The organism is Paenibacillus sp. FSL F4-0100 (assembly GCF_037993005.1).
In the GTDB taxonomy this organism is placed as follows: Bacteria; Bacillota; Bacilli; order Paenibacillales; family Paenibacillaceae; genus Paenibacillus_AQ.
Window position 1 is genome coordinate 3,451,956 of record NZ_CP150303.1, and the last position, 57,671, is coordinate 3,509,626.

At 48.2% G+C, this 57,671-nt stretch carries 45 protein-coding genes and 1 other annotated feature (2 of these 46 cut by a window edge); of the genes, 40 read left to right on the plus strand and 5 right to left on the minus strand.

Features of this window, described 5'->3' with window-relative positions; all coding sequences use genetic code 11:
* The 6 genes from MHH48_RS15675 to MHH48_RS15700 form a co-directional block, all read left to right on the plus strand.
* Positions 1-35: the end of a M1 family metallopeptidase gene (locus MHH48_RS15675; protein ID WP_076323220.1), read on the plus strand. Its footprint begins 2,170 nt before the window's first position; 35 of the gene's 2,205 nt are visible here — the last part of the coding sequence; its start codon lies beyond the left edge, outside the window; the stop codon is at positions 33-35.
* A gap of 94 nt (positions 36-129) precedes the next feature.
* Positions 130-837, plus strand: coding sequence for a response regulator transcription factor (locus tag MHH48_RS15680; protein ID WP_076323602.1), 708 nt, complete (start codon positions 130-132; stop codon positions 835-837).
* A gap of 3 nt (positions 838-840) precedes the next feature.
* The gene (locus MHH48_RS15685; protein WP_083659693.1) at positions 841-2,313 is read left to right on the plus strand and encodes a HAMP domain-containing sensor histidine kinase; all 1,473 of its coding nucleotides are present in this window, start codon (positions 841-843) and stop codon (positions 2,311-2,313) included.
* 45 nt (positions 2,314-2,358) lie between these two features.
* Positions 2,359-2,709 carry a DUF2512 family protein gene (locus tag MHH48_RS15690; protein ID WP_076323221.1) on the plus strand — a complete coding sequence of 117 codons (351 nt, stop codon included), beginning with the start codon at positions 2,359-2,361 and terminating at the stop codon, positions 2,707-2,709.
* Positions 2,710-2,868: 159 nt separating this feature from the next.
* On the plus strand, positions 2,869-3,549 hold the full coding sequence (locus tag MHH48_RS15695; RefSeq protein WP_076323222.1) for a Crp/Fnr family transcriptional regulator: 681 nt from the start codon (positions 2,869-2,871) through the stop codon (positions 3,547-3,549).
* 90 nt (positions 3,550-3,639) lie between these two features.
* Positions 3,640-4,488 carry a DNA alkylation repair protein gene (locus tag MHH48_RS15700; RefSeq protein WP_076323223.1) on the plus strand — a complete coding sequence of 283 codons (849 nt, stop codon included), beginning with the start codon at positions 3,640-3,642 and terminating at the stop codon, positions 4,486-4,488.
* Between the two features lie 116 nt (positions 4,489-4,604).
* Here MHH48_RS15700 and MHH48_RS15705 read toward each other — a convergent pair whose 3' ends face one another.
* Positions 4,605-6,395, minus strand: coding sequence for a hypothetical protein (locus MHH48_RS15705; RefSeq protein WP_076323224.1), 1,791 nt, complete (start codon positions 6,393-6,395; stop codon positions 4,605-4,607).
* A 490-nt stretch (positions 6,396-6,885) separates the two neighbouring features.
* Here MHH48_RS15705 and MHH48_RS15710 point away from each other — a divergent pair, with 490 nt between their 5' ends.
* The 15 genes from MHH48_RS15710 to aac(2')-IIb all read left to right on the plus strand — a co-directional run bounded on the left by MHH48_RS15710 (position 6,886) and on the right by aac(2')-IIb (position 26,073).
* The gene (locus MHH48_RS15710) at positions 6,886-7,299 is read left to right on the plus strand and encodes a YugN-like family protein (protein WP_076323225.1); all 414 of its coding nucleotides are present in this window, start codon (positions 6,886-6,888) and stop codon (positions 7,297-7,299) included.
* Positions 7,300-7,573: 274 nt separating this feature from the next.
* The gene (locus MHH48_RS15715; protein WP_076323226.1) at positions 7,574-11,026 is read left to right on the plus strand and encodes a glycoside hydrolase family 2; all 3,453 of its coding nucleotides are present in this window, start codon (positions 7,574-7,576) and stop codon (positions 11,024-11,026) included.
* A 124-nt stretch (positions 11,027-11,150) separates the two neighbouring features.
* Positions 11,151-11,936 (plus strand): alpha/beta fold hydrolase, encoded by a 786-nt coding sequence (locus tag MHH48_RS15720; RefSeq protein ID WP_306024464.1) that lies wholly within the window; start codon positions 11,151-11,153, stop codon positions 11,934-11,936.
* 93 nt (positions 11,937-12,029) lie between these two features.
* Positions 12,030-14,414: a polyprenyl synthetase family protein gene (locus MHH48_RS15725; protein WP_076323227.1), complete on the plus strand. Its 2,385-nt coding sequence runs from the start codon at positions 12,030-12,032 to the stop codon at positions 14,412-14,414.
* A gap of 213 nt (positions 14,415-14,627) precedes the next feature.
* Complete coding sequence (locus MHH48_RS15730; protein ID WP_076323228.1) at positions 14,628-15,410, plus strand: alpha/beta hydrolase; 783 nt, start codon at positions 14,628-14,630, stop codon at positions 15,408-15,410.
* A gap of 152 nt (positions 15,411-15,562) precedes the next feature.
* Positions 15,563-16,426 (plus strand): alpha/beta hydrolase, encoded by an 864-nt coding sequence (locus tag MHH48_RS15735; RefSeq protein WP_076323604.1) that lies wholly within the window; start codon positions 15,563-15,565, stop codon positions 16,424-16,426.
* 130 nt (positions 16,427-16,556) lie between these two features.
* Positions 16,557-17,894 (plus strand): AraC family transcriptional regulator, encoded by a 1,338-nt coding sequence (locus tag MHH48_RS15740; RefSeq protein WP_076323229.1) that lies wholly within the window; start codon positions 16,557-16,559, stop codon positions 17,892-17,894.
* Positions 17,895-17,915: 21 nt separating this feature from the next.
* Entirely contained in the window at positions 17,916-18,419 is a 504-nt protein-coding gene (locus MHH48_RS15745; RefSeq protein WP_244878886.1) for a VOC family protein, read from the plus strand.
* Positions 18,420-18,931: 512 nt separating this feature from the next.
* Complete coding sequence (locus MHH48_RS15750) at positions 18,932-20,164, plus strand: RICIN domain-containing protein (RefSeq protein WP_076323230.1); 1,233 nt, start codon at positions 18,932-18,934, stop codon at positions 20,162-20,164.
* 499 nt (positions 20,165-20,663) lie between these two features.
* Complete coding sequence (locus tag MHH48_RS15755; RefSeq protein ID WP_076323231.1) at positions 20,664-21,314, plus strand: phosphatase PAP2 family protein; 651 nt, start codon at positions 20,664-20,666, stop codon at positions 21,312-21,314.
* Between the two features lie 214 nt (positions 21,315-21,528).
* Positions 21,529-21,654 (plus strand): hypothetical protein, encoded by a 126-nt coding sequence (locus tag MHH48_RS15760; protein WP_256720570.1) that lies wholly within the window; start codon positions 21,529-21,531, stop codon positions 21,652-21,654.
* A gap of 12 nt (positions 21,655-21,666) precedes the next feature.
* The gene (locus MHH48_RS15765; RefSeq protein ID WP_144023462.1) at positions 21,667-21,921 is read left to right on the plus strand and encodes a hypothetical protein; all 255 of its coding nucleotides are present in this window, start codon (positions 21,667-21,669) and stop codon (positions 21,919-21,921) included.
* Positions 21,922-22,033: 112 nt separating this feature from the next.
* Positions 22,034-22,298, plus strand: a binding site (T-box leader).
* Between the two features lie 195 nt (positions 22,299-22,493).
* Positions 22,494-23,579, plus strand: coding sequence for an aspartate-semialdehyde dehydrogenase (asd, locus tag MHH48_RS15770; RefSeq protein WP_076323233.1), 1,086 nt, complete (start codon positions 22,494-22,496; stop codon positions 23,577-23,579).
* Between the two features lie 226 nt (positions 23,580-23,805).
* Entirely contained in the window at positions 23,806-25,182 is a 1,377-nt protein-coding gene (gene nhaC, locus MHH48_RS15775) for a Na+/H+ antiporter NhaC (protein WP_076323234.1), read from the plus strand.
* Positions 25,183-25,350: 168 nt separating this feature from the next.
* Complete coding sequence (aac(2')-IIb, locus tag MHH48_RS15780; RefSeq protein WP_076323235.1) at positions 25,351-26,073, plus strand: kasugamycin N-acetyltransferase AAC(2')-IIb; 723 nt, start codon at positions 25,351-25,353, stop codon at positions 26,071-26,073.
* A 384-nt stretch (positions 26,074-26,457) separates the two neighbouring features.
* Here the strand turns inward: aac(2')-IIb and MHH48_RS15785 are convergent, their stop codons facing one another.
* Together MHH48_RS15785 and MHH48_RS15790 are read right to left on the minus strand one after the other, a co-directional pair.
* On the minus strand, positions 26,458-27,333 hold the full coding sequence (locus MHH48_RS15785) for a protein kinase (RefSeq protein ID WP_076323237.1): 876 nt from the start codon (positions 27,331-27,333) through the stop codon (positions 26,458-26,460).
* Between the two features lie 144 nt (positions 27,334-27,477).
* Positions 27,478-28,350: an AraC family transcriptional regulator gene (locus tag MHH48_RS15790; protein WP_076323238.1), complete on the minus strand. Its 873-nt coding sequence runs from the start codon at positions 28,348-28,350 to the stop codon at positions 27,478-27,480.
* A 147-nt stretch (positions 28,351-28,497) separates the two neighbouring features.
* On the opposite strand from MHH48_RS15790, the gene MHH48_RS15795 reads away from it, so the two are divergent.
* Together MHH48_RS15795 and MHH48_RS15800 are read left to right on the plus strand one after the other, a co-directional pair.
* Entirely contained in the window at positions 28,498-30,060 is a 1,563-nt protein-coding gene (locus tag MHH48_RS15795) for a HEAT repeat domain-containing protein (RefSeq protein ID WP_076323239.1), read from the plus strand.
* 205 nt (positions 30,061-30,265) lie between these two features.
* A complete protein-coding gene (locus MHH48_RS15800; protein WP_076323240.1) occupies positions 30,266-32,350 on the plus strand; it encodes a DUF5054 domain-containing protein in 2,085 nt (694 codons plus the stop codon).
* A 94-nt stretch (positions 32,351-32,444) separates the two neighbouring features.
* Here the strand turns inward: MHH48_RS15800 and MHH48_RS15805 are convergent, their stop codons facing one another.
* The gene (locus MHH48_RS15805; RefSeq protein ID WP_076323241.1) at positions 32,445-33,908 is read right to left on the minus strand and encodes a 4-hydroxyphenylacetate 3-hydroxylase N-terminal domain-containing protein; all 1,464 of its coding nucleotides are present in this window, start codon (positions 33,906-33,908) and stop codon (positions 32,445-32,447) included.
* 197 nt (positions 33,909-34,105) lie between these two features.
* Positions 34,106-34,891 (minus strand): M15 family metallopeptidase, encoded by a 786-nt coding sequence (locus MHH48_RS15810; protein WP_076323242.1) that lies wholly within the window; start codon positions 34,889-34,891, stop codon positions 34,106-34,108.
* A gap of 177 nt (positions 34,892-35,068) precedes the next feature.
* Here MHH48_RS15810 and MHH48_RS15815 point away from each other — a divergent pair, with 177 nt between their 5' ends.
* The 17 genes from MHH48_RS15815 to treC all read left to right on the plus strand — a co-directional run.
* Positions 35,069-36,043 carry an aminoglycoside phosphotransferase family protein gene (locus MHH48_RS15815; RefSeq protein WP_076323243.1) on the plus strand — a complete coding sequence of 325 codons (975 nt, stop codon included), beginning with the start codon at positions 35,069-35,071 and terminating at the stop codon, positions 36,041-36,043.
* A gap of 121 nt (positions 36,044-36,164) precedes the next feature.
* Positions 36,165-36,761 (plus strand): hypothetical protein, encoded by a 597-nt coding sequence (locus MHH48_RS15820; protein ID WP_076323244.1) that lies wholly within the window; start codon positions 36,165-36,167, stop codon positions 36,759-36,761.
* Between the two features lie 32 nt (positions 36,762-36,793).
* Positions 36,794-37,555, plus strand: a complete 762-nt coding sequence (locus tag MHH48_RS15825; protein ID WP_076323245.1) for a class I SAM-dependent methyltransferase — start codon at positions 36,794-36,796, stop codon at positions 37,553-37,555.
* 172 nt (positions 37,556-37,727) lie between these two features.
* A complete protein-coding gene (locus MHH48_RS15830) occupies positions 37,728-38,948 on the plus strand; it encodes an amidohydrolase (RefSeq protein WP_076323606.1) in 1,221 nt (406 codons plus the stop codon).
* 9 nt (positions 38,949-38,957) lie between these two features.
* A complete protein-coding gene (locus MHH48_RS15835) occupies positions 38,958-40,427 on the plus strand; it encodes a HAMP domain-containing sensor histidine kinase (RefSeq protein ID WP_076323246.1) in 1,470 nt (489 codons plus the stop codon).
* Between the two features lie 3 nt (positions 40,428-40,430).
* The gene (locus MHH48_RS15840) at positions 40,431-41,126 is read left to right on the plus strand and encodes a response regulator transcription factor (protein WP_076323247.1); all 696 of its coding nucleotides are present in this window, start codon (positions 40,431-40,433) and stop codon (positions 41,124-41,126) included.
* A gap of 132 nt (positions 41,127-41,258) precedes the next feature.
* Positions 41,259-42,743, plus strand: a complete 1,485-nt coding sequence (locus MHH48_RS15845; protein WP_076323248.1) for an S-layer homology domain-containing protein — start codon at positions 41,259-41,261, stop codon at positions 42,741-42,743.
* Between the two features lie 160 nt (positions 42,744-42,903).
* A complete protein-coding gene (locus MHH48_RS15850) occupies positions 42,904-43,461 on the plus strand; it encodes a DUF4253 domain-containing protein (protein ID WP_256720571.1) in 558 nt (185 codons plus the stop codon).
* 18 nt (positions 43,462-43,479) lie between these two features.
* The gene (locus tag MHH48_RS15855; protein WP_340390695.1) at positions 43,480-43,665 is read left to right on the plus strand and encodes a DUF4253 domain-containing protein; all 186 of its coding nucleotides are present in this window, start codon (positions 43,480-43,482) and stop codon (positions 43,663-43,665) included.
* 500 nt (positions 43,666-44,165) lie between these two features.
* Entirely contained in the window at positions 44,166-46,283 is a 2,118-nt protein-coding gene (locus MHH48_RS15860; RefSeq protein ID WP_083659694.1) for a helix-turn-helix domain-containing protein, read from the plus strand.
* Between the two features lie 267 nt (positions 46,284-46,550).
* Positions 46,551-47,501: an ABC transporter permease subunit gene (locus MHH48_RS15865; protein WP_256720620.1), complete on the plus strand. Its 951-nt coding sequence runs from the start codon at positions 46,551-46,553 to the stop codon at positions 47,499-47,501.
* 15 nt (positions 47,502-47,516) lie between these two features.
* Positions 47,517-48,422, plus strand: coding sequence for a carbohydrate ABC transporter permease (locus MHH48_RS15870; RefSeq protein WP_009592960.1), 906 nt, complete (start codon positions 47,517-47,519; stop codon positions 48,420-48,422).
* 153 nt (positions 48,423-48,575) lie between these two features.
* On the plus strand, positions 48,576-50,222 hold the full coding sequence (locus MHH48_RS15875) for an extracellular solute-binding protein (protein ID WP_144023477.1): 1,647 nt from the start codon (positions 48,576-48,578) through the stop codon (positions 50,220-50,222).
* Between the two features lie 151 nt (positions 50,223-50,373).
* Positions 50,374-51,519 (plus strand): SGNH/GDSL hydrolase family protein, encoded by a 1,146-nt coding sequence (locus MHH48_RS15880; RefSeq protein ID WP_076323251.1) that lies wholly within the window; start codon positions 50,374-50,376, stop codon positions 51,517-51,519.
* Between the two features lie 82 nt (positions 51,520-51,601).
* Complete coding sequence (locus MHH48_RS15885) at positions 51,602-53,314, plus strand: right-handed parallel beta-helix repeat-containing protein (RefSeq protein WP_076323252.1); 1,713 nt, start codon at positions 51,602-51,604, stop codon at positions 53,312-53,314.
* 14 nt (positions 53,315-53,328) lie between these two features.
* The gene (locus tag MHH48_RS15890; RefSeq protein ID WP_179090644.1) at positions 53,329-55,767 is read left to right on the plus strand and encodes a glycoside hydrolase family 95 protein; all 2,439 of its coding nucleotides are present in this window, start codon (positions 53,329-53,331) and stop codon (positions 55,765-55,767) included.
* A 238-nt stretch (positions 55,768-56,005) separates the two neighbouring features.
* On the plus strand, positions 56,006-57,671 hold the 5' portion of the coding sequence (gene treC / locus MHH48_RS15895; RefSeq protein ID WP_076323253.1) for an alpha,alpha-phosphotrehalase. Its footprint extends 50 nt past the window's final position; the window shows 1,666 of its 1,716 coding nt (coding positions 1-1,666); its start codon is at positions 56,006-56,008; its stop codon lies beyond the right edge, outside the window.

Below are 57,671 nucleotides of genomic sequence, written 5' to 3' on the forward strand. Positions count from 1 at the left end.
ATAACCCGCTATCGAAGTTTTTTGCGGAGGAGTAAGTTTGATGTACGATTCCTTCTCAATGCTCTATGCGCTGTTGAATAGCAGCCTGGCAGGAGGGAAAAATGTTGGTTATAGCAGGGGGTGAACGAATTGGCGTTTGATCAAAAGGTACTTGTCGTTGATGACGAGGCGGATATTGTCAGGCTTCTTCAAACCGTGCTGATCAAGGAAGGCATCGATCAGGTATATACCGCAGCAACAGCGGAAGCAGCATGGCTTGAATTCCAGAAGTGGCAGCCCGATCTTGTCATTCTGGATATCATGCTTCCGGACGGAGAAGGATACGAGGTATGCAAGAAAATACGCAGCGTCTCCAATGTTCCGATATTCTTCTTATCGGCCAAGACCGAAGAGATTGATAAAATCCTGGGTTTCGCCATCGGCGGCGACGACTATATTACCAAGCCCTTTAGTCCGAAGGAAGTGGCTTACCGGATCAAAGCCCGGTTTCGGAGACCGGATGTTTCTGAGCATGAGGACAAACCGAATCGCGTGATCAAGAAAGGCCCCTTTGAATTAGATGAAGAGAAGGTGGAGCTGAAGAAGAATGGCAAGGTCATTCCACTAAAACCGAAAGAGCTGGGATTGCTTACGCTGCTGCTTAAACATCCGGGCCAGATCATCAGCAAGGAAAGTTTATATGATCAGGTATGGGGTGAGGAATTCTTCGGATTTGATAATACCGTGATGGTTCACATCAGGAGGCTGCGGGAGAAAATAGAAGAGGACCCTTCCAATCCCCGGTATCTCCTTACGGTAAAAGGCCTTGGGTATAAGTTTGTCGTAGAGGATGAATAAGGGATGAAGTGGAAGCTGACCGGCAGGTATCTGGTCTCCGTGGTTCTTATCGTCGTCATCGTTATTATTATGAACATCGTGGTGATTATCGGCTTATTCGTTCTACAATCGGTGAATGAGGATTTCCCGCTTTTAAATCGGCAAACCTCAGCAGAATCGATATCCCGATCCTTCCAGGAACATATCGTAATATCGGAATCGGGGGCTTCGGTAAGCGAGAAGGGCAAGGAGATTCTGGAGAAGAATCAGGCATGGGTACAAATTCTGGATGAGGATGGCGGGGAAATCTACCGCTATCTTGCTCCGGAAGAAGCCAAAACAAAGTACGCCCCCATCGATATTGTGCAGATTTATAAGTATGTCGAGAAGGAAGTGCTTTCGACCGTCTTTATTGGCGAAAAGACAGGCTTCGAACATCGTTACAGTTACTTGATTGGATTTACGACTCCATACTTGGAGCGGCAAGTGTTAACCATCGATTCACGGAACTTCGCACAGATGTTTAAGGTATTTAGTGTATCCATCATCATCGTTGACGGATTCATCGCCTTATGTATCGCTTATATCTTCAGCAAGCGGCTGACCAAACCCATGTTTATCTTAATCGACAGCATTAAGCGTTTAGCTAGCCGTAATTATAACGTCTATCATCAACCTAAGGGGATATATAAGGACGTGTTCGCCAATATTAATCTTTTGGCCCAAGAGCTGAAATCAAGCGAGAAGGAAAGAAAGAAATTGGATGCGATGAAGGAAGAATGGATCGGCAATATCTCGCATGATATCAAAACGCCTCTTGCTTCGATCCAAGGCTATGCGGAGATGATAAAGGACACGGAATATCAGTTCTCGATGGATGAAATACGGGATTACGCCGGGATCATTGAAGGAAAGTCCAAATATTTGCGAGACGTGATCGAAGACTTGAATCTGTCGACCCGCTTGAGGAATAAAAAGCTGACGTTGAATAAGAAAAATGTAAACCTTGTAAGCCTGGTACGCAATGTCGTGATCGATACGCTGAATGACCCGAGATACGCCAACCGGGACATTGATTTTAGCAGCAGTCTTGAGATCATTAAAATCGAGGTTGACGATATTCTGATACGTAGAGCAATCACCAATCTGATCTATAATGCGATTGTTCATAACCGTGAGGATATTTCGATCAAGGTCCAGGTCGAGAAGAATGAAGAGCATATCCTGATTCGTGTGGAGGATAATGGAAAAGGCATTAAGCAGGAGGAGCTCGGAAGAATCTTCGATCGCTATTACCGTGGGACCAATACGGGAGAACTCCATAAAGGGTCAGGTCTTGGCATGGCTATTACACATGACATTGTGATCGCGCATGGAGGACATATTCAGGTTCATAGCACGCTTGGCCAAGGCACAGTTATGGAAATCAAACTGGTACGGAACAGCGCCGATATGAATGATGGTTTTCCGACGGTTAGGGACCATGGTCAGGAGTAAAAACACGCAAAAGGGATACACTACCGCAAAAGGAGTGTATCGCTTATGAAACTGCTTGTTAAGTTATTGGTGCATGGAGTTTTGATTACGGCACTGCTGGTTGCACTTACCGATGCTTCGTTCACAGGGGCTATATTGACGGCATTAGGAATTGGCATCGTTGCTTATTTGGTGGGAGATTTATTTATTCTACCACGTACCAGCAATATGATGGCAACGATTGCCGATGCCGGATTGGTATTTGTAATGCTGTGGATTATTGGCGGTGTTGCGAACTGGACTCTTGATTTCTCGGAGGTCCTGCTGATTGCAGTACTTGCGGGAAGCTTCGAGTATTTATATCATATGTGGGTCAGGGGCGAGCATTTGTTTGAAAAGAGACGGCGGGCCTCGTAAACACGGTGAAACCTTATATCGATAAATATGCGTACATGATGAAGCCTGAGAAATCAGGCTTTTTTGCCATGATATTGCTTGATGGGTGGCCACTAGCAGCAGAAAAATTATACAATACATGAAAGAGCCTATGCGGGCATATGATCTCGGAGGTAAATCATGAGTAACATTCAATATCTGTCGCAATTCAACTTGCTTCATTCCTTATCGAAAGATGATTTGGTCGTGATGGATGAGCTAACCTCCATTACAATCTATCCTAAACATACATTCATACAAACACCGCAAACCTTCACGGAACGATTATACTTTGTGAAAAAGGGTAGAGTTCGCTTGTACAGGTTAAACACAGAAGGAAAGCAATTTACGCTGGACATATTGGGCGAAGGGAATGTGTTTGGTGAATTAAACGGTTTATCGCTCGGTACACGGGAAGTATTCATTGAAACGCTGGTAGAATGCGATATCTGCATGATCGATCAGCGGCGATTTGAGAACTTTCTGATCGAACACCCTCAATTCATGCTCAATATGATGAAGGTCTTGAGTGATCGTTTGGTACATATGAGCAGTCTTGCGCAAAACCTGGCGTTGGGTAAACTACATGAAAAAATCCTGCACGTGATCGTAAACCTGTCCAATCAATTTGATCTGGAGCGTAGCGGCGAGTACTATAGAATCGATCTGCCACTGACGCATCAAGAAATTGCGAATTTGGTCGGAGCAACTCGGGAGGCTGTCACATTGGTATTAAAAGAGCTATCGGAAGCGAAAATGATCAAGACCGGATTTCGAACGATTTACATTCATCGGGATTACGCCATGACGAGATTGAGCTGAACAACGTAAGTTGTAAGCTGCATTACATCCATTGATCTGGATCCCGTTTATTCTGTAACTTATATAATAGATTAAGGAGACTGGATCGGGATGGAAATCAACGATGAAGAGATATCGATAGACCGTGCATTATTGCACAGGAAAGGTGCTCGTAAGGTGAGTGAGGTCCCTGAAGAAGTTAAGGTGCTACTACAGCAAGGGCGATTGGAAACGGTGAATTTGACAGAATGGCTTGCCGTAGATCACTTGAACTTGCTGAAAAATGTATTGGACGAGTTTGGATTACAAAAACAGCGAGATGAAATGTTATCGAGGTTGGTACAGATTGAAGACAAGGTGACAAAAATCATCCCGGCGATTGCCGATTCCTGGATGAATCTGCAGGAGCAAATGCCGAAGACTGAGCAATTTGATATCGTAAACAGTCTGTCTAAACACCGTTCAGACAGCGTTCGCTGCTGGGCAGCCTATATGGTTGGGTTAGATCAGCTGGACCTTGAACAGAAGCTGGACCGAATAAAGGCGTTTGCAGCAGATGAACATTTTGGCGTGCGTGAAATATCATGGATGGCTGTTAGGGATTCTGTCGCGAGCGAATTAAGGCAATCTATACGTTTGTTATCGTCTTGGGTTCATGACAAGAATATGTACATTAGGAGATTTGCAATTGAAGTGACTCGTCCGCAAGGCGTCTGGGCCAAACATATTGCCGAACTAAAAGAGAACCCGGACATTGCTCGGCCGCTATTGGATGCGGTGAAATCCGATCCGGTCAAATATGTGCAGGATTCTGTAGCGAATTGGCTTAATGATGCCAGTAAAACGAATCCGGATTGGGTGATTCAGCTATGCCGGGAGTGGCAGTCATCTTCCGGAACCAAGGAAACCGAGCGCATCGTAAAGCGAGCCCAGAGAACGCTTGCGAAGAAGAATACATGAGACTATGACGTTTTATGCCTCCCCTGTTGATAAGAGCGAGTTACGCCTCCTAACGCGTCAATAAAATAACCCCATTGCTCGTTCAAGAGCGATGGGGTTATTCAGTTTCTTACCTCTTAAGGCTTAGCATTCTTCCAATAAGTATACGCATGCACCACGCTACCGGTAAAGGAAGGTGAATCCTTCAATAAATCAGGCAGCTTGGCAAGCTCTTCCTCCATGTAAGCTGCTCCTTCTTCATAGAAGGAAATATGATCGCCTTCATGGCTGGCTTTGATCTCGACGGAAATCTTGATCGGTTTGCCCAACTCATCGGCAAATGCAATCTCTTCCTTAGAGACTGCGACAATCCCGTTCGATCCTTCCGCTACATCCCGGAAGGCCATGAGTGAAACATGGTCCATTCGGTTGATCATCCACTTGCTGAGCGACATATCTTGACCGGTAACTTTGTATTTATCCAGCCACACGGCCATATCCATACTTGCTTCCAGATTGGAGTCCTTTTTCAATTCCGTAACAAAGGCATCCAGATTCGCGGTCCATTCGGAAATAACCTGCTGCGAATTTTCCCTCCACGCAGGCAGCACATAAGGCTCAATGTCCAAATGAATGCCATGAAAACGTTCATTGCCTTCCACTGCGCGGTTGTAGTTCTTTACGTAATTAACCAATCGCAGCATTCGGGGCCGGTTCTCCTCAAGTGCCCATATCGGATGACCGCCCATGGCATGAACTTCGATTCCGGCAGCAGCCGCTTGTTTAACAAACGAAGAGTACGAACTGTACGGTTGCTCCAGGTCCAGTCTTACATACAGCCAGTTCAAGTTTTTCTCTTTTGCAAAATCAAGAATTTCCTGACTGTTTTGAATTACTTCATGAGCTTCCCATATATAAGTGCCTCTTACGATAGGGTCCCGTGTAACCGGATCCGCATCTGGCACGCGACCGCCTTCTCCCGGTTCAGGATTCGGATCGGGGTCCGGTGATGGGGAAGTAGGTTCGTTATCGTCTGGCGGTACGCTCCCATCATTGGACATGTTTTGCCAGTTGCGGATATCGTGGATAGCGATCCCGGCAAAGGATGCATATGAACCGAGCACACCCGAAAGATGCTCCAGTTTTTCGTTCATTCTGTCCTTACCATGTCCATAAAAGCTGGTGTGAGACTCGCCCGGCATTTCCTTCGTGTTAACCCCAATAAGAATCTGTTTACCAAGCCTGTTGGCAAGCTCAAGCTCATCTCGCGTCAGTTCCAGTATTCCATGCTCGGATTCTACTTCGTTCCGGTAGGCCATCACGGTAACATGGTCAAATGTACGGATCAGCCATTCATTCAGATTGGTGCCATTTTCCAAGGAGTATTGATCAAACCAGAAGGGGATGTCGATCCCGAGTTCCAGCTCGTTTCCGGACACTTGATTCAGGAACACCTCCAGATTTTGTTCCCAAGTGCTGATGATCTTGTCCTTCTCGTCCTCCCAATGGGCAAGTACATACGGCTCTATATCAAGATGGATTCCGTCAAATCGGGCACCGGCCGAAACCTTGCCGTTATAGTTCACCACCCAATCCGCGAGTCCGAGCATATCTTCCCGATGTTCGGTGAGGGCCCATCTTGGATCTCCACCTAAAGCATGCACTGCGATTTGATTCTCATGCGCACGTTGTATAAATGCCTCGTAAATTTCAGACGGCAGTTGACGATCAATCTGTAAGAAGATTAGATTAATTCCCTCTTCTCTGGAAAAACGAAGAAGTTCTTCGCCGCCATCCTGAATCAGATCCGTCTGCCAGATCCAAGTTGCTTTTTTTGTAGCATTTTCCCCATAAGCCGGGGTATGAAGCCCCACCAGAAGCATGACAGCCAAGAGACTGGCAAGCATCGGATAACCTTTCACTTTCATGTTTTCCCTCCGTTTCTCTACGAGAACTCCACGTATTCTCTATTTAGTAAACGGGGTTATTATAGCATTGATACCTCAAAAAAAGATGAGCCCTTGTTCTTACAGGACAGGCAGCAAGGAGCACAGCGAACGAATGATCGGTATAAAAGGAACTACGACATATTTGGTAAAGTTTAACTAAATGATATAAATTATATGAATTCGAACAAAATTAAGGCTAACTACTCAGGAAGAAAGTTGTGTTTATGACTTCGATATGGCCTAGTGTCACTGTTTTAATGACGAACGTCATTCAATTTATGGGTTTTGAAGGAGATTCGAAAGCATACATCATAACAACTAGTAATTTAAGGGAGAGGAGTCACTAGTAGAGGTAGAAAGTGAGACTCAGCATATGGAGATGATTCGTCATGTTGAATTCGTAAACGATGTTCGTATACGGTTTGGAATTCAAGTCCATCCTAGGACTAAAAACATAAGGTGGGCGCACATGATAAATTTGGAATCGAGATTGGAGAATATTGAAGACCGTTTTGTGAATATAGATACCTATCTATGTAAACATGATTTTACGTTAGCCGGCAATTGGGATTACAAGCATGGTTATCTAGACCGGCGCTTGGATCAGGAGCGGATGGTGTGGCTTCGGATCCCTTTTCTGGTAACCAAAGGCAGCTTAGATGGCGAATGCGGCGGCTGCCATGCTACGATAAAGCTCGGCCGTCCATTCGTGTTCAGACATATATACAATACAGGAACCGACAAGCATGCGGCACCTCGTTTATTGGGAGCTCTCTTTGATCAATTCCAGGCTCCGATCGACCCTGACGCATCGGTGGACGATATGTGGATTGAACAAGCAAGACAAGTTTTGGACGAAGTGGAGGCAGGGTACTTGCACTAACACTCGGCGCTCATCGAGGAGATCAAGTTGTCTTGATCTCTTTTTCATATTTACATCATAACAAGCAAGGAGCTCTGACGTTTGCTGCAGTCAAAGGGCTCCTTTTTGTATGGGTGAACAGAATAGGGTGATTAAAGAATATCCTTTGAAAACTTTAGAACCTTTGTAAGAGCGGGCCCAAATGATAAAGCATCCTGATATAGTAGGATAGACTGGCTTCAATATGCTGCTTACATTGGATTTATTAAATAAATGAAGAAGGTGGATACCACTCATGAACAAAAAAACATTGTTTAATGATGGATGGACATTTGCAAAAAGCAGTCTTGACCTTACGGATTCGGCAAATCTTATATTCCAACCCGTGGATATTCCCCATGATTGGCTTATTTATAACACGGAGAATTTATATGAAAACAGCATGGGCTGGTACCGGAAGCAATGGTCGTGGAATTACGAAGGCGCTCAGGTTCTGCTGTGTTTTGACGGTGTTTATATGGATTCTTCGGTTTATGTCAATGGTCATTACGTGGGCGAATGGAAATATGGATATTCCTCCTTTGAACACGAAATAACGGATTTCCTGATCGAAGGGGAGAATGTTATCGTTGTGAAGGTTGTACACCAAAGTCCGAACAGCCGATGGTATTCGGGCGCGGGCATCTATCGTAATGTATGGTTAAAGATAAGGGAAGCGAACCATATCACAACAGACGGCATTTATATATCAACAGTATGTCAGGAAAATGGATGGTTGGTCGAAGTCGACACGGAAGTGAATATCGTTGATGATGTGGTTATCAACCACATCATCATGAAGGATGGTCAGAGGATCGCAGAGGTGTCAGATCGAGTCAATGCTAGCAGCGCAGGCAATATAACGAATACGCAAACTTTAGCTGTAGAGCTTCCAAGGCTATGGAGCCCGGATGAACCTCATTTGTATCAGTTGGTTACCGAGATGAGGGTGACTGGAACAGATCTCCCAGCAGACTGGCACGATGAAATTGTAGAATCGGTATCGCACAACGTGGGATTTCGCCATATTCAGATTGATCCGAATCAGGGTTTTCTCCTGAACGGCAGCAAACTGAAATTGAATGGCGTATGCGAGCATCATGATCTCGGAGCTCTGGGAGCAGCGTTTAACAAAACGGCCTTAGCCAGAAGGTTTGCTATTCTGAAAGACATGGGAGCTAATGCGATCCGCACCGCACACAATATGCCTGCTAAGGAATGGATGGATCTTGCGGATGAAATGGGGCTGCTGATCGTATCGGAAGCCTTTGATATGTGGGAACGTCCGAAAACCCCATATGATTATGCAAGGTTTTTCTCGGATTGGGTTCAGCATGACGTGAAGAGCTGGGTCAAACGGGATCGGAACCATCCGGCCCTTATCATGTGGAGTATCGGGAATGAAATATATGATACCCATGCGGATGAGAGGGGTCAGGATATAACAAGGATGCTGATGACAGAGGTCCAGCGATACGATCCCAAGCAAAATGCAAGCGTTACCATCGGATCGAATTATATGCCTTGGGAGAACGCTCAGCATTGTGCAGACATCGTAAAGGTGGCAGGTTATAACTATGCTGAGAAATATTACGAGAAGCATCATCAGGAACATCCGGATTGGATCATCTATGGCAGCGAGACTGCGTCGGTCGTACAAAGCAGAGGCATTTATCATTTCCCGTTTGAGAAGTCCATTCTGGCCGATGATGACGAGCAGTGTTCCTCCCTCGGAAACAGCTCGACCAGTTGGGGAGCGAAATCGACGGAGGCGTGCATTCTGGCTGAGCGGGATACGCCTTTCTCGCTGGGACAGTTTATATGGACCGGATTCGATTATATTGGAGAACCTACGCCGTATCATACCAAAAACTCTTATTTTGGTCAGATGGATACGGCAACCTTCAAGAAGGATTCCTATTATATCTATCAAGCGTCCTGGACGGATCATAATACAAAGCCCATGGTGCATCTGCTGCCATACTGGGATTTCAACGACGGTCAAATGATCGATGTTCGCATCTGTTCCAATGCGCCAAGGGTCGAGTTGCAGCTTAATGGGGAAACCATCGGTAAACATGATATTGACCATGCACACGGAAGACAGCTTGTGGGCTGGTGGAAGATTCCTTATGTGAAAGGCGAATTGAAAGCGATCGCTTATGACGAAGCAGGACGTATCGTGGCTACGGATATACGAACCTCTTTTGGCGATGCCAAGGGCATTGTTTTGCGCCCGGATAAGGAAGAATTAACAGCCGATGGAGCAGACCTCATCTTCGTCGAAATCGCGATGGAAGATGAGAACGGCCATGCTGTCGAGAACGCGAATAACCGGGTGGAGGTCCATGTCACGGGTGTCGGACGATTGCTTGGACTCGATAATGGGGACAGCACGGATTATGATCCGTACAAAGGCCGAAGCAGAAGGCTGTTCAGCGGCAAGCTAATGGCGATCATCGGATCCACATTGGAGGCTGGCCAAATTCAGATCGAAGTGTCTTCGATTGGTTTAGAGAGCCGATGCCTACATTTGACATCCATTCCCGCACAGGAAGAAGTGACAACGGGCATATCAGCAAGCATGAGTAACGAAGATGGGCCGTGCCTGACGGGGAGTTTGCTTGAGCTTCCGCTTCGCAAGATTGAACTGATCAGCGAAGGAGGTCAAACATTTCATCCGTCCAATCGGCAAGTGGTGGTGCGTGCCATGTTACATCCGCCGGAAACCTCTTATCAAGAGGTTGAATGGGCTGTCGTGAACGATGCCGGCATTGACTCCAATATCGCCAGTGTGGAAGCCGCTGGTCATGAAGCCATCGTGACTGCTCTTGGCGACGGTGAGTTTCGTTTGAGGTGTACGAGTCGGAACGGAACGGATAAGACCAAGCTCATATCCCAAGTTGAATTTCAAGTCGATGGTTTGGGGGCGGCCTACAAAGACCCATACTCCTTCATTTCGGCAGGACTGTATGACTACAGTCAAGGTGATGTGGGAAACGGGAACGAAAGAGGCGTTGCTACGAGTAGGGACGGTGAGACGCAAGTCGGATTTCGGGACATCGATTTCGGTCCCCATGGCTCCGATACAATCACCATTCCGATATTTGCGCTTTCAAGCGAAGCGTACTCGCTGCAAATCTGGGAAGGGATGCCCGGTGAGGAGGACAGCTTCTTGCTGGCCGATTGTATTTATCAGAAAGAGTCCAAGTGGAACGTGTATCAGGAAGAAACCTACCAGTTGTCCAAGAAGCTGCGCGGGATCACGGCGATATGCTTTGTCCTTCGTCAGAAGGTGCACATCAAAGGGTTTTATTTTCACGTGGGGGATATAGCCTTCGAGCAGAATTTTGCCGCAGATTGCGATCGGATCTATGGAGATACCTTTACGATTATGGACAACAAGGTTGTTGAAGGTATCGGAAATAATGTTTCTCTCGAGTTTGACCCGATGGATTTCTCAGAAGCAGGTGCATCGAAACTGATTGTATACGGCCGTTCGGTCGTAGATAAGAACACGATTCATATCCGTTTTGCCAATTCGGAAGGAGAAAGCAACCAGCTCGTTGAATTTACGCGGTCTGTTGGATACGAAGAGCAATTGTTTGATCTGGAGCATGTAACCGGCAAACAGAAGGTGACGTTCATCTTCCTGCCGGGAAGCCAATTCGATTTTGGCTGGTTCCGGTTTGTAAGATCAGGTTCCTAATTCAATAGTAATCGAGGCTGCAGATCCAATCGGCAGCCTCTTCTGTTTGGAATGGATCGATAGGATTTGAATTAACCCTGCGGTATAATTAAATAATCGACATACCGAGATGGAAGGGACCGTGATGGGAATGAAGCAAACCCATAAATCGGGGAGCAAAAGAGGGCTCAAGATCGTCATATGGACCCTGTCTATAATAGCCATGGTAATCATAGCAGCCAGTGTCATACTGGATTCTCTTACTTACAAGCCGCTTGATGAAGCTAAAGCGGTGTTTCGAAGTGATACGGAAGTCGTCGTCGAACACCTTAAGGACGGCTATCGTTTCGAGCCGGTGGGCGGGGAGGTGATCCAGCCTGACATTATTTTTTATCCGGGTGGATTAGTGGAGCCCGAAAGTTATGCGCCTTTTGCCAAGAGAATGGCGGAGAAGGGGCATCGCGTGTACATTGCATCCATGCCTTTGAATCTCGCCGTGTTCGGACAGAATAAGGCGGATTCCTTCATATCGGAGCATCAAGGGAGCCGTTATGTCATTGGCGGGCATTCTCTAGGCGGCGTTTTTGCTGCGAGATATGCTTCTGAACATCCGGATGTCATTGACGGGGTTTACTTCATGGCTTCCTACGCGGATGATGGAGGCAAGCTAAACGGATTAAATATGTCCGCACTTCAGATCACCGGTACGAAGGATGGCATTCTCGATCGAACAGAATGGGAAGCTGCAAGAAAGAATCTGCCGGATGATACAACATACGTGGATATTGCGGGCGGCAATCACGGACAATTCGGTTCTTACGGTTTCCAAAAGGGAGACAACAAAGCTTCCTTAACCCCAGCAGAGCAGTTGATCGAAGTAACGGAAGCTATGGACCTCTGGATCCAGGGCATCGATTTGTTTCAACGCTGAAACTGAAATGTAACCCGATTGAAACTTCTACGTATATAGGTTATAAACATGGGAACATGTTAAACACTTAAAGAAGTTGAGGGATTCCATCTTATGAATGTGGCGTATACAGATTATGCCGATACGGGATATCGGCGGGCTGAACAGAAGGCAGCTCAGTATTTTGCATCACTTTATGTTCAGGTTAAGGAAAAGAGTTATGTGCCTACCCTGACAGAAGACATTCTATTGTGGAAAAGGAAGCATATTCGTCGTCCTTCATGGCTATCTTTTTTATCGCCGGGAAAGAAGAAACCGGATACCCGGGATTATCATAGATATATCGGATGGCTCCATTATACAGGTGAATTGGATAGTTATTTGGATCGAAGTATTTCCTATATTTATATGAGAGATCTGGGTATGGCTCTGGACTCGCCTGACACGAAGGCCAGAATAGGGCGCGTTGCTCACGATACCAAAAAACTTTTGCTTCGCTCCACCGGCTCGAATGGAGGAGACACGCCGGATTATATGAGTTTGGCCGGACTGTACCGGTGGGCCCAGAAGGAAGGTATCGAAGATGCCGTCATTTGGGTCATCAACAAACTGAAGCATGTGGCGACCCATATTCCGGAGGAGATGGATGCGGACCAAGCCCAACGCAAATTGATCAAAATTATCGTCGGTGTAGTTATGCACGTCATAGAAGATATGAGTGTGGAGACATCGCCTGCGGAGCGCTCGGCCCGTCTTGATGATGCCATCCGATTGGGTTATTCCTACGGGTTGACCTATCCTTTTATAGACGATCTGCTCGATTCAGGGATCTTGAACGATCAGGAGAAGGAACAATACTCCCGAATGATACGACAGGCGCTTCTCACTGGAACGGTTCCGGAGATGGGTCAGTGGAGCGGGAAAAACATGGATCTCGTTCATTTCGTTCATAAGGAGCTTCGAGATGCATTTGAGTATATTCAGGGACACCAATGCCCGGAAACGCAGCAGACTTTTTTTGAGCAGTCTAACGTGTTTTTTTATTCCCAGCATATTGACCGTATTAAGGATCTCGCCAATCCCAATTACAGCAACGAGGAATTATATCTGCCGATCATTCTGAAATCATCGTCCTCCCGATTGATCGTCCGTTCCGTCATCAGCGCGTCGGCGGATGAAGGTTTTGAGGACCGGACATTCTTTTACGGTATCTACAACCAACTGGCCGATGATTTTGCCGATATGTTTCAGGATATGGAAGACGGAGCGGTAACACCGTACACTTATTATTTAAAATATCGCGGTCAGCGTACGGATCTTATCAATCCTTTTGAAATGTATTGGGCGGTTATCTCTCACCTGATTCATAACGTGTATCACTCGGACGCCAAGACGCGAGAGGTAATGCTGGATCGGGCCATCAATGGCCTGAAGCGTTGTAAAGAACGAGTCGGGGCTGAGAAATATCATGAAATCATGGATATTTTTGCATCTGGGAACCCGGAATTTAATCGGCTCATCCAGCAAATGGTTCTAAAAGCCGATCAGGTGGATTTCTTCGATAAATTGCTGCGGGACCAGATGGTTACGGTGCTCCGAAACGAGCGGAAGGAAAAGGATCTTTTTATCGATACCTTTAAAACCGTTCGGAATGAGATCAACAACAGCTTGCAAATTGCGAAACTCCCTGGCATTCCTCCAATGAAAGAGTCGTTGATTGATGCCGCCAATTATACGCTTGAAGGGGACGGCAAACGTCTAAGACCTACCTTGACTTGGGTCATGGCCGTGAACGAATACGGACTGCGAGCTTCCGCCATCGTGCCTCTGCTAAGGTCGCTTGAATACATGCATACTGCTTCCCTGATATTCGATGATTTGCCGACCCAGGATAACGCCTCTACCCGTAGAGGGCGACCGACCTTGCATCGGGTTCATGATAGCGCCACGGCGGAAATCACCGGTTTGTTCCTGATTCAGAAGGCCATCGAAGAACAATCGTCCCTTGAAGGGTTTGATCCCAAAACGGTGCTGAAGCTGATTCAATATTCGTCCCAGCGGGCTGGAGATATGTGTTCGGGCCAGGCGATGGATTTGAATTCAAAAGGGAAGGCATTGTCCTTGGAGGAGTTGAATACGGTCTGTTATTACAAGACGGGTATCGCGTTTGAGGCATCTCTCGTTATGCCTGCCATCCTTGCTCAGGTGAAGGAGACCGAAATTGCGACACTGAAGAAATTTGCTTACCATGCGGGCATAGCCTTTCAAATCCAGGATGATTTGCTTGATGTGCAGGGGAATTTGGAGCAGCTCGGGAAACCCGGAGGACAGGATGCGGAGAACAACACATCAACCTTTGTGAGCATCTTGGGTCAGGAAGGCGCCAGTCGGGAAATGTGGGAGCATTATTGCCTGGCCATGGAGGCGCTGCAGGAGATGCCGCGCAATACGGCGTTTCTCAAGCATTTATTAAATTACATGGTAAATCGAGAGCGTTAAAGTTCTTCTATTATATTGTTCAATGTTGAGAAAATATCCCGTGAGGAAGTGTTGGCGTGAATGCCAGCACTTTTTTTGGTTCCGACATTCGTGTAGGCCCATGCGTGTTACAAGGATGGTTTTGTGCAAAAACAGCAATCCAGAAGAAATACGGCGTTTTCCCTAAAGATATAATCAATCTAACCTTACTTGGGAAGGATTGGAGCGTAATTTATGAAAACGACCATATCAAAAGACGGCACTAGTCTAGCTTACGATGTCTATGGCAGTGGACCTGCACTTGTATTTATCACAGGGGCTACATGCTTTCGTTCCTTCGAGCCTGTATTGCACGATGCCCAAGTATTCGCCCAAGCATTCACCGTTTACAACTATGACCGAAGAGGGCGCGGTGACAGTGGCAACACCTTGCCGTATTCGATGGAGCGAGAAATCGAAGATATTGAAGCTATCATTGAGGCAGCGGGTGGCTCCGCATACCTGTACGGGCACTCCTCCGGAGCGATCCTTGCCCTTGAATCCGCCATGCGGCTTGGTGACAAAGTAAACAAGGCAGTCCTGTATGACCCGGCTTATGCACACGATGAGGCAGATCAGTTGGAATTCAAAGGATTGATTCATGGGTTAAACCAGCTGCTTGAAGGGGGGAAGTATGACGAAGCCATAAGTCTATTTTTGGAGGGAATCGGTATCCCGAAGGAAGTGATTGTAGGAATGCAGCATTCGCCTCAATGGGCCATCATGACTGCACTCGCGCCTACGCTTGCCTATGATACGCTTTTAGCCAGTGACCTGCCGCCACTTGAAAGAGCGACCCGTCTGACTACACCGATCCGTATCATTGTTGGCGAGCAAAGTCCCGCATCCATGCTGGAGGTTGGAAACCAATTAAGCCGAGCTATTCCAAACACCAAAAACACGATACTAGAGGGCCAAGACCATATGCCGGATCCGGAATTGTTGCTGCCATTACTCACAAGCTTTCTTCACAAGTAGGTGAAGTGGAGAAGAAAAAAGGCTTTCCAACCGGAAAGTCTTTTTTCCATGGAGAATCGACGAAACAGGGAAGCGCAAACCGATTGAGGATAATTCGATAAATGGACTATAATCTCAGGTAAGTATGGTTTATACGAGAGGTTGTGATTCTTCTGGATCGTAAAGTGAAACGTCTGAGTGTTGGGGAAATAACTTTGGAATATACTGTTGTAGGTAAGGGTATGAATATACTAGTATTTCATGGTGGACACTCAAGCTGCATTGAAGAATTCGGGTACCAGACATTGTTGTCCTCCGGATATTCGGTCATTACTCCATCAAGAGCAGGCTACGGTAAGACTTCACCGGAACAGGACTTGAAAAAAATGTGCGGAATCTATCAAGCATTGTTAGATCATCTGAAGGTAAAAAAAGTACATATTATAGCAGTATCGGCGGGTGGACCAACCGGTATTTGCTTTGCGGCTATGTTTCCTGACCGTGTTGCAAGTTTGACACTTCAGAGTGCCGTCACTAAACCCTGGCTCAAACCCCAAGACAAAGAATATAAACTCGGACATCGTATTTTTAAACCCAGCGTTGAGAAAAAAACGTGGAACATGATTGCATTAATAAACAATATACTGCCACGAACTACATTCAAATTAATGCTGCCATCCTTTTCCAAGCTCCGTTTTAGTGAAATCCGCGAAAGACTTGATGAGAAATCATTGGAGGAATTTCGAAAAATGAATAACAGACAACGTTCCTATTCAGGATTCCTCATTGATTTGGAACAGTCACAAACCGATTATACGAACGAATTAAGGAGTATTCGTGCACCGACGCTGATCCAGCATAGTAAAAATGATAGTGTTGTCCCCTTAACTCATGTTGAGCAAGCTCAATCTTGTATTCCACATGCAGAAGCTAACGTGCTGGACTCGTGGGGACATTTGATCTGGATTGGACAACATGCTCGTCATTTTGATGAAAGACTGTTACATTTCTTATCCAGTAACCAAATTTACGAATAAGATTGCATTTCTGTTTTAAACAAATCATTCATCTCATTTTTTTGATAAAAAAGTACAGTTCTTGCTCCAAGGAATTTGGTATGATGACCTCATAGCCAATCCATACAGATAGGGGGCAAAAGAACTTGAAATGCAGAGCGGTGAAATCGTTCAACGCGCCATTGATTATATCGAAGATCATCTAACGGAATCGCTATCACTCGAGGAAATTGCCGGCGTGGCGGCCATGTCATTGCCCAATTTATACCGATTGTTTCATAGCCTGACGGGACACCCCATCAAGGAGTACATACGTAAACGCAGAATCAACGAAGCCGCCATCTGCTTGCGGGATACCGACTTGCCGACAATCGATATCGGATACCGCTGCGGATTTGAGTCCTACCAGGCATTCATTAAAACCTTCAAGAGGCTCACGGGACTGACTCCAGGACAATACCGGAGATCTCAGTTGGTTTACAGTTTCGAACGGATGAATCTGAATGAATATGTAAGCTATATGGAAGAGCGGGACTTATCAGAACGATTTCCAGAGGTAAGGGTTATCCGTCTGAATCCTCAGCAAGGGATCGGCTATCTGTTTGTTTCCGAGTTTGAGAGTGGCATAGAAACCGTGGCGATTGATCATTTTCGCGAATTATTGTCTTCATACCGTGTCGACATTAACGGCTTGAGGCTCTTCGGTTGGAACGTGGATATGGAAGGTGAAACCAAGCCATTCGGTTATCAGCTGCTCGCTGTAGACCTGATGGACCACACCGAGATGATGAAGCATCCGGAGCTATATTCCATAACGCTGGACGGCGGCCTTTATGCAGTAGCTAGATCTCCATCGGTGGCGGAAGACTGTATTCAGAACACCTGGAACCGTTTGTTCTCCGAATGGCTGCCCCGCAGTGTGTTTGAGCAAGGAAAGCATGAATTCATTGAAGAATATGCGCTGAACCGGGATCAAATCGTTCGGATGAAGCTATATCTTCCGGTGGAACGAAGTAAGCTGGTGAAGCGTATTGAAATCGTGGAGTTGTCTTCGCTTAAGGTGATGCGTTTTCGAAGAACGGGTGTAGACTGCGTCAAACAAGCGGATGAAGATTCCATTTCCTGGTTATTTCGTAATGGATTAATTGAAGATTCGCGAATTCGTGTATTCATGCACTGTGACGGTGGACTGCTGGACGAAAGCTCTTTGTACGAGGTTTATATAGCCCCTCCTGAGGAGTTTCTTGCTTCCCATGAAGAAGTCGATCTACAAGTTGAGCTGGAAGGCGGAATGTATGCCTGTCTGGAGTCAGGTGCTTATGGCACAATGACAGGTTTACTTGAAAGAGTGGATCGATGGCTCGCTATGTCAACCGAGTATAGGCCAGATCCAGCGCGCTCTTGGTTTGCGAGTTACTTACCTAAGGAAGAGGCGGACCACGGGATTTTCAAAGTGAAGTGTTATGTTCCTGTTCAAATCATGTCATAGGCTTAAGAGTGGAGGGAGTTGATGAGCCGATTGCCTATCGAAAAAGTGCAGCCGGAAGGGTATCGTCCGTTTACGACACCCCGCGTGTTAAAAATGATCCATGGAGGCAAAACAATGAACGAACAAATGCAGGATGGTCACAACCATGCACAGGCAAGCCCGATTAAGAACAAAGTAGGCAGCATTTTCATTCCGGTTCGGGATATCGAAAGGTCGCGCAGCTGGTACTGCCGTGTACTCGGAATAGCGGAAGATGATTGCCAGGTGATGAATGGTCATCTATGCCCTTTGCCCATGGAAGGAACGGGCGTGATCCTGGATACCATGCCGAAGTGGGGAGGAGATCAGCCGGGGGGAGCGCCGTCTATCGATACTCCTGCGTTCATGCTGCTGACAGAGGACCTGGAAGGATCATTAACCTACATGAAAAAGCTCGGAGTGGAACTCGTGACGGAAATTGAGCATAATCATTGGTTCGTCGTGAAGGATCCCGATGGCAACAAACTCATGATATGTCGTGAATAAGTATTGACGATATCATGTTGTCTCTAATAACCTGAATCTCCCTGCAAGAGTTCAGGTTATTGTTGTTCCGTCAGACGATAATGGGGAACATAAGGGTGAACTCATCATTACGGTTGACTGTCAACAAAAACTACAAACCGATGAGCGATATTCTACGTCAATAGAGCGGAACGATTGGTGGGAATAACAAATGTGATCGAGGGAAACTATAAGCCGGCGCTTGCAGTCGGCTTTTTCTGATAGGATAGAGATGCATATATTGTAAAAAAATATAAATTGAGGTTGATAGTGGTATATAATGGTCTTATAATGGAAATGTAAGCGTATTATTTCAAGTGTTATATCCTCGAACAACAAGTGAATCTACCATCATAGATTGGTTGTATGGCAAACAATGGTGAACAGAAAGAGAGGTGATTCGAAGCTTCAGTAGACGGTTCGCTTGAAGAACAGCTATGAGTTGCACTGGTATCCATGAAGCCATAATCCGATGATAATTAGGAGGGAACATGATGCTAAGAAAAGGAATATGTGTAGTTATACTGTTCAGTCTTCTGGTCGTTCTATTGCCTGTCAACAAAACCAATGCCGCACCGAACTGGAATTTGGTATGGAGTGACGAGTTCAACGGAACCTCGCTCAATAGAGCCAATTGGACACCGGAAATCGGTACCGGCAGCGGCGGATGGGGAAACAATGAGCTGCAGTATTATACCGACCGGGCACAGAATGTGCAGGTTACTGGCGGTAACCTTGTCATTACAGCGCAGAAGGAATCTTATGGCGGGATGAATTACACTTCTGCCCGGATCAAAACCCAAGACTTGAAGAGCTTTACTTACGGGAAAGTGGAGGCTCGGATCAAGCTGCCATCGGGTCAAGGCTTGTGGCCGGCGTTTTGGATGCTCGGAAGCAATATCAGTTCGGTTGGCTGGCCGAAAAGCGGAGAAATTGACATTATGGAACGGGTAAACAATAACCCTTACGTGAATGGTACCGTACACTGGGATGCAGGTGGGCATGCCGATTTTGGACGAGTGTCCGGCAATTTGGATTTCTCCCAATTCCATGTCTACAGCATAGAATGGGACTCTAAATATATCCGTTGGTTCGTGGACGGCCAGCAGTTCAACGAGTTCTATATTGAGAATGGAACCGGTAATACTGAGGAATTCCAGCGCCCGTTCTTTATATTATTGAATCTGGCGGTCGGCGGAAATTGGCCTGGAAGTCCGAACAATTCCACACCGTTCCCATCGCAGATGCTGGTGGATTATGTACGCGTCTATCAGGACACGGGTGCATCCAACGTGATCAGTGATGGAATTTACACGATCGCTTCCAAGGCGAGCGGCAAAGTGATGGATGTTGTGGATGTCTCCACGGCAAGTGGAGCCAAGATACAGCAATGGACTAACTACGTCGCCAATAATCAAAGATTCAGAGTAGAAAGCACCGGAGACGGGTACTACAAGCTCACAGCCGTACACAGCGGAAAAGTTCTCGACGTGCCGAGTTCATCCACATCCACTGGCGTTCAGCTGCAGCAATGGGATGATAATGGATCGAATGCGCAGCGATGGAAGATCGTTGATGTTGGCGGAGGGTATTACAAACTTGTCTCCAAGGTGAGTGGACTGGCAGTCGATGTAGCCAGTGCCTCCACAGCAGATGGGGCTGTTGTCCAGCAGTGGACGGACAATGGGACGGATGCGCAAAAGTGGACGTTCACCAAAATTAACTAAACTTGGACAAGCAGCTCCGTGAGGGGCTGCTTGTTTGTGTGAGCTTAACGGAAGCATCGAATGTTTTATGCTCGGCCGGGCCAAGGCGACGGGAGAAGCGGGTCAGCGGGGAACGATTGAGTTAGGGAAATATGCCGATTATTAATGGGAAAATCGGTTATACGCAGTAACTTATCCAATCGAGCAGTCCAGCAATGGACTTGCTCGATTTGTCTGTATGGTTGATTTTTACTGACATGAAGATGGGGTATTGACTTGAGCCTTGCTTCACGACATGGTATATTGTGAAGTTACCGGCAAATTCGTCGTGCAAAATGAGGGGATGATCTTAAGCTAAACGCAAGTGAAGATGAGAGACCATGGTAGTTATCCGGATTAACATTCAAACCATATGATATTACGGCTGAAATCGTTGGTTAATGTCAAAAACAGGTGGCGCAATTGCGTTGTTGTTTCATATATTTAAAGAGACTGAAGAGTCGAAGAAGGGAGGAAGCCAATGAACTTAAAATGGAAGTCATATCTCCCGCTGCTATGGATCCTGGCCATTCCTGTGCTCAACATTTTTTATGGTGTCTTAAACCATGCACATACGCCAGTAAAAAGCCTAGTGACGGATCTTGACACCGTGATTCCGTTTGTACCGATATTCATTATACCTTATCTGGTATGGTACCCTTTTATCATTATCATGCTGTTTTTGTTCTGTGCCAGAGATCGCAATGTGTATTATCGAACACTGTTGACCCAGTGTATTGGACTAATTGCATGTTACATTATCTTTTTCTTGTTCCAGACGACGGTAGAGCGACCGCCTCTTATGGGCACAGGGGTTCTTGATTGGTTGGTAAACCTGGTGTATAGTACCGACAATCCCTACAACTGTTTCCCAAGCATCCATGTCCTGACCAGTTACTTGATGATAAAAGGGGCAGCAGCTAGTGCAGGCTTTACAAATAAAGATCGGATTGTCGTGCATATCATTGCTTGGTCGATCATTGTTTCCACGCTATTCGTGAAACAGCATGTCCTGCTGGACGTGGTTGGTGCCATCGCATTAGTTGAGATTCTGTGGTTTGGGGTAGGAAGATTATTTTCAGCACTCCGGGCTAAGGATAGGGGAGTTATCGTCCGCGGGGAGAATATGTAGGAGCAATGAAAGTCCGGATGGAACGATAGCCGTTTAGCTTGAAGCATTATGCACGAAACCGATCGATAAGTGCCGTATTTATAGGAAAGATGCCGTCATCATATACAGTGATTATGAGATGCGGAGATCAGAAATTGGCTGAGGAAATTGCGCATGTTTGTTTTTGATGGGTAGAAACTTAAGGAGAAGAACGGGAAGCCACTGGTGGGATTACATGTCTATGCAAATGTCCGAAGTAATGTTCAGTCAGCTTATTTCGGACATGAAGGATAGGATGCCGCTGGATTTACATAAGGGTGAGACGTTAGAGGCAGAGTCGTTGATCGTTCACAGGCTGTAGGTGCTGCATGATTTGATGGAAGCGAAGCTGAGTGATCATCTTCATCCCCTCCGTTTTATTGCGACGAATAAGGAGCTGTTCTCCGATCTCTACACGCAGTTGTTCCAATGGAGCAACGAGTATAAAGATGATTCCATGACTGGTCGGATCCAACATGTTTTGGGCTGCGATCACCCGTTGTTGAATCAATACATATTATTAAGAACGAGAATGGAAATGACGATACACCGGGAAATGGAACTTGAAGCACTGCGACTTCAGCCATAAATTGGTTCCAACAGGTATCGATTGGAGTAACAGCTCCTGAAAACAGCCGAGTTTTCCGAAAATTTTATAAATAAGGTTTACCACCGAAATGGTTTTATATATAATAATCATAACAAATGCGATGAAGAGACGAGTAAATAAACGAATTCTTGTACAGAGAGCTCCGGCAGCTGAAAAGGGGCAAAGCGTTCTTTATTGAAAAAAGACTCAGAGCAGCACACGGAACCCTCATATAGAGGAGGATGGTGTGCCAGGAGCTCCTGTTACAGAGCTAGAGTATCTGCATTACCGTTCAATGCCGTACTCGATGAGGCGAATATGGTGACATATTGGCAAATTTGGGGTGGTACCGCGAGTATAACAATCTCGTCCCTAAGACTTATGGTCTTGGGGGTGGGATTTTTTTATATCACAAGAAAGATGAAGGTTGAAGGTAGGAAGCCTACACGAATCGCGCCGGATTGAATAGTTATCTAGAAGAAGCTCATTTACTGCATGCTTTTGTCCGTACGGTTGATCAGAGTCGATGTATGGGGAACATGACGCCACGATTGAAAGGATATGAGTAACGAATGTCAGAAAAACTTAAAGTCGGTATTGTTGGTGGAACGGGTATGGTGGGTCAACGTTTTATGCAATTGCTGGATGGGCATCCATGGTTTGAAGTCACTTCCATTTCAGCCAGCAGAAATTCAGCCGGCAAAACGTATGAAGAATCCGTTCAGGGCCGCTGGAAGCTTGCGACGCCAATCCCCGAGCAGGTGAAAGGCATTATCGTGCAGGATGCTTCGCAAGTGGAACAGGTAGCAGCTGAGGTTGATTTTGTTTTTTGCGCGGTTGATATGAAGAAGAATGAGATACAGGCATTGGAAGAAGCTTATGCCAAAACGGGTACGCCCGTCATTTCCAATAATTCCGCTCATCGCTGGACGCCTGACGTTCCGATGGTCATCCCGGAAATTAATCCGAGTCATATAGACGTGATTGCCGCACAGCGCAAACGTCTGGGAACGACAACCGGGTTCATCGCGGTGAAGCCGAATTGCTCCATTCAGAGTTATGTACCGGCGCTTCACGCTCTGCTTGACTACAAACCCACCCAAGTTGTTGCCTCCACCTATCAGGCGATTTCCGGTGCCGGTAAGAACTTCACCGATTGGCCGGATATGCTGGACAATGTGATACCGTATATCGGCGGGGAGGAAGAGAAGAGCGAGCAGGAGCCGCTGCGCATTTGGGGCAGCGTTGTGAACGGTGAGATCGTGAAAGCCCAATCGCCATTGATTACGACGCAGTGCATTCGCGTTCCCGTAACCGATGGCCACTTAGCCACCGTGTTTGCATCGTTCGAGAACAAACCTTCGATGGATGAAATCCTGGACCGCTGGCGGCAGTTTAAGGGAAGACCGCAAGAGCTGAATCTCCCAAGTGCGCCTAAGCAGTTCATTACGTATTTCGAAGAAGAGAATCGGCCGCAGACGAAGCTGGACCGTGATATCGAGCGCGGCATGGGCGTATCGGTAGGCAGACTGCGCGAGGATTCCCTCTACGATTACAAATTCGTAGGACTCTCACATAATACGCTGCGCGGTGCGGCAGGCGGAGCTGTTCTAATCGCCGAACTGCTGAAAGCCGAAGGTTATATTCAAGCGAAATAATAACCATACTCGTTTAAGACAAAGGCGACTGCTTGATGCAGTCGCCTTTTTTTTATGCATTGTTCATGGTTCGTACATTGACGAAGTTCGTATTTATCGTATATAGTGTAATTCGCGCTTCAATGCAAAGAAGCCGAAAAGCATAAAAGCGAAAAAGCTCATCGATATAAAACAAGCGGACGGGAAGGAGCTTCCGTCACGACCATGTATAAGGAGTCTTAGCACCATGGAACGACATCTCAGTTTCTCAAAAAGCATCATTCTTATAGCGGTTATACTGGCAGTACTATTTGTCTCCATTTTTCTTCTTAAGGCAGAGCCGCATATTCCGCTCCTGGCAACGACCGTGGGTATCGCTGCCTTGCTGCGGTTGTTCGGGTTTTCTTGGAAGCAGCTCGAATCCGCGATCATTCAAGGCATTCAAACGGCGATTATGCCGATTCTCATCCTTTCGCTCATCGGCATTCTCATTGCAGTATGGATGATGAGCGGTACCGTCCCGACCATTTTATACTATGGAATGGATTATATTGAACCGCATTATTTTGCCGTGAGCGCTTTATACGTGACGATCGTGGTGTCGATGTTTACCGGAAGCTCCTTCACGACAGTCAGTACGGTTGGCGTGGCTTTTATGGGGATTGCTGTAACGACCGGGATTTCTCCGGCCTTGGCAGCAGGAGCGGTGATCTGTGGGGCTTGTTTCGGGGATAAAATGTCGCCGCTGTCCGACACAACGAACTTTGCTCCGGCGGTTGCCGGCATATCCTTGTTCACCCACATTGGCAATATGATCTACACCACGGTGCCGGCACTAATCGTGACAACGGTCTTTTTCCTGCTTGCACCAACGGCGAATACCCTGGATTTAACCTCGATAAATCAAATCAAGGCTGCTCTGAATGACGGATTCCATATTCATTGGCTAACGTTGCTATCGCCGCTTGCGGTCATTGCCTGTTCCATCAAGCGGATTCCGATCCTCCCTACACTCATTGTCGGCATTGTTACCGGACTCATCGTAACGGCCTTCGTTCAGCAGCAGTCGGCAGTCGATGTTTGGTTCAGCGTCATGCAGAGCGGCTACAAGAGCACGATAGCCAACGAAACCGTGGCTTCCATTGTCAACCGCGGCGGATTGCAATCGATGATGGGGTCCGTTTCGCTGATATTGATTGCGTTATCCTTGGGAGGGCTGCTTCAGCATTGCGGCGTCATTGAAGCCTTCTTCCACAAAGTCATGCAGCCGCTGAAGCGGAAGAGCAGCATTGTCCTGATGACAGGGGCATCCTCCATTGCGGTAAATGGCATGACGGGCGAACAATATTTATCGATCCTATTGCCTGGTCAAATGTTCAAGGAGGAATATGTCCGCCGAGAAATTCCGGCGAAGACGTTGTCCCGTACATTGGAGGATTGTGGTACGCTTGTTAACCCACTGATTCCATGGGGGGTAAGCGGCGCCTTCTTCGCTGCTACGCTTGGAATCCCGGTCATTGAATATGCGCCGTATGCAACTTTCTTGTGGTTAAGCCCACTCTTTACGTTTGCCTATGCGTTGATACCTCGATTGCAGCGGAACTCGCTAGGAAGGAAGTTATGAGGATTACCCAATAAACATAGATCATGTGCTTGACCTTGCCTCCTGGATAGGGGGCAGGGTCTTTTTGATTATAGCGATTCATACCCAACCTGTTCTTTGATTTATTTGATACGATGGATATATGCAAGCCAACATCGTAGATTCATTTCTTAAGGGAGGGATATAAACATGAACCATTGGATAGATAAAGAGCCAACCGCTACGGCGCTGATGGAATTGCATGTTCAGGCGATGTTTACGCATGATCGGGATATGCGAATTCGCACCATCAACGAGCCTTGGCCGGGAGCGGAGCCTGCCCCCAGGTTTTTCCTGGGCCGAACGATAGACGGCTCCGCGATCTGCAGGTTTCGCCATGACGTTCCCGAAAGAATTGCCGGGCAATTGAAGGCGCTGGTTGAAGATGAGCCGATCGTAAACGAGGAAGTTCAGACGAAGCCTAAACATTTTGCGGCTTATATGAATCTCCTTCATACTGAGCACTATACGAGCGGACCCTGTTATCGGATACCTGACAAAACAACGCCGGCCAAACAGACGGTATGGATCACTCGAGAAAATATGAACGAATATTCGCTCACCGGCTTTGAATGGCTGTTCACGGAAATCGATTATGGCCAGCCTTGTGTTGCGCTCGTTCATGAGAACAGGCTGGTGTCGGTTTGCCGCAGCGTTCGGATTACGGAAGGAGCACACGAAGCCGGGCTTGAGACGTTAGAGGAATTTCGCGGAAGAGGTTATGCGGCTGCCGTTGTTGCAGGATGGGCCATCGAGGTGCGTAAGATGGGCGCTCTGCCGTTGTACAGCACGTTATGGGAGAATAACGCTTCCCGGAGAGTGGCAAGTAAATTAGCATTGTCCTATTACGGGGTTAATTTCACAATCAGATGAGATGCTGGGCAGCGTGACCCCCAACTAAAGTAAGCCATAAAGAAATCCCTCAAACAATTTGAGGGATGAAGTGCACCATGATTATGTTAATGATTAGCTCGAGCTGCCTCTTCTGTTCTTATAATAACCATGACCTTGGTTACCATGTCTATGTCTTAAATCGGATGAGGAACCTTTACGACGCGAATAGCCGTGGCTGCTGCTGTATTTTCTTCCATAATTCTTTGCGGAACTGCTGTGACGCTTGCGGCTATGACTATGGGATGTAGAGTGGAGAAGCTTGTTCATGATCTTTCTTAACATGCAAAACATCCTCCTTTCTTGTTCGTAATCATTCCATATAATTTAATCGGATCGTAACATAAATGAAACTCCATAATCAAATTAAAGGCTGCCCTTCTTATCCTTATCCGAGGGGTGGTTTCTTGCATTAGCGAGCGATTGCAGTTCGTTCATGAACTCCAAGGAACTTAAGTAAGGTTCACTCAATTGCAGCAAGCGTTTGATCATATTCTGCAATTCAATCGAGAGATGCAGTTCTTCCTGCCAGCTTCGCTCCACGACTGCGCTCCGGTTGTTATCCGGCTCGTAGGTGGAATAGAGCATGAACAACATAAAGTGACCGATGTCCCGAAGATCCTCGCTTTCCTTCGAATCCTTGTATTTTACAGAGGACGCCGAGCTGTTCCGCTTGAACTTTTTTCGTGCAGGTACATGGAGCGGAGGGGGTTCACCGATCCTTCTCGCTAGTCCAAAATCAATAAGATTGATCCTGCCATCCTTAAACAGGACGTTAGGAATCCGCAGATCAAGATGAACATAGCCTTGCTCGTGTATGTATCGGACTAGCTTCAGAAGCTGCAGCGTGATTTCGATGCATTCGTCTTCTTCGTATTTCATATCTTGTTCAAATATCAAATCTTCAAGCGTATCACCGTTTATATAAGACATGACCAGATAACAATTGCGGTTGTTCGAGAAGAAATCCCGATATGCCGGAATTTGTGGATGCTGAAGAGATCTTAATACTGCTGCCTCTCGATTCAGCAATTGTCTGGCATAATCGCCTTTGCTTGGTCTTGACTGTTTGACCGCCACCACACATCCGCTTTGTTGATCCAAGCATTGGTACAGGATGCCGTAACTTCCTTCCCCGATCATCTGTTGAATGGTATAACGATTCCCCAGCACCGTATTTTCTTCAGCCGGGTAATCCCGCCAAGCGCTTATAAAGGAGCTAAGGTATGAGAAAAAACGCATATCGATTCCAAATCTCTCCTTTGGGTTGGTCCCTCTAGAATGTTAGAGCAAGTGCGATCCCTTGTTGTCGTACATTATAAGCTTTTTGATAGGATTATACGAATAGAGGGTATATTCGATCGGATTAGGGTGAACCTCAGCTAGTCAATCGACATCCACTCGATCTTTCCTATAATCTAGCGGCGATAAGCCGTTAAGTTGCCGGAACAGCTTCGAAAAATAATGGATAGAAGAGAAGCCGTGCTTCTCGGCGATCTCCGTGATGCTGATGTTCGTATTGCGCAGATCCTCCTTGGCCCGATTGATGCGGAAGTGGTTAATGTATTGGGTCGGCGGCAAGCCCGTCGATCTCCTGAACAATTCAAAAAAATAACCTCTGCTGATCCGAAGTTCCTCGTAATACGACTCCAATGGACGCAGCTTGCCGTGCAGGATATCCTGATCCAGTCGCTCCAGTAATTTGTTCATTCTATGATCAGGAATTGTCTCATTCTGCAATGCGAATGCAAGAAAATACTCGATGAATTGCAGGAAATGGCTTTGTCTCCTTACGCTGCGCATATAGGTATGCTCATTCTCGAACTGGTTCCCGGTGTAGAATTTTTCAAACAGGTCGCTCCATACGTTGATCTTCTCAACTCTCATGAGCTCGGGTATGGGATAGGGAAAAGAAGGGCCTACATAGGAAGGAATCAGCTCGGCAATGTCATAACAGATCACGCTGGGATAATCGGCCAAAGCCCGGCGGTCCACATAGGACCAGTCGAAATAACAGCAGACATGTACCATGGGATCCTGGCTGTCCGCTATCCAATCATGCGGCTGCCCAGCCGGTATATATACAAGGCAACCCGGGTCGGTATGATATGTGCGGCCTTTGGTGCGAATGATGCCTTTACCCTCGGTAATTAGATAGAGTGATGACGAATAGCAGTGCCGGTTGTTATTGCTTTGACCTTTGGAAAAGGGATACCGTGTCGCATAAAACACATAGGGATGGAAGACGGCAAAATCCACGTATTTATATCCACATCCTTATAAGATAAGATTCTATAGATATTCGCATGACGATTGTACAAAAGCCTGACGTTTATGTAAATACAGCGATCGTCACCATTGCTATACTAACACTGAATTCATTTCATGCATGAGGAGGGAATTGAGATGTTGGATTATCAATGTCTATTGACGGATGAACAAATAATTCAATTTATTACGAAGGGGTATGTGGTGCTTCACAACGAATTGCCGGATCAGCTTCATGACGCCGTCAGGGATAAAATTAATGTTGTATTGCACGAGGAAGGAAATCCCGGCAATAACATTCTGCCCCGTGTGCCCGAGATCCAGCAGTTCTTCGAAACGCCGGTCGTTAAAGGAGCTTTGACGAGTGTTCTCGGACCGGATTACTATATGCACCCGCATCGGCATTGTCATTATAATCAGCCGGGCGATCCGCTGCCGGGAGGCGGGCAGTGGCACAAAGACGGTTACTGGTCCAGCATGCGCAGCCATCGGCCCTGGTGGGCGATGATTTTTTATTACATGCAGGATATCACCGAGGAAATGGGACCGACCACCATCATGCCCGGTACCGCATATTACGAAAAGTTTGTAGGCGATCAAGGCGAGACGCTGCTGCCGACTGGCAAAGCGGGAACAATGGTCCTGGTTCATTTTGATTTATGGCACAAAGCTTCGTTGAACGTGTCTGACATGGATCGATACATGTTAAAGTTTCAATTCGTTCGATTGCGTGCGCCGGAATCGCCGAGCTGGAATCATCGAGAGAAAGAGATGAGCCTTACGGGCGGAACACCTTACGTGCATTTGAATCTATGGAGAGGTATATGGAACTGGATGCGCGGCGAACCGGGTCAGGGGATGCCCTCTGCAACGGGAGACCAAGCCCAAGTAGAGCAATTGGCAGAAGAACTAAAGTCCGAGGACGAGACCGTTCGCGCAAGGGCCGCGGATCAAGCTGGATTGCTAGGAGAAAAGGCCGCTTCGTTGGCTCCTGAACTAGGCCAAATGTTGAATGATAGGGAACCGGTAGCTTTGAATGTAAGTTATGCGCTTGGCCGAATGGGTTCCGCAGGGATCAATGAATTGATTTGCCGCATGTCCGAAGGAACAACGCAAATCGCGCAGAGAGCGGCTTACGGACTGCAAGGTGCCGGCGCTGGAGCCGTTCCAGGACTGCTTGCACTGCTGGAACACGCAAACGAGAAGCGCAGGGCGCTTGCTGTTTTCGTACTTGGCATGATCGTCCCTTCGTCGAATGAGGCGGTGTCTGCATTGAAAGCGTGCTTGCAGGATCCGAGCGATTGGGTCCGTCGAAATGCAGTCGAAGCGCTGGGTATAATGGGGAGGGAGGCAGGCGATGTGTGCCAGGCCTTGGCAAACGTATTGGAGCAGTCGCTTCTGCAAGAGGAAGAAAGAGAAGCCGCGGGTCCCGATGATACGGACATCAGCCAGCAGAGCTATATCCTAAATAAAATGGGATATACTGCTGCCCTGTCGCTGCTTCGCACCGCCAAAGCCACGGATGTTCCCATCGTGATCCATTCGCTTGAGCAAGCGCTGCACAGCAAGGACCGTTATGTAAGGGCGTATGCCTTCGAAACGCTTACCCATCTGCGGACCCCGGAGGCGACGGATGTCCTGATTCGATATTATCGACCGGCCAGATGGTGTCCGGACACAACGAAGGCGAGCACTTTCTGATATCCGCATGCGGTCCGAAGACCTCTTATTCCTGATGGGAACGAGGGGTCTTTTTATATGTCTAGAATTCGATGTGATTCATGAGCAGGTGTCCTTTTTTTGCAAAAGCATGACCCTTTCATGCAAAGACTTGTGCGATGCGCTCTAGTAAAATGAGGCTCAAAGTTCGGCATTAGCCGTTTATTGTTGAAAGGAGCAGTCATGCATGGCAACATCAATCAAAAGAGTTCATGTCGTGTTCAAGACCCATCTGGACATCGGGTTTACCGATATCGGAAAGAACGTAATCGAGCGTTATATGGAGCATTTTATACCCCGGGCTTTGGAATTGTCCGAGCAGCTGGCTAACGAAGAGGGGAACGTAAAATTCGTATGGACGACCGGCTCATGGTTAATTCATGAGTTTTTGGGAGCCTCTGCTCCTGACATGCGGACGCGTATGGAAAAGGCCATTGCGGAGGGACGGATCGTTTGGCATGGGCTGCCGTTTACGACGCATACGGAAATCATGGATGCCCGGCTATTCGAATTCGGAATGTCCATTTCGGGCGACTTGGACCAAAAGTATGGAAAAACCACGATTGCCGCTAAAATGACGGATGTTCCGGGTCATACCCTTGCAATGATCCCCTTACTGGTTAAACACGGCATTCAATATTTGCATTTGGGCGTTAATATGGTGTCCAAAAATCCCAAGGTGCCGGAGATGTTTGTATGGCGTGCTTCCGACGGTTCGGAGATCATCGTTCATTATGCAGATAGTTACGGCAAACCGTTTCAAATGGAAGGGCTGGAGGACGCTTTGTATTTTGCCCATACGCATGATAACCATGGTCCATCCACAATGGAGGAGATTCGTGTTTTATTTGAACAGTTGGAGCGGGATTATCCAGGGGCGGAAATCATGGCCTCGACACTTGATGCATTTGCCCGGCGGCTTCAAACCGTAAAGGACCGATTGCCTGTCGTGAGCGAAGAAATCGGGGATTCGTGGATACACGGTATTGCCTCAGATCCTTGGAAAATCGCCCGTTACCGTGAATTGCTAAGGCTTCGGGATCGCTGGATCGAATCCGGTCAATTGGACAAGGACGGTGATGCGTACGCTCGATTTTGCAATCGCCTGATGTTGATCCCCGAGCATACCTGGGGGCTGAACAATTCCGTCTATCTCGTCGATTTCGTTAATTATTCCACTGGCGATCTAGCCGCTGCAAGAGCGCGGGATGTCGTTGAAGACAATCAACTGAGGAAATTCGATTACCTATGCCAGCAGGCGAATGGTACTCGGTCGTACAGCCATTACGAGAGCTCTTGGCAGGAACAACGGGATTATCTTGAGGAGGCCGTTCAATCGCTGCCGAAGGGGTTGGCAGCTGAAGCGCGAATAGAGCTGGATCGGATGAGTCGGCATCAAACCGTCCCAGACTCGGAGCCGATGCAGTGCAAGCAGCCGATCGATATGAACGAGCTTTATGAATTAGGGCAGTTTCAGGTAAGCTTCGCTGCCGACGGCTCGATAAACCGATTGATGGATCGATCCGGGAAGGAATGGGCGGACGAACATCAGAGACTTGGCACTTATAGGTATGAAACCTTCAGCAAAGAAAACTATGATCGCTTCTTTAAAGAATATGTGACCAATCTGGATATTCATCACGGCTGGGCGGACAACGACTTCGGCAAGCCGGGAATCGAATATGTCAAACCGCGGCCGGAACATCGGCGGTATACGGCATCCATGCGGACGATACACCTGAAGAGGTGTGCCGATTATGATATCGTAACAGTGGAAATGAAGCTGCCGGAGATTCTCAGTAAGCAGTATGGGGCTCCGCGCCGATTGAACGTAATCTATACCTTTCTTGCGAATGAGCCCGTCATAGAGGTAAGTCTAAGCTGGAAGGGCAAACCAGCCTGTCGTCTTCCGGAAGCAAGCTGGTTCTCGTTTGCGCCCCTTGTGGATAATCCCAACGCATGGATGATGGATAAGCTGGGACAGCGTATATCTCCGTTATTCGTCGTGAAGGACGGTAACCGGAACATGCATGGTGTCGATTCCGGCCTATATTATGAGGGGGCGGACGGAACGGTGGTCATTGAAACCTTGGACGCGCCGCTAGTGTGCCCGGGGGAACCGCGTTTGCTGCAATTCGACAACTCCTATGCTTCATTGACCGGTGGATTCCATTTCAATCTGCACAATAACGTGTGGGGTACGAACTTTATGATGTGGTTCGAAGACGATATGAAATATCGGTTCAGATTGAGACTGCATTCTCATTCATGAGTTAATTGTGCCCATCATGAAAAACAAAACGGAAAGGTGTGAGTTTATTAACTCGCATCTTTTTTTATATATGCACGATCATCCGCCGGTCAAGTTATGAAGAGGTATTGTTTTTATTAATAAAATCGTGAATCCTGTTACGAAGCTGCTCATGCTGCTCAAAATGGTTATACATCCGATAGGCTGCCGTCTGCGCATTTCCGAAGAAGAAACGTTCAAACTGGGTTTGCCGACCACCGAACGAGCTAGCACCAAGCTCCCATGCAAGCCTGAACAATGCGATACGATCCCAAGCTTCCGTCGTGGATCCTTTTAAATATTGATTAAGGTAGGGGCCTGATTCCGAATGAAAATCCAATTCGGAAGGGATCATAATCAGGCCGCTGGAGCCTAGCAGCTGAATCATCTCTACCATCTCGGGATAGAATTTGGGGAAGAGGATGCTGGATGCGAGAAGAGGACTGGCGGCAGGAACGAAATATCCGAATTGATCCTGGCTGGCACCCTGCTCGGACGCCAATCTTAATGCTTTGAAGGTCTCCAGAAATGCAATCATTTTTGAAACATTCGAGACCATATGAGGCTCGAGTCCAACGTTCTGTTCATCTGCCAAGGATTCCAGCAAGCCGAGCATGAATTCGGTTTTAACGATGAAACGGGTGACCATTTGGTGGGCGATATGCGTATGAAAGTGACTCTCGCCGAATAAACGCCCGGCGTAAGTCTCGTCCCCATAGTAAAAGAACCGGTCATGGGGGACAAGCACGCGGTCGAAGACGACAAGTGTATCCATCTCTTCGTATCTTGCGCTGAGGGGATAATCATAGGAAGAAGTGGCACCGTAGCTTTCACGGCATATAAAAGTCATGCCCGGTAAATCGTTGGGAACCGCAAATGCAAACGCAGAAGGATTCACATCCTGGGACATCGTTGGCGAAGGTGTCGGGAATACCAGCATTTCTTCGCAAGTAGCTCCTTGTGTTGCCATCAGGAATGCCCCGCTTATGATCATTCCTTCATCGTTAATCTCTACCACTTTAGCCGCGACAGTGTCTTCAGCAGCATCTTGCTGACCGGACATTTTACATGCATAGGGCTGGATGAAGGCGTGAGATAATGTAATATCATGATCACGACAGTACTTATAATAGTTCCTGAGATTTTCCGCATATCTCGGATGATGCTCTTCCAGAATATCGGCAGCGGTATATAAGGACATGATCGCAGTGTTCATATAATCGGGAGAACGCCCTAAAAAGCCATGATGCTTGTTCGCCCATAATTCCATCATCATTCTACGTTTATGCAAATCCTCCGCGTTCTTGGGCGGGAGAAAAGACAAGCCTACCCGTTCTCCCGTATCGGGCGAGGGGTAAGTCATCTGTTCGATATAACTTTCTTCACATTGCATATCGTAAAGATCGGCTTGGGTTTGAATAAGACCTTGGAATGCAGGATGCTCGGATAAAGGTCCCTGGATAGGCTCTCCTTTATACCAAATGTTAATAATCCGTCGGTCAATCCGTTCGATATACTGCTTTCCCGATTTAATAGGCACGTTGTTCACCCCATTTTCGATAAATCGTATGCTTTCAAACCTGTCTACTGGTGTTAATGTACGTGCTTAGTCCATACGGAGTACGTTGTCCGTCGGAAAAGGGATAAAATATGCGAATGTACCTCAAAAGCTTGAGCCAGGAAGAGACAGCAGGCAAAAAAAACGGACCCGTTATGGTCCGTTTCTTGAAATTTCGATTATTGGGATTGGCCCAGATACTGCTCAAGCGTGAGGTTTTGTCTCGTGATTTCTCCCGCAATATAGACACCAACGTAACGAACATGCCAAGGCTCATAAGAATAGCCGGTTAATTTCTCCTTGCCTTTTCCGTAACGAATGATAAATCCATATTTCGGTGCATTGGCTTTCAGCCATTTGCCTTCCTTGGTATTTCCGAAGCTTTGCTCCAACGCATATCCTACGGAAGCACTGGATATATCCATGCTCAGTCCGGTCTGATGCTCGCTTTGTCCCGGACGCGCGCTTGTTTTGTTGGCGACGGCCTCGCCCTTATTACGGGCGTTGCGTTCGAATATGGCTTTTTGAGTGGCATAGGACCGGTAGCCCGATACGGCTTTGAGATCGATCCCGTCTTTCTTGGCTGCCGCAAACAATTTTTCCAGCGCAGATGCCGCTACTTTTTTCATCTGTTTTTTGGGACTTGGTCCCGAGAAGCTGAACGGAATATGGGGTACAACCAAGTCTTGCGGAACATAACTCGATGGTAGATTTCTTTGCTTGTTGACAAGTACAACGGTGCTTGATAGATTGGTGACCGAATTTAAACCGCGAACCGTTTTTAAAGTTCGGTTAGGAGCGTTGTTTTCCAAAAACTTCGTAAATGATAAGCTGGAAGAAGCTGCTGCGGCAGCTTCCGCCTTGCCAATGCCGGTGCTGCTTAGAAAACTGGATAAGGCTAGGCTTGTGACAACGGAACCGATGATGACCGTAGGTATGATGGATTTGACGATTTTTTTGTGCATGTGTGAAGTCCCTCCTCGTTAGCTATCTCTCAGTATATAAGAGAGTTATATCGCTAGAATCTCTGACTTGTTTCTGAATTGTAAACAAAATAGAATAGATCGAATCTGATAATAACCCAAAAATAGATTATAGTTATATAAAATAGGTAGGAATTTCTACATAAGGAGAAGTTTCACATGCAAAATGAACAGCTGCAAGAAATATTGAAGGAATACGGCATCCATGAACCCGAGATCACGTTTATTCGGCATAATGAAAATCGAACCTATAAGGTTAAAGGCCATGACGGAAGTGCATATCTGCTTCGCATTCATCAACCGATAAAAGACGGCATGGCAGGTCAGCAGCATACCTATGACGGTCTGCTGGGTGAACTGCAAATGCTGGAGCATTTGTCAGGCTGGGATCATCTGCTTGTCCAAAGGCCGCTGCGGAATCGGGAAGGCGAGCTGATTACAATCATCGAACATGAGGGGAAGCGTTGGAATAGTTCCGTGCTTACTTGGCTGGAAGGAAGAGACTTGCATAAGGATGATGTAAGCGACCCGGTCATGGTCGAGAAGCTGGGGGCTCGTGTTTCAGAGCTGCACCGATTCTATGGTCAGTACATCCCGGAGGGCATGGATAAACGTCCAAGTCAGGGGATTAGCTACAATCAATATATGATCGGGGTTATAAAGCAAGGGTTAGCGAAAGAATTGTTTACTTCCTCCGATGTTTCCGTCATTGAAGACACGATATCGTTGGTTAACTCGCGGCTTGCGGATCGTGGGAACGAAGAAGCCTGGGGGCTCATCCATGGTGATTTAAGCTTGGGGAATATCATCATGACTTCGGATGGAGAACTGAGTTTTATCGATTTCGGTTTTTTCGGACCAGGTTATAATTACACAGATGTTGCAATGGGTGCCATGATGGTTCCCTCGGAGCTTCGGAATCTATTCCTGAGAGGGTATTATGGCAATGATCATACGGGACAAGATAAGCTTGTTCGGTTAGAAGGCTTCATGCTGCTGGCCATTATCGGATACTATGTCTTTCAAATGGAGAATGAATCCGTGCATGCATGGATGCGTGAAAGAATGCCGAAGCTGTGCGCCGATTACTGTAAGCCGTATTTGTCGGGTGAACGCATATTTTATTCCGTATAGTTCGATGACGAATTAGACGGTATCCGTGAAAGTTCATTATAAGCATTCAATCCCTTGGTATGCACAATGATCGGGTGATACGATATGAGATACATAACATAAGGATTAGAGGTGAAACCAAATGGCGGAAAGCAAACTTCTACTGCAACAAAAAGCTCTTCAGGATGAAGCTTCTGAGGTAGCTGATGAACTTCGACTTTACGAGTTGTTAAGTCAAGCAGGCGAACCGGTGCGTGTCGGCAGTTCAGCCCTCGGGTTAATGGTATGGAGAGACCTGGACATGACGGTAAAATGTTCTCGGCTGAATCAACAATTAACTGCACAAATCGCATCGGAACTCATGCTGCATGCTGGTGTGCGGGAGCTGAAGTTCATCAACGATACCGGAGTTTACAATACGGATCCCGCTTATCCCGATGGATTGTACATTGGCCTAAAGTATAAGTCTCAACGAGGGAAGGAGTGGAAGATGGACATTTGGTTCGTGGATGAACCGGAGAGACAACCCGACTTGAAACATATCGTCACGATGCCTGAACAGCTGACTCAGGAACGCCGGGAAGCTATTTTGCAAATCAAAAGTGATTGGGCAAGCCGTGATGAATATGGCAAGACTGTAAGAAGCTACGATATTTATACAGCGGTTCTGGAAGAAAACATAAGGACACCGGAGCAGTTTCAGGCCTGGCTGGGCCAAAGGTCCATGAATAAAGAATGAAGCTGATGAATCAATAAGAGGAGAATTTACATATGGAGATTATCAAGCATAACCTAGACAGTTGGGAGCTTAAAGTAAAACAGAAAAATCAGTGGACGGTTCCTGTAAGCAGCGAGGAAATCCAGAACGCCAGAATGGGCGATTGGTCAATTATCGTTACCGCTACCAAGCCTGTGCCCAAAGAATGGTTTCCTGAACTAAGCGAAAAGAATGTGCTCTGTTTAGCTTCTGGAGGGGGACAACAGGGACCCGTGTTGGCCGCTGCGGGAGCGAAGGTAACTGTATTGGATTTCTCCGAATCCCAATTGGAACAGGATCGCTTTGTTGCTAAAAGGGATGGATTGCCCATTCGGACAGTTCTTGGTTCGATGACGGATTTAAGCATGTTTGATTCGGAGAGCTTTGATTTGATCGTTCATCCGGTATCTAACCTTTTTGTGCCTGATATTCAGCCGGTCTGGCAGGAAGCATACCGTGTGTTGAAGTCTGGTGGTATTATGATAAGCGGCTTTATGAACCCGGCCTTCTACTTATTCGACTGGGAACTGGAAGAGAAGGGGATACTTCAGGTGAAACACACCCTTCCATATTCGGAACTGGATTATGCGTCGGAAGAAGAGATCGTGAGAACCGGGGTATCATTGGAATTCGGACATACTCTGGAGCAGCAAATGGGAGGTCAGATCCGAGCAGGGTTTATGATTGGCGGTTTCTATGAGGATTCGTTCGGAGGCAAGAGACTGTTGGATCGTTATGCAAACAGTTTCATTGCGACAAGGGCCATAAAATTTTAACATTAAGTCTATTGCCAATGAATTCATTAGAAGAGTCATCCTATCGGGTGGCTTTTCTTTTTTTATGTATATGTAAAACATAAGCAAATCCTATTTTTTTGATATTATCCATATCATTTTTCCTGTGATAGCATGTTCGTATATCTAGTAATTGGAGAGAGGAATGATGGATATGAGTTCAGCATTTTGGTTAACAAATGCCCGGTTAGAGAGCGGTTATGAAGTTCAAGATGGCGTAATTACGGGAACAAAGACGGAGATTCGCCACATATTCATAGAAAATGGAAAAATCGCGAAGATCGTAGCTTCGAATACAACCCTAACAGACCAATGGCCGCAGCACGATGTGAAGGGCTTATTGCTTCTGCCATCCTTTATCGAGAAGCACTGCCATTTGGATAAAACGCTGCTTGGTGACCGATGGCGTTCGGTTACGCCGGTTTCCAGTATTTTCGAGCGTTTGGCGATCGAGAAAGCGACACTTCCTTCACTGGATACCTTGACGCAGGACCGTGCGGAACGGCTGCTTGATATTTACCTGAAGTCCGGCGTGACGCATGTGCGTACGCATGTCGATATATATCCGGAAGTGGGATTAGATAATTTAGAAGCGGTTCAACAAGCATTACGCGCATTTGAAGGAAAGTTATCTTATGAGATCGTTGCTTTTCCGCAACATGGTTTGCTGCACTCGAAATCAACGGAGTTAGTGAGACAAGCACTTCGCAATGGAGCAAACCTGGTCGGCGGCGTTGACCCGGCTACGGTGGATTGCGATATCGAAGCGTCTTTACAGGAACTGGTGGGGCTCGCAGTTGAAGCCAATGCAGGCATCGACCTGCATCTGCACGATGCCAATCAACTGGGGATCTTCACCATGAAGCGATTAGCTCAGTTAACCATTGAAGCGGGACTGCAAGGCAAGGTGGCGATTAGCCATGCCTTCGGATTGGGTGATATTCCGCCGTCCCAAGCGCAAGAGATGGGGGACTTGCTCGCTGATGCGGGGGTCGCCATTATTACGAGTGTGCCGATTGGCCGCAAGTTTCCGCCGGTTGTCTTGCTGCAAGAGCGCGGTGTAGAAGTGGCCGTCGGATGCGACAACATTTTTGATGTGTGGTCACCCTTCGGAAATGGGGATGTGCTGGAGCGTGTCGGCCGATTGGCGGAAATATCCGGATGGGTGGATGAACGCGCGTTAGCGCAAGCGCTCCAATATATTACCGGTGGGACCACACCGCTTAATCATGATGGGGAGCAGGAATGGCCGCAGGTTGGAGACGTTGCCAGCATCGTATTTGTTGAAGCTTCTTGTTCCGCTGAAGCCGTTGCGAGAAGATCCAAACGTGTAGCGACGATGTTTCAGGGGAACATCGTTTCCGGTTCGTTTTAGGCGAATTTTATGTCCATTCGGATTAAATTGCTGCTGTCCTATACCGGTATGCTGGTCATTAGCTTGCTGGTCTTTGTCTTGACTGCGAGTTTGTTCACCATTGCGGCCACAGGCGATATTCACGGTATTCGGGATTTTTATAAAGTGCACTATCAGATTAACCCGCTCACGGAAGAAGAGGAGTCTATATTCCTCGAATTAAAATATCTTGCCAAGAACGAACCGGATGAGCTGCAGAACAAAGAGCTGCTATCGGAATATGATTTTAAGCTGAGAACCGTACGAGCGGGTCTGTATGTCCGGAGGGATAACGACCAGATCTTTGAGTCCAATACGATGAACCAGCCTGAATTGGAAGCGAGTCTGCCTCCATATGACCTGAACAACCATCAGATTCGTAATACCCTTAACATCGGTGAACGGTTTTATGCTTATGCCAAATATGATTTCCGGTATTCGGACGGTGCCAGAGGCAGTGTGTTTGTGATTCGAGAGCGAAGTCCTTTCGGTGAAGTCACGCGCAAGCTGCTGCCCATTCTTGTCTTGAGTCTCGTTGGCATCGTTGTGGTTGCAAATGTATTGTTATATCGCTGGATCACGCGCAGCGTGGTCAAACCGCTTGATTTGCTTCGAAAATCGGCGGAACACATCAAGGAGGGAAATCTCCAGTTTTCTCTGGATTTGCATTCCAAGGACGAAATCGGCCAGTTGAACGAGACGTTTGAGAATATGCGGAAGCGTCTGCATGAGTCGATTCAACTCCGGCTTCAGGACGAAGAGAATCGGAAAGAACTAATCTCCAACATCTCTCATGATTTGCGCACGCCCATAACGAATATTAAAGGGTATATCGAAGGTATACGTGACGGCGTTGCAGATACGCCGGAGAAAATGGATAAATACGTGAACATTATCTATACCAAAACCACCGATCTGGATAAACTTGTGAATGAGTTGTTTCTGTATTCCAAGCTAGATTTAAAGCAGGTTCCGTTCATGTTTGAGCATGTCGATATCATCGGTTTTATAGACGATTGCATCGATGAGCAGCGCTATGTTTTGGAGGAAAAGGGGATACGGTTGGAGTGGAAGGAACGTACCGGTCAGTCTGTCGAGGTCATTGCCGATCTGGAAAAATTAAAACGAACGTTGCTCAATATCATCGAAAATGCCCAAAAATTCATGGACAAGCAGGACAAAACCATATGTGTCTCCACTCAGCTTTCTCCGGGATGGGTGACGGTTGAAATACGGGATAATGGGATGGGCATCGAGCCGGAAGCGATCCCTTATATATTCGAAAGATTTTATCGTGCGGAGCCATCCCGCAATTCTTCAACGGGCGGCAGCGGCCTGGGGCTTGCAATTACCAGCCAGATCATCGAGGGACACGGGGGTACGATTTGGGTGGAAAGCGAGCCCGGCATCGGCACCAGTCTGTACTTTACCCTCAAACGAGCGACAAAGGAGGCAGTGTAATCCATGACCACACGCATTCTCATCATTGAAGACGAGACGACGATCGCTCAGTTGGAGCGGGATTATTTTGAGTTGAACGGTTTTCTGGTAGATTTATGCCATACAGGCAATGAGGGGCTGAAACTTGCCCTTAACGAGGACTACAGTCTTATCATTATCGACCTGCAGCTTCCCGGAATGAATGGCTATGAATTATGCAGCCATATCAGGAAGAACAAGGAGGTTCCGATTCTGATCGTTTCTGCTAAAAATGAGGAGATCGATAAAATCCGTGCCTTTAATCTCGGTGCCGACGATTACATTACCAAGCCGTTCAGCCCGAGCGAATTAGTCGCAAGAGCCAAGGCCCATCTGATGAGATATGTGAGGCTTATGGGCAAGCAAAGCCCAAGTCCAAGCTCAGAAATTAATATTCGCGGCTTGGTCATCGACAAATCGGCGCGAAGGGTGTTCGTACGCAATCAGGAAGTCACGTTTACGACCCGGGAGTTTAACTTGCTTGAATTTCTGGCAAGCCATCCGAACCGGGTGTTTAACAAAACAGAACTGTTTGAACGGATCTGGGGCATGGATTCCAGCGGGGATATTGCAACCGTAACCGTCCATGTCCGCAAGCTGCGCGAAAAGATGGAACTGGATCCATCCAATCCACAGTTTATTGAAACGGTGTGGGGGGCTGGCTATCGCTTTTCGGTCTAAACAATTTATAATTTGTTAATAAAAGTTTTCGAAATGCTTAATCCCAGCTTTCTTGGGAGTTTAGGACTCTCTTCTATCATGGAGATATGACGATCAACGTTCATATTTCAACGATTGAGGGAGGGTTTACAAATGAAAACATATTCTAATAAACTGGCGGCCATGATGGTGGCGGCTGCCCTGGGAACGGCTTCGCTTCCGTTTCATGTACTGCAGACCGAGGCTGCGGGAGCCCCGCTCGTTGCACAGGATATAGAGCAAGCCACTCAAGTGCTGTCCCAGCTTCGCGTGATGCAGGGTTACCAGGATGGCACGATGGGGATAACCAGTCCCATTACGCGGGCAGAGCTGGCAAAAATGCTTGTGCTTGCGTTTGGACTTGAAGGCAAAGGAGATACAAAGCCAAGTTTCACGGATGTGAATTCAAACGCGTGGTATGAACGGTACGCAGCTGAGTTGGTAGCACAAGATATTATGCAGGCACCGGAGGGACGTTTTGATCCTCGGGGAATCGTTACCCATGCCGACCTGGTACAAATGGTATCTAAGGCTCTGAAACGAGATGTGAAGTCCGTGGATGAATGGGCGAAGCGTTTTTATTCTGAGGAAGGCCATACCACACGTGGTCAAGCTGCCTACTTAATAAGCATTGCCCATGAGGCAATTCCGTCTGAAAAAGCCAACATCACGAGTGTCCGCGCACTGAATGCCATCACCATGATCGTTACCTTCGATGCTCCTTTGACGGCAGATAATGAGGCGTTTGCAAAAGCCAAAGAAGATTTTAAATTTAACAACGGGCTTGAAATCACCAACATGCCGCGTTTGAAGACGGGCTCAATTTCCACTTACATCGTCCCAACCTCCGTTCAAAAACCGGGTACATCCTATACGCTTACCTATAAAGGGAATACAGCAGGCATATTTACAGGTAATAGCACGAAGTTGGACATGACAGAGGCTAGACAAGTCGCTCAGGATACGTTTGAGTTGGAGGCACTTAAAGAGAATGGTGTCGTTGACTATGGTTATGTTATTTCCGCTTATAGTGGAGGCCGCGGAGCCAATGCATTCGTATTGGATGAGAACAACAGCGCCGATGGAAAAGTCTATCAGATCATATCCTCTGGTCAAGCCAGAGAAGTGACGATTACGCCTGCAGGCGGACAACCTATCGTGGCAAAATATGTACCCTTCACCCAGTCCACGGATGGCAAACAAGAGCCGAAATTCCGTTTACCTGAAGGCCAGACACTGACGCCGGGAGTTACCTATACCGTTACCTCAGATTGGGCACAGATTGCAAACCCGACTTTCGTAGCGGAGAGTTTCGAACCGCTGAAGATCATCGGAGCCGTGGTGATCAGTGACAGTTCCGTTTCCATTACATTATCCGAGGACCCTGGAGACGAGCTCTTCTCCGGACGGAGCATCGAATTGATTGACGCAGAAGGCGGCAAGCAGATAGCAGCTTATAAATATTCAAGCCGCAAAGGTGCCGTTGGCGTGTTCGATCTGACGCAGGAGGGCAAACTGAAGCCAGGAACGACTTATACGATTAAACCGGTCGGCGAATGGTCAGACGAAACAACGGCGGTTCTGACCGTGAATGAATAGAATACTGCACTGGACATGGCTGTTCAATATAAAGAGGACGAGTTTTACTCTCGTCCTCTTTATATTGATTTTTTGCGACTATGAAAATGGTTCTAACATTTGTAAAATCAAGGATAAGTACTAATACTGGTTTCAAATCCGTCAGGATGGAGGAGTACATATGATTGAAGAGCTTTCCCATTATTTAAGTGAATGTGATATTGAAGTTTTAGATCTGGACAGCTTAACGCTCCCTGTCCCAAAGGAAGAGGAGCACAAGATTCTCATCGCTCCCGGCTACAATCTGGTGGAAATGATGGAGGAAATCTGCGAAGAAGAATCCCTTTCTGAATACGTGAATAAGGAACTGGAGAAGGTTCAGCGTTTAAGCATGAAAGATGTATTGGGAAAAATCGTTGCTTCGCGATTATCCTATACGGATATTGCGCTGGAACCGGAAGAATTAGAAGGGAAGAGCTTTGAGGAATTATATCGTGCCTATTCATTATTATGGGAGGGCAGCGAAATGCTTAACGAAGAGTTTGGCGAATCGGATACCGAGCCCTTTGACTGGAATACGACATGGGTACAGGGAAAGGTGGAAGAGGACGAGCAGGTGATCCTGCTGACGCTGCCGGCCGAAGCCGGATATGAAGCGCCGCTGTGGGTTCCGATGGGAGGTTATAACGAATGTCCGTTGCCCGAGTATCAGTCGGTGATTTTTAAGCATTTTCAGTAGAAGTATCAGATTAAAATTGTGGCCGTTTCGGAAGATACCTGGATTCTTCAGGCCGGCAAACGACCCCAAACGCATGATGAAGCATTACGGCTCGCCAAGGAGCACTTTATTTTCTGCCAATATGTCATGGACGGGTTTTCGACGCTTGGGCATTATGCGGACTATTTAATGAAGCACGATATCTGGTATTTTTGGTGGGATTAAACGTCAGTTGCCGCGTGAAAACGCGGCTTTTTTTTATTGGGACTATGGTCAAAATATCCAAAGACATGGTTATTTTCCGTTATTGTCATAAAGCATCATGAACCTTAACAATCGGATATTTACCAAGCTCGCCGATTCCCCTAATATGGAGTTACTTTCCGTCATTTAGCCGCGTGCTGGTCTGATATGGAAAATTGTACCCTTCCATACGCAGAAGTACCTACCCGTGCGCCGCAAACATCCATTATGATCAAATTTATTAGCTGGCGGGAGAACTTGTGCCTTTATTTTTTGAAAACGCTATCACATAAGGGGGGATATTTATTCTTAAGCATTCGAAGGTATTTCGCAGCTTTCTCATCTCCTATATTGCCATTCTGCTCATTCCCACCATCGGAGGATACATATCCTACTTAACCTCTATCTCCGTAACGCAATCCATTTCGATTGAGAATAGCATCGTTCAGCTCGAGAAAAGCCAGGAGCTGCTGGAGCACCGGATGGCGGAAGTGGAAGGGATGACGCGGCAGCTGGCGATCAATCAAGACCTTAACGTGCTGCTCAACGACCATCTTGCTCAAAGGGATGTTTACGGCATATGGAGAACGATGCGCAATGTGCTGACTTTCGGTCAAACCAACGATTTTCTTCAGCATTACTACATCTATTTGGCGAATTACGACTTGATCGTAACGTCGGGCTCCTCTTATCGGCCGGAGCATTATTACGAGTTTTTTCATTATGACGACCTCACGTTTGAGGAATGGAAACAACAGATCCTGGAGAAAGCCCATCGCAGTGAAATCAAACCGCTCTCTTCTTTTTCGGAAAGGGACAACGAAACCTCGGTCATCACGTACATGCAGTCGCTCCCGCTGGACAGCTTCAACGATTCGTCCCCGGCCAATGTCGTGGTCGTGATTGATGCACGGACGATTGCCGGATTGTTCTCGGGGTTAACCGACAACTACGGCGGCTGGGTCCACATCCACGACGGAAAAGGGAATACGCTTGCTCTTCAAGGAAACATGGAATCCGATGTGAGCCAAATCATGAACGATCCGGCATTCGATCAGAACAAAACCAGCCAGTTCTACAAGAATGATCTTGTGATCACCACGCGCTCGGATAAGAGCGGTTGGGTCTATCAGGCCGGCATCCCTCGCAGCGCCTTAATGGAGAATGCCGATCAAATTAAACAAGCGTCCTGGTTCATTACCGGGGGCGCCATGATCGTCGGGCTGCTGTTCGGGTTGTATTTGGCTCATCGGAACAGCGTGCCGATCCATCGAATGATTAGCATCATGAAAGAGCAGTTCGGCAGGGATGAGCTGACGGAGCGCAATGAATTTGACTTTTTGAGCGGGAATATTGCCAATATGATCAGCAAAAACAAACAGCTGGAAAACGAGCTGACGCGTCAGCTGCCGTTTGTCCGGGATGCTTTCCTGAGACGGCTGATTGCCGGCGAGTTTGAATCGAGGGATGAAATTGCTTCCGCTGCCCAGCAGGCTGATATTGCCTTGCATAACGGAAAAGGCTATGTCGGCATCCTGCAGATCAAAGGATATGCCGGCATGGACAGCGTTGAGATCCTTAACGAGCTTAACGCCGCCCGGCTTCTCATGAAGCAGGCCTTTTCCGAAATCGCCGGGTCGCTGCCCATGACGGATCTGGGCTCGGACAAAATGGTGGTTTTGTTCTTTACCGACGAAGATAGCGAGCCTGGGCCGGATGAAGAGCTTCGCATTACGGGGTTGATCGAAACGCTGACGAAACGGGTGCTGCATGAATATAAAATGTTCCTCCAAGCCGGTTTCGGCGATCCGTTCGATTCGGTCTCAGAGGCGGGGCAGTCATTTGACCAGGCCAAGCAGGCTCTTGAATATGCCGTCTACATGAATCAAAAAGAGACGGTGTGGTACCGCGAAGCCCGAATCGTCAACACAACGTATTACTACCCGCTGGACACCGAGCAGCGCTTGATCAGCACGGTTCGGGCAGGAGAGCTGGAAGAAGCCGAGAAGATCGTCAATCTGATCATGGATCAAAATCTCCATCAGCGGGAGTTATCGGTCGAGATGAAGCACCAGCTGGTAGGTGAAATCAAAGGAACGTTCCTTAAATTAATGGATCAGAAAATTTTTGCGGAGTCGGAATGGTTTGAAAGCATAAAAAGGCGCATCATCGATATCGGCTGTACCGAGCCGCTGGAATTCATTCGTCACGAGATCCACGCGATCATGGGAGAGCTGTGCAGATATATTTCCAATAAAAAGAAGGACTCCCATGCCAAACTGATCAAGCAGATTTATGACTATACAGAAGCGATGTACGCACATCCGGAGCTCACCTTATACCGCGTGGCCGAGCACGTGGAACGGCCTGAGAAATACATCTCCCAATTGTTCAAGGAAGTAACCGGGGTCAATTATTCCGATCATCTGATCAAGGTGCGGATGGATCGGGCGGCCATTCTTCTTGCCGAGACGAACCTCACGATCGATGAAATAGCGGCTCAGGTGGGCTACAACAGCTCCCATTCGTTTCGCAGGGCATTCAAGCGCCTCATCGGCATTTCCCCGAGCGCTTACCGTCAGTCTCATGAGGTCGTGTAGAGGGTTGATCCTCGCAAGCCGCATTGTCGCTTAGGACGATGCGGCTGTTTGGGCTAAAGAAAACGCGAATACGCGGGATTTGGAACCTGACGAGACAGGATGGCCTATGGAAAAGCGGTTATTTGTACGTCAAACGACCGAAGTGTACCTGTTCAAGGACCGGATTTCTCGCCTATGATCGACACATAAAGAAAACGCTATCATTTCAATGCCGACACATCATCTGTCATTACATTAGGGGGGATTATTCTGGAGAAGCCATTGGTAATCGAGTCGGAGCCTGTTATCCATACCGGCACCAGCACCGGCTATTGGCATGTTGCGCGAAAGAGTTTGAGGAAGCATTGGCAGCTGTACCTGCTCGTGATTCCGCCGTTGCTGTTTTTCCTGATTTTTAAGTACTATCCGATGTTGAATGCCGTTCTTGCCTTCAAGGACTACAACGTCATCAAGGGAATATGGGGCAGTCCCTGGGTAGGCTTCAGGCACTTCGAGCTGTTCTTCGAGAATCCGTTATTCTGGACGCTCGTCAAAAACACGATCATTCTCAGCGGTTATCTCATCTTAGCCGGGTTTCCGATTCCGATCGTGCTAGCGTTAATGATTAACGAGATCCGGGGCGGCCGATTCAAAAAGTTGGTCCAGCTGGTATCCTTTGCGCCGTATTTTATTTCAACGGTGGTCATGGTGTCGATCATCATGCTGTTTCTGGCCCCGCGGCTGGGTTTTGCCAATGTGGCTTTGAATTTTTTCGGACTGGAGTCCGTGAACTTTCTCGGCGATCCGGGGATGTTTCGTTCCATCTACGTATGGTCCGATATTTGGCAGACGGCAGGTTATAGCGCGGTGATCTATTTGGCGGCATTGGCCGGCATTGATCCGACCCTGTATGAAGCGGCGAAGGTGGACGGCGCCTCGCGCTTCCAAAAGATCCGCCATGTGGATCTGCCGGGCATTGTGCCGACCATCGTCATCATTTTGATTCTGAATGTCGGCAACGTGATGGCGCTTGGATTCGAGAAGGTCTATCTGCTGCAAAATCCACTGAATCAGGTGAACTCCGAAATCATTGCAACGTATGTCTATCGGATTGGGCTGCTGAATGCCAACTACAGCTTTGCAACCGCAGTCGGCCTCTTCAATTCCGTGATCAACCTCATTCTGCTGCTGACCGTGAACGGATTGGCTAAACGAATGACCCATAACAGCATTTGGTAAGGAAGGAGCTATGGCATGGCAGTTCAACAAGCAGGCACAAGAAAAATCAAGGAGTCCGCAGGCGACCGCATCTTCCTGACAACGGTATACATCGTTCTCTTTCTAGTCGTTATTGCGGTTTTGTATCCGCTGATTTATATCATCAGCAGCTCCATCAGCAGCCCGGCGGCCGTTACTTCGGGCAGGGTATGGTTGTGGCCGGTCGATATTTCGTTCGAAGGCTTTCGGGTCCTCTTTAAAACGCCCGAGATTATGACCGGATATGCCAATTCCATTTTCTACACGACGGCTGGCACGATCATCAGTGTCGTGTTGACCATCATGATTGCCTACCCGCTTTCGCGCAGATCGTTTTTCGGACGTAACGCGTTGATGATGATCATTACGTTTACGATGATATTCAGCGGGGGACTGATTCCGACCTACATGGTCGTTCGGGAGCTTCATCTGATCGATACCCGCTGGGCGCTGCTCATTCCCAATGCCATTTGGGTGTGGCAGGTAATTATCGCCCGATCTTTTTTTCAGTCTTCCATTCCGGACGAATTGCAGGAGGCCAGCGAGATGGACGGCTGCAGCGACATACGTTTTATCTGGAGCATCGTCCTGCCGCTGTCGAAGCCGATTATGGCAGTGCTCGTGCTCATGTATGCGGTCGGCCAGTGGAATGCGTACTTCGATGCGTTGATTTACTTGAAAAGCGCTGACCTGTTTCCGCTTCAGCTGATTCTTCGAAGCATTATCATTCAGAATAACAGCTCGGGAACGATGGATGCTTTAGCCATGGTCGAGAGGCAGCAGCTTGCCGAGCTCCTGAAATATGCGCTGATCGTGGTTGCCACCCTGCCTGTGCTGGTCATTTATCCGTTTGTGCAGCGCTATTTTGTGCAGGGGATGCTCGTAGGTTCCGTGAAAGGCTGATCGCTTTTTGAGGGGGACGGACGAATCAGGCCAAGGGAACCAGAGCTTATGATGGAAGGGAGGTGATGCTCCGTTTAAGTGTAAAGCTAGTCGTTTACGTGTTGACTCTAATGAAAAAGGGAGCGATTCAATTTGAAAAAAGGCCTATTCAGCATGCTCATGCTGTTATTGGTGAGCAGCCTCGTGATGGCAGGGTGCTCGGGCAAAAATACAGAAAGCCCGAGCAGCCCGCAGGGCGGAAGCGCGTCCGGGAGTACGGACAGTTCGAAACCCGTTGAAATCAGCGTCTTCGCCGTACAGGAATCCGGAATCGATATTCCAGCCAACAAATATACGAAACATATGGAGGAGCAGTTCAACATCAAATTCAAATGGCAGATCAATCCCTCCGACGGTGCCAAGGAGAAACGCCAAATCTCTCTGGCCAGCGGCGATTATCCGGATGCTTACCTGCTGACGCACTACATTGATGAATTCTCCCAAGCCGATGTGCTCAAATATGGACAACAGGGAGTGCTAGTTCCCTTGAACGATCTGATTGACCAACATGGACCAAACATTAAAGCGGCCATGGAAGCAACACCGGAAATGAAGGCGCTCGTCACGGCACCGGATGGGAATATCTACGGGCTTGGCGCCTATACGGAATGCTTTCACTGTTCCTATCCAAACAAAATGTGGATCAATACCGAATGGCTGAAGAAGCTGAATCTCGAGGAACCGAAGACGACCGAGGAATTCAAGAGCATGCTGCAGGCTTTCAAAACACAGGACCCGAACGGCAACGGTAAAGCGGATGAGGTGTCTCTCAGCGGATCGACGGAGGATTTCGGCGTACGGATCATCCCTTATCTGATGAACAGCTTCGTTTACGATGACGACCGAAACTACTTGATGATGAATGGCGGCAAGGTAGACTCCGCGGCGATCACACCGGAATGGAAGGAAGGACTCACTTATATCAAATCGCTGTATGATGAGGGATTGATTGATCCGGGTGCATTTACCCAAAATGCGGAGGCGTTCAAGAAAATCGGCGAGAACGCGGATGCGGAAATACTCGGCGCCGGTGCCGGCATGCATCCGGCCATCTTCGTGAACATCGATCCAGGCAACAGCCGTTCGGCGCATTACAATCCGATTCCGCCGTTAAGCGGACCGAACGGAATTTCGTACGCGACCCATGATGCGGGGGGCGTCTCACCAGGCGCAAAATTCGTCATTACGAACAAAGCCAGTGAAGAAGCCCGGGTTGCATTGATCAAAATGGTGGATTACATGTTTACGGCGGAAGGTCAAACCAACGCCGCGACCGGCATGAAAGGGATCGATTGGACGGATCCCGAGCCCGGCGATCAAGCGCTTGGCGAGGGCGTGACACCGATGGTCAAGACCATTCCGATGAAGGAAGGCGAAGCGCCGCACAATGCGGGATGGAGCGGAATGGGCCATTTCTATATGCCTAAAGAGTATCGCGATACTTGGGTGCAGGGAACCGACATCTATGCGTCCGATGGTTATGAGCGCAGATTGTACAATGCGTCGCTGTTGTATCAAGGACATGAGCCGAAGGAAATCTTCCCGATCTGGTCAATCTGGATCGATCCGAGCGTAATCGACGAAGCCAGCATGCTTCAAACCAATCTCAAAAACTACATTGAGCAAAACCAGCTGCAATTCATCACAGGCAACAAGGACCTGAACAAGGATTGGGACGCTTACGTCAAAGGATTGAAGGATCTAAAACTGGACCGTTACCTGGAAATTCTTCAGACGGCTTATGATCAATCCGCCAAATAATTGAAGGACAGCTCGCAGCTGCGGCTGCCATGAAGTCATTCCAACATCCATATGCGGGTGCCGGTCTAAACTGATCGGCCACTCCGCATTTTCTCTGTTTCACGGGTATCTATGGAGAAGACAGAGGAATGAAACGAGGGAAGGTGATCATATGTCGGATTATAACAAAGGCATGGACCGTACCGCGTTCATCGTCCATCGCCGAGGGCTGCCTCATGTTAAAGCTAAGCTTGCAGGGGAAGAAAAGGTGACGGTTGCCTTTCTGGGCGGATCCATTACGGAGGGAGCCGGTGCCTCAGCGGCCGATAAGACCAGCTGGCGTGCTTTAACGGCTCATTATTTAAGAGAACGTTTCGGAAATTCGCGGATTCGCTCTATTAACGCAGGGGTCGGGGGGACGGATTCTTCGCTTGGAGCTCACCGTCTTCGCGAGCACGTGCTGAGTGTCGGGAACATCGATTTGCTATTCGTGGAATTCAGCGTAAATGACGGGAGCGACCGGGAAGAATCCATCAGAGGAATGGAGGGAATTGTGCGCCAATGCCGTCGTCTGTCTCCCGGCACCGATCTATGTTTCATTTATACCGGGTCGGAGCGAAATCTGACCCGTATCCGGCCGTATCCCATTGCCGTTCACGAAGAAGTGGCCGAGCATTACGGCATCCCTTCCGTCGATTTTGCCGCCGGCATTTATGGCATGCTGCATAACGGTGAGGTCGCGTGGTCATTGCTTGCAGCTGATGGATATCATCCGAATGATGAGGGGCATGAGATATACGCCGGTTTTTTGCAAGGATATTTGAAGGAGCTGCTGTCGACAAAGGCAGAGTCATTGATGCTCGATCACTGCGGACATTTGCCCGCAGAACCGCTGCTGGCGGGGAACTACGAATATGCCGAAATGCTCCCATATGAGCTAGCCGATTATACCGGGGATTTTCATATCCGGGAGCTGCCGTTAGGTTCAAAGCTCATGAATTGGCGTTATGCAACAGATCACAGGTACTCTGATCATCCGAACACTTCGTTTACGTTCACCGTGGAAGGACAAAGCGGCGGACTGCTGCTGTTATGCGGACCCGACACCGGAATCTTTGAATACTCGATGAACGGCGGGTCCATCGTACGGGTCAATCCCTTCGACGAGTGGTGCTTGAACGCTTATCGGCCAGTCAGCGTACACTTTCCGAGACTTCAAGTGCGCGGGCCGATTTCGATCATGGTTCGCAATTCAGGACTCAAGGATAAGCGAAGCCAGGGTACGGGCATGCGCGTGCTGAAGCTGCTAGCGAATTAGACGGAATACCGGATTTTCCGCGAGGGGTTACACCAAGCTCGCAAAGGGCTGTTACTAGTAATGGGAGGTGTTGTCACTGCATATGCCTGGAAATCAAAACACTACAGCTCCGATCATCCTTTCGCTCAGGGATTACGAGGACCCCAATAACCCGGATGCGCAACCTGCCATGAAACGCGCGATAGAAGCCGCCAGGGCAATGGAAGGCTCGGTCATTCTGGACATACCGCCGGGATGCTATCATTTTTATCCTCAATCGGCTGATCGGGAAGCGTATTATATCTCGAATACAACCAGCGAGGAAGAGAATCCGGATGTGACCAAAACGATCGGTATTTGGCTTAAGGATCTGCACCAAGTGACGCTCGAGGGAAACGGCGCTTTGTTTGTTTTCCACGGAAAGCAGACGATGCTTGTGCTCGATGGCTGCACGGATATTGAAATTCGCAATCTGCACTGGGATTACGCCTCCCCGACCGTGACCGAAATGACGGTGGATAGGTGCGGCGATGCTTACCTTGAGGCAACCGTTCACCCGGATTCACGCTATGATTGCGCTGACGGCCAATTCGAATGGGTTGGCGAAGGCTGGCGTTTTCGCGAAGGACCGATGCAGTTTTGCAGTGCGGATTTGGGTGCTGCCTGGCGAGTGGACAATTGGCTGGAGCGAGTGGTGTTTACCGAGGAGTTGTCGCCGCGTCGGCATCGGTTTCATTTTGGAAATCAGGCCCCTCCGCACGTGGCTCCCGGTACGATCGTGCAAATGCGCGACGGCATTCGGGACCAGGTTGGCATGTTGATCACCGGAAGCTCCGGGGTGACGATTAGCGACGTGGGCCTGCATTTCATGCATGGACTGGGCGTGGTTGGACAGTTCAGCGACAATCTGACCTTTGAACGCTTGGATCTGACGCCGCGTCCGGAGACCGGCCGCACGGTGGCAGGATTTGCGGATTTCATCCACCTGTCGGGCTGCAGGGGGAAGGTCTCGATTCGGAATAGTCGGTTTGCAGGGGCGCATGATGATGCGATCAATGTCCACGGCACCTATCTTCGGATCGTTGGTAGACCGGCCTCCAATCAATTGCTTGTCAGGTTTATGCATCCTCAGACTTACGGATTTTCTGCTTTTCTGCCGGAAGATGAGGTCGCGTTCGTGAATGCGGATACGCTGAACCCCTACGCTTTCGGACGAGTCGCCGCTGTCGGCATGAAGTCGCCGCGCGAATTGCTGCTCACGTTGGAGAACGCGGTTCCCGCTGACATCGGAGAACGGGATGTCCTTGAAAATGTGACTTGGACGCCGGAGGTCGAAATTGTCGGCAATACATTCGCCCGGATTCCCACGCGCGGAATTCTGGCCACGACGCCGCGGCGGATCGTGATTCGGGATAACACCTTTTTGAACATGCAGATGAGCGCGATACTGGTCGCAGCGGATGCATCATCCTGGTACGAATCCGGCGCTGTAACCGATATGAGCATTGTGGATAACCGGTTTGTGAATTGCGGCGGCCCCGGACATGCCGTGATACGGATTGCGCCTGAGAATAAACATCATCAGGCAGCGGTTCACCGCAGCATTCGGATTGCGTGCAACTGCTTTGAAACTACCGGAGAAGATTGGTTAATGGCAAGAAGCACGGAGGGACTGATATTCCAAAATAACGTGATTCGGATGCAGGAAAAACACGGCCTTGCAGGGAATATCCGTACGGACGAACGTGTCCATTTGGAAGCCTGCATTGGAGCGCATATTTCGTGTAATGACTTGGAGTATGACGATTTGACATAAGGGAGGTAAGGTGAATGGGAGCAAACATGAAATTACATTATGAGCGACCGGCGACGGTTTGGACCGAGGCGCTGCCGATCGGCAACGGACGTCTTGGAGGCATGGTCTACGGCGGCGTGGAGCGTGAAACGATCAGCTTGAACGAGGATACCCTGTGGTCCGGTTATCCCAGGGATTGGAACAACCCGTCTGCCCGGGAAGTGCTGCCGGAGATCCGGGAGCTGGCAAGCCAGGGACGTTATATGGAGGCTGATCAGCTAGGGCGCAAGATGATGGGGCCCTATACGGAATCTTACCTGCCGTTAGGAGACTTATGCCTCAGGTTTGATCATGGAGGCGTGTTTCATTCTTACCGAAGAACGCTGGATATCGCCAATGCCGTGCAACGAACGGAATACCGCATCGGCGAGGTGACCTACACGAGGGAATGCTTCGCGTCCAGCCCGGATCAGATGATTGCTTTGCGGTTAACCTCGAGCGCTGCTTGCGCCCTGAACTTTCATGCCTATCTGGAAAGCCCGCTGCGTTATACCGTAAAGACTGAAGAAGATATGTACTCCATGTCGGGATTTGCACCGGAACGCGTCGAGCCCAGCTACGTTTCCTCTGATCGTCCTATCCGTTACGGCGATCCTGAACATACCGCTGCCATGGCTTTCGATGGTCGGCTAGCGGTGGCCGAAACGGATGGCCGCGTTACCGTGGACGCAGCTGGCATTCATGTACTGGATGCAAGCGAAGCGGTCATTTACTTCACCGCGGCCACCAGCTTCAACGGATTTGACCAAATTCCCGGTCACCGCGATGGCGGAGACCATCCGGCGGCTGCCGCCGCTGCTATGGCTGCGGGTAGCATGAAAGCTGCATTCAGCCAGTCCTGGACAGAGCTGCGCGAGCGGCACATCAACGATTATCGCAGCCTGTTTGACCGCGTTAGCCTCCAATTAGGCGAGACGCTGGCTGCCGGAGATATGGACACGGAGGAGAGAATCGAGCGATTCGGTGCCCGGGATCCAGGCCTGGTCGAGCTGCTGTTCCACTATGGCCGCTATCTCCTGATTTCAAGCTCCAGACCGGGAACGCAAGCCGCCAATCTTCAGGGGATATGGAATGCCTCAACCCGGCCGCCGTGGAGCAGCAATTGGACCTTGAACATCAATGCGCAAATGAACTATTGGCCCGCGGAGGTATGCAATTTGGCGGAATGCCATCAGCCTCTGTTGGAGCTGATCAGAAGCCTGTCGGTGAACGGTGCGGAAACCGCCGCCGTCCATTACGGTACCCGGGGCTGGACCGTTCATCATAATACGGATATCTGGGCCCATACCGCACCAGTCGGCAATTACGGGGACGGCGATCCTTCTTGGGCGCTTTGGCAGATGGGAGGAATCTGGTTAACGCAGCACTTATGGGAGCATTATGCATATAGCGGCGATCAAGCCTATTTACGATCGTTCGCTTATCCCCTCATGAAGGAAGCCTCTTTATTTGCTATGGACTGGCTTATAGAAAACGACGCAGGCCATCTCGTGACATCGCCGTCGACCTCGCCTGAGCATAAATTCCGCACGTCTGAAGGGATGGCGGCACTCAGCGAAGGGGCGACCATGGATATTTCCCTCATATGGGAGCTGTTCACCAATTGCATGGAGGCAGCCGGCATTCTCGGCGTGGATGAGGAATTCCGGGAGGAATGGAGCAGCAAACGGGAACGTTTGCTGCCTCTGCAGGTCGGCCGATACGGTCAGCTGCAGGAATGGTCCCATGACTCCGAGGATGAGGACGTATTTCATCGGCACACGTCCCACCTGGTTGGGGTTTATCCTGGACGGCAGCTATATGCGGAAGAAAGCCCGGATCTGTTTGCAGCTGCCCGAACCTCTTTGGAGCGTCGCGGAGAGGAAAGCACGGGCTGGAGCCTGGGCTGGCGGGTGGCGCTATGGGGCCGGTTCGGTGACGGCAACCGTGCGCTCCTACTGTTAACCAATATGCTGAGATTGGTGCGGGACGGGGAATCGGAGCGTTACGATCACGGAGGTGTGTATGCGAGTTTATTAGGAGCGCATCCTCCTTTTCAGATCGACGGCAATTTCGCAGCTACAGCGGGAATTGCGGAATTGCTGCTGCAGTCGCATCGCTCCTTACTCATGCTGCTGCCGGCTCTGCCGGATGCATGGCCGGAAGGCGAGGTACGTGGACTGCGGGCACGAGGCGGCTTTGAAGTCGGCATTCGCTGGAAGCATGGGAGACTGACGGAGGCAGAGATCATGTCTCGTTTGGGGAATGTATGCAGCGTAAGCATAGGTAATGGACATGGAAATGGGATCGCGGTTTACCAAGGCGATACCAGCATTCCCGTACAGGTCTCCGCCAAAGGCGTATTTTCATTTGAAGCAGAACGGGGCTTAACCTATCGACTGGTCACGGATCACGCAGGGGATCCCGGTGCTTGATCGCCATAATGGAGACCTTATCGATGGTATCCATACAATACTATGTTAAAAAAGACTCCTTGAAGGAGTCTTTTTTATGTGATATCAGAAGAATATTCCAATTAATTTGTTATTTTTGTAGTCGAAACGTCCGGGAAGTGGGTATTAAATGTTAAACGGTTGACAACCTGTATATACATGTATATGATTTTCCTATATGCAACCTGTATATACAAGATGGCGAGGAGGACGAAGTTTCATGTTGAACCCAGAAACCCAGTCTCAAGATTGGTGGAGAACTTCGACGGTTTACCAAGTATATCCGAAGAGCTTCAACGACACGACCGGTAAAGGTACCGGCGATATACGAGGGCTCATGGAGAAACTGGATTATATAAAAGGGCTTGGTATCGACATTGTGTGGCTTCAGCCGGTGTATGTTTCTCCGCAAAATGATAACGGTTACGACGTTGCGGATTATTGCAGCATCGATCCTGTATATGGGACGATGGACGATTTCGACGAGCTTGTTGCCGAGTTGAAAAAAAGAGGCATGCATCTGATGATCGACATTGTCGTGAATCATTCTTCGACCGAGCATCGATGGTTTAAAGAAGCGGTGTCTTCTCGCAATAACCCGTATCGAGACTATTACATCTGGCGGGATCCCGCGGAAGATGGTGGTCCGCCCAACAACTGGCAATCCAAGTTTGGAGGACCGGCATGGCAATATGACGAAGGGAGCGGGCAGTATTACTTGACCCTTTTTGACAAAACGCAGGCAGACCTGAATTGGGAGAACGCGAAGGTCCGTGCGGAGGTTGTGGATATCCTCACCTTTTGGGCGGACAAGGGCGTAAGCGGATTCCGGATGGATGTCATCAATCTCATATCGAAAGATCCCTCGTATCCGAATGATGACGGTTCGGTAGCACCCGGAGATGGACGCAGATTTTATACGGACGGACCAAGTGTGCACAAATACATTAAGGAATTGAACGAAAAAGTGTTCAAGCCTTATAATCTCGTCACGGTGGGTGAGATGTCCTCCACCACCCTGGAGCATTGCGTTCGTTACTCGAACCCGCAGGAGAACGAATTCTCCATGACGTTCAACTTCCACCATTTGAAGGTAGACTATCCCAACGGGCAAAAATGGGAGCTGAAGCCTTATGATTTCGAGGAGTTGAAAAGAGTGCTCTCCGATTGGCAAATCGGCATGCAGAAGGGGGGCGGCTGGAATGCCCTGTTCTGGAACAACCATGATCAGCCGCGCGCGCTGACCCGGTTCACCAATGATGGTGAATTCCGCACGGAAAGTGCAAAAATGCTGGCTACGACGCTGCACGGATTGCAAGGCACGCCATATGTATATCAAGGCGAAGAGATTGGGATGCCTGATCCGAACTGGAATGATATATCCGAGTTTCGGGACATTGAATCCTTAAACATGTATGCCATTCTCCAGGAACAGGGTAAAACGCCGGAGGAGGCTGCCCACATCGTCAAGGTACGCTCGCGAGATAACTCCAGATTGCCTATGCTGTGGAATGACAGCGATCTAGCCGGCTTTACGACGGGGACGCCTTGGATCAAGATCGATGAGCGGTATCCGCTGATCAATGCGCAATCTGAAGTGGAAGATCCGCATTCGATCTATCATCATTATCGGAAGCTGATTGAAATGCGAAAGAACATTCCGGTGATTACAAACGGTGAATATGTTCGCCTGGATGAAGGCCATCCCGAAATCTATGCGTATGCCAGAAAGAACAAGGAGCAGACGCTTGTTGTGATTTCCAATTTCAGTGATCGCGACGTATCGTTCGAACTTCCTGAGAAGAAGCTAGTGAATCTGACAGAAATCCGATGGGCTCAGCTGCTAATCGGCAACACAACGGAAGAACTCGAACTTACTCTAACGG

Coding starts and splice junctions, on each gene's coding strand:
- MHH48_RS15760 (WP_256720570.1), top strand. CDS start 21,529: ATGTCTATGCAAATGTCCGAAGTAATGTTCAGTCAGCTTATTTCGGAC.
- MHH48_RS15695 (WP_076323222.1), top strand. CDS start 2,869: ATGAGTAACATTCAATATCTGTCGCAATTCAACTTGCTTCATTCCTTA.
- MHH48_RS15795 (WP_076323239.1), top strand. CDS start 28,498: ATGTTGGATTATCAATGTCTATTGACGGATGAACAAATAATTCAATTT.
- MHH48_RS15870 (WP_009592960.1), top strand. CDS start 47,517: ATGGCAGTTCAACAAGCAGGCACAAGAAAAATCAAGGAGTCCGCAGGC.
- MHH48_RS15850 (WP_256720571.1), top strand. CDS start 42,904: ATGATTGAAGAGCTTTCCCATTATTTAAGTGAATGTGATATTGAAGTT.
- MHH48_RS15720 (WP_306024464.1), top strand. CDS start 11,151: ATGGGAATGAAGCAAACCCATAAATCGGGGAGCAAAAGAGGGCTCAAG.
- MHH48_RS15740 (WP_076323229.1), top strand. CDS start 16,557: ATGCAGAGCGGTGAAATCGTTCAACGCGCCATTGATTATATCGAAGAT.
- MHH48_RS15830 (WP_076323606.1), top strand. CDS start 37,728: ATGAGTTCAGCATTTTGGTTAACAAATGCCCGGTTAGAGAGCGGTTAT.
- asd (WP_076323233.1), top strand. CDS start 22,494: ATGTCAGAAAAACTTAAAGTCGGTATTGTTGGTGGAACGGGTATGGTG.
- MHH48_RS15725 (WP_076323227.1), top strand. CDS start 12,030: ATGAATGTGGCGTATACAGATTATGCCGATACGGGATATCGGCGGGCT.
- MHH48_RS15820 (WP_076323244.1), top strand. CDS start 36,165: ATGGCGGAAAGCAAACTTCTACTGCAACAAAAAGCTCTTCAGGATGAA.
- MHH48_RS15840 (WP_076323247.1), top strand. CDS start 40,431: ATGACCACACGCATTCTCATCATTGAAGACGAGACGACGATCGCTCAG.
- MHH48_RS15700 (WP_076323223.1), top strand. CDS start 3,640: ATGGAAATCAACGATGAAGAGATATCGATAGACCGTGCATTATTGCAC.
- MHH48_RS15885 (WP_076323252.1), top strand. CDS start 51,602: ATGCCTGGAAATCAAAACACTACAGCTCCGATCATCCTTTCGCTCAGG.
- MHH48_RS15750 (WP_076323230.1), top strand. CDS start 18,932: ATGCTAAGAAAAGGAATATGTGTAGTTATACTGTTCAGTCTTCTGGTC.
- MHH48_RS15785 (WP_076323237.1), bottom strand. CDS start 27,333: ATGCGTTTTTTCTCATACCTTAGCTCCTTTATAAGCGCTTGGCGGGAT.
- MHH48_RS15890 (WP_179090644.1), top strand. CDS start 53,329: ATGGGAGCAAACATGAAATTACATTATGAGCGACCGGCGACGGTTTGG.
- MHH48_RS15690 (WP_076323221.1), top strand. CDS start 2,359: ATGAAACTGCTTGTTAAGTTATTGGTGCATGGAGTTTTGATTACGGCA.
- MHH48_RS15825 (WP_076323245.1), top strand. CDS start 36,794: ATGGAGATTATCAAGCATAACCTAGACAGTTGGGAGCTTAAAGTAAAA.
- MHH48_RS15875 (WP_144023477.1), top strand. CDS start 48,576: ATGCTCATGCTGTTATTGGTGAGCAGCCTCGTGATGGCAGGGTGCTCG.
- MHH48_RS15705 (WP_076323224.1), bottom strand. CDS start 6,395: ATGAAAGTGAAAGGTTATCCGATGCTTGCCAGTCTCTTGGCTGTCATG.
- MHH48_RS15755 (WP_076323231.1), top strand. CDS start 20,664: ATGAACTTAAAATGGAAGTCATATCTCCCGCTGCTATGGATCCTGGCC.
- MHH48_RS15880 (WP_076323251.1), top strand. CDS start 50,374: ATGTCGGATTATAACAAAGGCATGGACCGTACCGCGTTCATCGTCCAT.
- MHH48_RS15730 (WP_076323228.1), top strand. CDS start 14,628: ATGAAAACGACCATATCAAAAGACGGCACTAGTCTAGCTTACGATGTC.
- MHH48_RS15810 (WP_076323242.1), bottom strand. CDS start 34,891: ATGCACAAAAAAATCGTCAAATCCATCATACCTACGGTCATCATCGGT.
- MHH48_RS15860 (WP_083659694.1), top strand. CDS start 44,166: ATGGCGGAAGTGGAAGGGATGACGCGGCAGCTGGCGATCAATCAAGAC.
- MHH48_RS15685 (WP_083659693.1), top strand. CDS start 841: ATGAAGTGGAAGCTGACCGGCAGGTATCTGGTCTCCGTGGTTCTTATC.
- MHH48_RS15710 (WP_076323225.1), top strand. CDS start 6,886: ATGATAAATTTGGAATCGAGATTGGAGAATATTGAAGACCGTTTTGTG.
- MHH48_RS15815 (WP_076323243.1), top strand. CDS start 35,069: ATGCAAAATGAACAGCTGCAAGAAATATTGAAGGAATACGGCATCCAT.
- MHH48_RS15800 (WP_076323240.1), top strand. CDS start 30,266: ATGGCAACATCAATCAAAAGAGTTCATGTCGTGTTCAAGACCCATCTG.
- MHH48_RS15845 (WP_076323248.1), top strand. CDS start 41,259: ATGAAAACATATTCTAATAAACTGGCGGCCATGATGGTGGCGGCTGCC.
- nhaC (WP_076323234.1), top strand. CDS start 23,806: ATGGAACGACATCTCAGTTTCTCAAAAAGCATCATTCTTATAGCGGTT.
- MHH48_RS15835 (WP_076323246.1), top strand. CDS start 38,958: ATGTCCATTCGGATTAAATTGCTGCTGTCCTATACCGGTATGCTGGTC.
- MHH48_RS15745 (WP_244878886.1), top strand. CDS start 17,916: ATGAGCCGATTGCCTATCGAAAAAGTGCAGCCGGAAGGGTATCGTCCG.
- MHH48_RS15715 (WP_076323226.1), top strand. CDS start 7,574: ATGAACAAAAAAACATTGTTTAATGATGGATGGACATTTGCAAAAAGC.